Source organism: Rhizobium sp. Nf11,1, assembly GCF_050587665.1.
GTDB lineage: Bacteria > Pseudomonadota > Alphaproteobacteria > Rhizobiales > Rhizobiaceae > Rhizobium.
Genome location: NZ_JBOBHU010000007.1, coordinates 1 through 57,671 on the forward strand (window position 1 = coordinate 1; position 57,671 = coordinate 57,671).

52 protein-coding genes (1 of these 52 running past the window's edge) are annotated in these 57,671 nt (G+C 57.7%); 35 read left to right on the forward strand and 17 right to left on the reverse strand.

Features of this window, described 5'->3' with window-relative positions:
• The first annotated feature begins 246 nt into the window (after positions 1-246).
• Positions 247-576 carry a hypothetical protein gene (locus ACQ7C1_RS12450; protein WP_430958480.1) on the forward strand — a complete coding sequence of 110 codons (330 nt, stop codon included), beginning with the start codon at positions 247-249 and terminating at the stop codon, positions 574-576.
• 583 nt (positions 577-1,159) lie between these two features.
• Here ACQ7C1_RS12450 and ACQ7C1_RS12455 read toward each other — a convergent pair.
• Positions 1,160-1,270 carry a hypothetical protein gene (locus tag ACQ7C1_RS12455; RefSeq protein ID WP_430958627.1) on the reverse strand — a complete coding sequence of 37 codons (111 nt, stop codon included), beginning with the start codon at positions 1,268-1,270 and terminating at the stop codon, positions 1,160-1,162.
• Positions 1,271-1,594: 324 nt separating this feature from the next.
• Between ACQ7C1_RS12455 and ACQ7C1_RS12460 the strand changes: the two genes are divergently transcribed.
• From ACQ7C1_RS12460 to ACQ7C1_RS12470, 3 genes are all read left to right on the forward strand, one after another.
• Positions 1,595-3,577: an acyltransferase family protein gene (locus ACQ7C1_RS12460; RefSeq protein ID WP_430958481.1), complete on the forward strand. Its 1,983-nt coding sequence runs from the start codon at positions 1,595-1,597 to the stop codon at positions 3,575-3,577.
• Between the two features lie 207 nt (positions 3,578-3,784).
• On the forward strand, positions 3,785-5,302 hold the full coding sequence (locus ACQ7C1_RS12465; RefSeq protein WP_430958482.1) for an FAD-dependent oxidoreductase: 1,518 nt from the start codon (positions 3,785-3,787) through the stop codon (positions 5,300-5,302).
• 324 nt (positions 5,303-5,626) lie between these two features.
• The gene (locus ACQ7C1_RS12470; protein WP_430958483.1) at positions 5,627-6,994 is read left to right on the forward strand and encodes a DUF882 domain-containing protein; all 1,368 of its coding nucleotides are present in this window, start codon (positions 5,627-5,629) and stop codon (positions 6,992-6,994) included.
• A 616-nt stretch (positions 6,995-7,610) separates the two neighbouring features.
• On the opposite strand, the gene ACQ7C1_RS12475 is transcribed toward ACQ7C1_RS12470, so the two are convergent.
• The gene (locus ACQ7C1_RS12475) at positions 7,611-7,892 is read right to left on the reverse strand and encodes a DUF982 domain-containing protein (protein WP_085780156.1); all 282 of its coding nucleotides are present in this window, start codon (positions 7,890-7,892) and stop codon (positions 7,611-7,613) included.
• Positions 7,893-8,170: 278 nt separating this feature from the next.
• On the opposite strand from ACQ7C1_RS12475, the gene ACQ7C1_RS12480 reads away from it, so the two are divergent.
• The 4 genes from ACQ7C1_RS12480 to ACQ7C1_RS12495 all read left to right on the forward strand — a co-directional run bounded on the left by ACQ7C1_RS12480 (position 8,171) and on the right by ACQ7C1_RS12495 (position 10,354).
• The gene (locus ACQ7C1_RS12480) at positions 8,171-8,443 is read left to right on the forward strand and encodes a BON domain-containing protein (protein WP_430958484.1); all 273 of its coding nucleotides are present in this window, start codon (positions 8,171-8,173) and stop codon (positions 8,441-8,443) included.
• Between the two features lie 122 nt (positions 8,444-8,565).
• Complete coding sequence (locus ACQ7C1_RS12485) at positions 8,566-8,961, forward strand: DUF1236 domain-containing protein (protein ID WP_430958485.1); 396 nt, start codon at positions 8,566-8,568, stop codon at positions 8,959-8,961.
• Between the two features lie 97 nt (positions 8,962-9,058).
• On the forward strand, positions 9,059-9,886 hold the full coding sequence (locus ACQ7C1_RS12490; RefSeq protein ID WP_430958486.1) for a DUF1236 domain-containing protein: 828 nt from the start codon (positions 9,059-9,061) through the stop codon (positions 9,884-9,886).
• A 141-nt stretch (positions 9,887-10,027) separates the two neighbouring features.
• A complete protein-coding gene (locus ACQ7C1_RS12495) occupies positions 10,028-10,354 on the forward strand; it encodes a GYD domain-containing protein (protein WP_085779083.1) in 327 nt (108 codons plus the stop codon).
• Between the two features lie 91 nt (positions 10,355-10,445).
• Here the strand turns inward: ACQ7C1_RS12495 and ACQ7C1_RS12500 are convergent, their stop codons facing one another.
• Both ACQ7C1_RS12500 and ACQ7C1_RS12505 read right to left on the reverse strand, forming a co-directional pair.
• Complete coding sequence (locus ACQ7C1_RS12500) at positions 10,446-11,444, reverse strand: ABC transporter permease (RefSeq protein WP_221113397.1); 999 nt, start codon at positions 11,442-11,444, stop codon at positions 10,446-10,448.
• A gap of 34 nt (positions 11,445-11,478) precedes the next feature.
• Positions 11,479-12,156: an ATP-binding cassette domain-containing protein gene (locus ACQ7C1_RS12505; RefSeq protein ID WP_245362101.1), complete on the reverse strand. Its 678-nt coding sequence runs from the start codon at positions 12,154-12,156 to the stop codon at positions 11,479-11,481.
• Positions 12,157-12,478: 322 nt separating this feature from the next.
• Between ACQ7C1_RS12505 and ACQ7C1_RS12510 the strand changes: the two genes are divergently transcribed.
• Both ACQ7C1_RS12510 and ACQ7C1_RS12515 read left to right on the forward strand, forming a co-directional pair.
• Positions 12,479-13,459, forward strand: a complete 981-nt coding sequence (locus ACQ7C1_RS12510) for an NAD-dependent epimerase/dehydratase family protein (RefSeq protein WP_430958487.1) — start codon at positions 12,479-12,481, stop codon at positions 13,457-13,459.
• Positions 13,460-13,506: 47 nt separating this feature from the next.
• Positions 13,507-14,499: a sugar-binding protein gene (locus ACQ7C1_RS12515; protein WP_097597076.1), complete on the forward strand. Its 993-nt coding sequence runs from the start codon at positions 13,507-13,509 to the stop codon at positions 14,497-14,499.
• Positions 14,500-14,541: 42 nt separating this feature from the next.
• On the opposite strand, the gene ACQ7C1_RS12520 is transcribed toward ACQ7C1_RS12515, so the two are convergent.
• Positions 14,542-15,417 carry a LysR family transcriptional regulator gene (locus ACQ7C1_RS12520; RefSeq protein ID WP_183699263.1) on the reverse strand — a complete coding sequence of 292 codons (876 nt, stop codon included), beginning with the start codon at positions 15,415-15,417 and terminating at the stop codon, positions 14,542-14,544.
• A 127-nt stretch (positions 15,418-15,544) separates the two neighbouring features.
• Here ACQ7C1_RS12520 and ampC point away from each other — a divergent pair, with 127 nt between their 5' ends.
• From ampC to ACQ7C1_RS12560, 8 genes are all read left to right on the forward strand, one after another.
• Positions 15,545-16,699, forward strand: a complete 1,155-nt coding sequence (ampC, locus tag ACQ7C1_RS12525) for a class C beta-lactamase (RefSeq protein ID WP_430958488.1) — start codon at positions 15,545-15,547, stop codon at positions 16,697-16,699.
• 353 nt (positions 16,700-17,052) lie between these two features.
• Positions 17,053-18,033 (forward strand): NAD-dependent epimerase/dehydratase family protein, encoded by a 981-nt coding sequence (locus tag ACQ7C1_RS12530; RefSeq protein WP_430958489.1) that lies wholly within the window; start codon positions 17,053-17,055, stop codon positions 18,031-18,033.
• Positions 18,034-18,171: 138 nt separating this feature from the next.
• The gene (locus ACQ7C1_RS12535) at positions 18,172-19,350 is read left to right on the forward strand and encodes a glycosyltransferase family 2 protein (RefSeq protein WP_430958490.1); all 1,179 of its coding nucleotides are present in this window, start codon (positions 18,172-18,174) and stop codon (positions 19,348-19,350) included.
• Positions 19,344-22,346, forward strand: coding sequence for a glycosyltransferase (locus tag ACQ7C1_RS12540; protein ID WP_430958491.1), 3,003 nt, complete (start codon positions 19,344-19,346; stop codon positions 22,344-22,346). Before ACQ7C1_RS12535 ends, ACQ7C1_RS12540 begins: the two co-directional genes overlap by 7 nt.
• A gap of 4 nt (positions 22,347-22,350) precedes the next feature.
• Positions 22,351-23,427: a glycosyltransferase family 2 protein gene (locus ACQ7C1_RS12545; protein ID WP_430958492.1), complete on the forward strand. Its 1,077-nt coding sequence runs from the start codon at positions 22,351-22,353 to the stop codon at positions 23,425-23,427.
• On the forward strand, positions 23,424-25,187 hold the full coding sequence (locus ACQ7C1_RS12550; RefSeq protein ID WP_430958493.1) for an ABC transporter ATP-binding protein: 1,764 nt from the start codon (positions 23,424-23,426) through the stop codon (positions 25,185-25,187). Before ACQ7C1_RS12545 ends, ACQ7C1_RS12550 begins: the two co-directional genes overlap by 4 nt.
• A complete protein-coding gene (locus ACQ7C1_RS12555; protein WP_430958494.1) occupies positions 25,177-26,286 on the forward strand; it encodes a glycosyltransferase family 2 protein in 1,110 nt (369 codons plus the stop codon). The genes ACQ7C1_RS12550 and ACQ7C1_RS12555 overlap by 11 nt, the downstream gene beginning before the upstream one ends.
• Before the next feature lie 1,152 nt (positions 26,287-27,438).
• The gene (locus tag ACQ7C1_RS12560; protein WP_004676311.1) at positions 27,439-27,645 is read left to right on the forward strand and encodes a hypothetical protein; all 207 of its coding nucleotides are present in this window, start codon (positions 27,439-27,441) and stop codon (positions 27,643-27,645) included.
• A 311-nt stretch (positions 27,646-27,956) separates the two neighbouring features.
• Here the strand turns inward: ACQ7C1_RS12560 and ACQ7C1_RS12565 are convergent, their stop codons facing one another.
• The 7 genes from ACQ7C1_RS12565 to ACQ7C1_RS12595 all read right to left on the reverse strand — a co-directional run bounded on the left by ACQ7C1_RS12565 (position 27,957) and on the right by ACQ7C1_RS12595 (position 33,549).
• On the reverse strand, positions 27,957-28,205 hold the full coding sequence (locus tag ACQ7C1_RS12565) for a hypothetical protein (RefSeq protein ID WP_064804362.1): 249 nt from the start codon (positions 28,203-28,205) through the stop codon (positions 27,957-27,959).
• Positions 28,206-28,307: 102 nt separating this feature from the next.
• On the reverse strand, positions 28,308-29,015 hold the full coding sequence (locus ACQ7C1_RS12570) for a TfuA-like protein (RefSeq protein ID WP_430958495.1): 708 nt from the start codon (positions 29,013-29,015) through the stop codon (positions 28,308-28,310).
• Complete coding sequence (locus tag ACQ7C1_RS12575) at positions 29,012-30,199, reverse strand: YcaO-like family protein (protein WP_430958628.1); 1,188 nt, start codon at positions 30,197-30,199, stop codon at positions 29,012-29,014. The genes ACQ7C1_RS12570 and ACQ7C1_RS12575 overlap by 4 nt, the downstream gene beginning before the upstream one ends.
• Positions 30,200-30,241: 42 nt before the next feature.
• Positions 30,242-30,454 carry a hypothetical protein gene (locus tag ACQ7C1_RS12580; RefSeq protein ID WP_430958496.1) on the reverse strand — a complete coding sequence of 71 codons (213 nt, stop codon included), beginning with the start codon at positions 30,452-30,454 and terminating at the stop codon, positions 30,242-30,244.
• Positions 30,455-30,473: 19 nt separating this feature from the next.
• Positions 30,474-32,318 (reverse strand): peptide antibiotic resistance protein, encoded by a 1,845-nt coding sequence (locus tag ACQ7C1_RS12585; protein WP_430958497.1) that lies wholly within the window; start codon positions 32,316-32,318, stop codon positions 30,474-30,476.
• Positions 32,319-32,327: 9 nt separating this feature from the next.
• Positions 32,328-32,753 (reverse strand): helix-turn-helix domain-containing protein, encoded by a 426-nt coding sequence (locus ACQ7C1_RS12590; protein ID WP_430958498.1) that lies wholly within the window; start codon positions 32,751-32,753, stop codon positions 32,328-32,330.
• Between the two features lie 163 nt (positions 32,754-32,916).
• Positions 32,917-33,549, reverse strand: coding sequence for a class I SAM-dependent methyltransferase (locus ACQ7C1_RS12595; RefSeq protein WP_430958629.1), 633 nt, complete (start codon positions 33,547-33,549; stop codon positions 32,917-32,919).
• A gap of 536 nt (positions 33,550-34,085) precedes the next feature.
• Between ACQ7C1_RS12595 and ACQ7C1_RS12600 the strand changes: the two genes are divergently transcribed.
• Positions 34,086-34,955 carry a DUF6030 family protein gene (locus tag ACQ7C1_RS12600; protein ID WP_430958630.1) on the forward strand — a complete coding sequence of 290 codons (870 nt, stop codon included), beginning with the start codon at positions 34,086-34,088 and terminating at the stop codon, positions 34,953-34,955.
• 18 nt (positions 34,956-34,973) lie between these two features.
• On the opposite strand, the gene ACQ7C1_RS12605 is transcribed toward ACQ7C1_RS12600, so the two are convergent.
• Positions 34,974-35,327 carry a hypothetical protein gene (locus ACQ7C1_RS12605; protein WP_430958499.1) on the reverse strand — a complete coding sequence of 118 codons (354 nt, stop codon included), beginning with the start codon at positions 35,325-35,327 and terminating at the stop codon, positions 34,974-34,976.
• A gap of 203 nt (positions 35,328-35,530) precedes the next feature.
• On the opposite strand from ACQ7C1_RS12605, the gene ACQ7C1_RS12610 reads away from it, so the two are divergent.
• The 15 genes from ACQ7C1_RS12610 (at position 35,531) to ACQ7C1_RS12680 (ending at position 50,207) form a co-directional block, all read left to right on the forward strand.
• Positions 35,531-36,604, forward strand: a complete 1,074-nt coding sequence (locus tag ACQ7C1_RS12610; protein ID WP_430958500.1) for an endo-1,4-beta-xylanase — start codon at positions 35,531-35,533, stop codon at positions 36,602-36,604.
• Between the two features lie 30 nt (positions 36,605-36,634).
• Positions 36,635-37,786 (forward strand): glycosyltransferase, encoded by a 1,152-nt coding sequence (locus ACQ7C1_RS12615; RefSeq protein WP_430958501.1) that lies wholly within the window; start codon positions 36,635-36,637, stop codon positions 37,784-37,786.
• The gene (locus ACQ7C1_RS12620) at positions 37,786-38,292 is read left to right on the forward strand and encodes an acyltransferase (RefSeq protein WP_221113417.1); all 507 of its coding nucleotides are present in this window, start codon (positions 37,786-37,788) and stop codon (positions 38,290-38,292) included. Before ACQ7C1_RS12615 ends, ACQ7C1_RS12620 begins: the two co-directional genes overlap by 1 nt.
• Entirely contained in the window at positions 38,289-39,191 is a 903-nt protein-coding gene (gene pssM, locus ACQ7C1_RS12625) for an exopolysaccharide glucosyl ketal-pyruvate-transferase (protein WP_430958502.1), read from the forward strand. The genes ACQ7C1_RS12620 and pssM overlap by 4 nt, the downstream gene beginning before the upstream one ends.
• A 99-nt stretch (positions 39,192-39,290) precedes the next feature.
• The gene (locus ACQ7C1_RS12630; RefSeq protein ID WP_430958503.1) at positions 39,291-40,793 is read left to right on the forward strand and encodes a lipopolysaccharide biosynthesis protein; all 1,503 of its coding nucleotides are present in this window, start codon (positions 39,291-39,293) and stop codon (positions 40,791-40,793) included.
• A gap of 30 nt (positions 40,794-40,823) precedes the next feature.
• Complete coding sequence (locus ACQ7C1_RS12635; RefSeq protein ID WP_430958504.1) at positions 40,824-41,855, forward strand: polysaccharide pyruvyl transferase family protein; 1,032 nt, start codon at positions 40,824-40,826, stop codon at positions 41,853-41,855.
• A gap of 10 nt (positions 41,856-41,865) precedes the next feature.
• A complete protein-coding gene (locus ACQ7C1_RS12640) occupies positions 41,866-42,687 on the forward strand; it encodes a galactosyl transferase (protein ID WP_430958505.1) in 822 nt (273 codons plus the stop codon).
• 76 nt (positions 42,688-42,763) lie between these two features.
• The gene (locus tag ACQ7C1_RS12645; RefSeq protein ID WP_430958506.1) at positions 42,764-43,708 is read left to right on the forward strand and encodes a glycosyltransferase; all 945 of its coding nucleotides are present in this window, start codon (positions 42,764-42,766) and stop codon (positions 43,706-43,708) included.
• 171 nt (positions 43,709-43,879) lie between these two features.
• Complete coding sequence (locus tag ACQ7C1_RS12650; protein WP_430958507.1) at positions 43,880-44,848, forward strand: glycosyltransferase; 969 nt, start codon at positions 43,880-43,882, stop codon at positions 44,846-44,848.
• A gap of 88 nt (positions 44,849-44,936) precedes the next feature.
• Positions 44,937-45,914, forward strand: a complete 978-nt coding sequence (locus tag ACQ7C1_RS12655; RefSeq protein ID WP_430958508.1) for a glycosyltransferase — start codon at positions 44,937-44,939, stop codon at positions 45,912-45,914.
• Positions 45,911-46,792 carry a glycosyltransferase family 2 protein gene (locus tag ACQ7C1_RS12660; protein WP_430958509.1) on the forward strand — a complete coding sequence of 294 codons (882 nt, stop codon included), beginning with the start codon at positions 45,911-45,913 and terminating at the stop codon, positions 46,790-46,792. Before ACQ7C1_RS12655 ends, ACQ7C1_RS12660 begins: the two co-directional genes overlap by 4 nt.
• Positions 46,792-47,766, forward strand: coding sequence for a glycosyltransferase family 2 protein (locus ACQ7C1_RS12665; protein ID WP_430958510.1), 975 nt, complete (start codon positions 46,792-46,794; stop codon positions 47,764-47,766). The genes ACQ7C1_RS12660 and ACQ7C1_RS12665 overlap by 1 nt, the downstream gene beginning before the upstream one ends.
• A 24-nt stretch (positions 47,767-47,790) precedes the next feature.
• Positions 47,791-49,164, forward strand: a complete 1,374-nt coding sequence (locus ACQ7C1_RS12670) for an O-antigen ligase family protein (protein ID WP_430958511.1) — start codon at positions 47,791-47,793, stop codon at positions 49,162-49,164.
• Positions 49,165-49,275: 111 nt separating this feature from the next.
• Entirely contained in the window at positions 49,276-49,734 is a 459-nt protein-coding gene (locus tag ACQ7C1_RS12675; protein ID WP_430958512.1) for a glucuronosyltransferase, read from the forward strand.
• Entirely contained in the window at positions 49,731-50,207 is a 477-nt protein-coding gene (locus ACQ7C1_RS12680; RefSeq protein WP_430958513.1) for a glycosyltransferase, read from the forward strand. The genes ACQ7C1_RS12675 and ACQ7C1_RS12680 overlap by 4 nt, the downstream gene beginning before the upstream one ends.
• A gap of 38 nt (positions 50,208-50,245) precedes the next feature.
• On the opposite strand, the gene ACQ7C1_RS12685 is transcribed toward ACQ7C1_RS12680, so the two are convergent.
• The 4 genes from ACQ7C1_RS12685 to ACQ7C1_RS12700 all read right to left on the reverse strand — a co-directional run bounded on the left by ACQ7C1_RS12685 (position 50,246) and on the right by ACQ7C1_RS12700 (position 56,300).
• Positions 50,246-50,941 (reverse strand): SGNH/GDSL hydrolase family protein, encoded by a 696-nt coding sequence (locus ACQ7C1_RS12685; protein WP_430958631.1) that lies wholly within the window; start codon positions 50,939-50,941, stop codon positions 50,246-50,248.
• 212 nt (positions 50,942-51,153) lie between these two features.
• Positions 51,154-52,461 carry an HlyD family type I secretion periplasmic adaptor subunit gene (locus ACQ7C1_RS12690; RefSeq protein WP_085779117.1) on the reverse strand — a complete coding sequence of 436 codons (1,308 nt, stop codon included), beginning with the start codon at positions 52,459-52,461 and terminating at the stop codon, positions 51,154-51,156.
• Positions 52,462-52,476: 15 nt separating this feature from the next.
• Complete coding sequence (locus ACQ7C1_RS12695; protein ID WP_085779118.1) at positions 52,477-54,240, reverse strand: type I secretion system permease/ATPase; 1,764 nt, start codon at positions 54,238-54,240, stop codon at positions 52,477-52,479.
• Positions 54,241-54,725: 485 nt separating this feature from the next.
• Positions 54,726-56,300, reverse strand: coding sequence for a right-handed parallel beta-helix repeat-containing protein (locus ACQ7C1_RS12700; protein ID WP_430958514.1), 1,575 nt, complete (start codon positions 56,298-56,300; stop codon positions 54,726-54,728).
• A 688-nt stretch (positions 56,301-56,988) separates the two neighbouring features.
• Here ACQ7C1_RS12700 and ACQ7C1_RS12705 point away from each other — a divergent pair.
• Positions 56,989-57,671: the 5' portion of an Ig-like domain-containing protein gene (locus tag ACQ7C1_RS12705; protein ID WP_430958515.1), read on the forward strand. 22 nt of this gene lie beyond the right edge of the window; only the first 683 of its 705 coding nucleotides appear in the window; its start codon is at positions 56,989-56,991; its stop codon lies beyond the right edge, outside the window.

The window sequence follows — 57,671 nt, forward strand, 5'->3', positions numbered from 1 at the left end:
ATCGAAATTGTTGAATTATCGGCTTTTGCGCTCTTCCTCATAACGGCAATATCGGCAGCGCAATGCTAACCGCTCCGGAAAACTCGTTATTTTCAATATCGGCGAATAGCGGCCGCAGCCGGCGTTAGCACGGTGTTAGCGTAAGTCATCTACCATAGCGACACTATCGGAAAACCGGTTTGTCCGTTGCAACAGGGACAAATGGACGCTGGGGATCCCGGAAACGCCACGGCTTACGGAGATTGCATGAAACCGGTTCTAGCCAGCCTGATATTGTCGTCTGCCATGCTGCTGCTATCCAGCGCGTCTGGATTTGCCGCTTCTGGCGGATGGCAGTCGGATGGGCAAGGCACGAGATATTGGCATGTCACCCCGCCGCCCGGGCAATGCAATATAAGTCAGGCGAAAAACCGTGCGCTTCGGGCCGGCATCTATCGCAGCGAGATCATGCAGCAGGATGAGAATATCATCGTGCTCAGAGGTCTGGATGAATCGGGCGACCGGCGAACGATCGGTTTCGCCAACATCAGGGGCTGCCCTGAGTTGGAAGGCTATGAGGAGAGCCCGAAATTCTGAGGGCATGGTTAAAGCCGACTCTCGCAGTAACTGGCTCCGGCAACTAATTGCATAGCGCATCGGACGACGCGACCGGTCGGCCCGGGCCTCAAGACCGTCCAGGTGTCCGCGAACCCTTGGAAAACGATCTCCCGAAAACAGTGCGACGCCTGCTCCAGAAATACCCCATTTACCTCCCGGCGGGGATTGGAAGTGTGAAATCACCTTTGATTTCGTTGACATTATTCGTGATCGCTAAGGCTTTCAATCCCCACGATTCCCCGCCCCCGCGCCGGAGGTACACCGTCGCGGCACTTGTTGAAAACAGGCGGCGACCGCCGCGCTTTTCAAGTAAGAGACTCCATGCCTGAACAGGGCTACAGTCAGCCAAGATCGAAAGATGGAAATAAGTGGAGCAATAGACTCAACGACAAAATCGTGTCGCCGATTATTGGGGGCTACCAAGCGCATATTTACGTTCTGAAATGCATGATGGCAAAGTGCCAATCCTGCGTAAGTGGCACGACCTGATCACCGATATCGTGCGCGATTGTCCATGGAACCGTAATGAGCCGAGCTTTGGGAGCTGCTTCAAATCGATCTGTTACGAAGCGGCGGATATAGGCGGGACAAACGCCACGACGGACGCGACAGCATTGACCGTAACCAGACCGGTTATGTCTCGATCTCTTTGGGCGGCAAGCTGGATGGCAATGTTACCGCCGAGCGAATGGCCTACGAGTAGAACAGTATCGTGCCCCTGCCGGAGGACGCCCTGCCACTGCTGCCTCCCAACTCAACGAGTACAGGCACGCCAGACGGGGAGCCGCCGCTGGCGCGGGCCGACCGGGAATACAAATGAGCGCCCCTGAATGCTGATTTACAACAGCGCATAAAATAACGACTGAAATCGACCACGCCCGCAAATCTTTTATCGGGCCGTACTGTTCTCCCGCCAGGATCTCTGTGCTAGGCAGCCCCAAAAGCGCGCCACTGATGCGCGACCAGAGTTACGCTCTCGATATCGAAGGCAGTACGCTTGAAGGTTTACCGACCAGAGATTGACGGCCTAAGGGCCATATCGGTGATAGCGGTTATTCTCTATCACGCCGAGTTCACGGTGGCCGGCCGCACGCTGCTTTCCGGTGGGTACATCGGCGTCGATGTATTTTTTGTGATCAGCGGCTTCCTGATTTCCCAGATTTTGCTGACGGAGATCGAAGCGACGGGGCGTATCGATTTCCTTAAATTCTATGCCCGGCGTGCGCGCCGAATTCTGCCTGCGTTGTTCGCAGTCATTTTCGCGACGATGCCTTTCGCCTATTACTTTTTATTGCCGTTGGAACTCACGGACTACGCCAACTCCGTAGGTTCTTCGCTCCTGTTTGCATCGAATATCTATTTTTATTTTACTGCGGCCCAGTACGGAGAGCCCAACACCCTCCTCAAGCCTTTTCTGCACACCTGGTCGTTGAGCGTCGAAGAGCAGTTTTATATCGCCTTTCCGATCTTGTTGCTGATTGTGCGCCGATACCTGAAATCGAACTTTTTGCCATGCGTGTTGGTGGCGGCAGCCCTCAGCTTCGTATTCTGTTTCGTCACGGTACGGCACGATCCGCAGCAGGCCTTCTATTCGCCGCTCACCCGGGCCTGGGAACTGCTGGCCGGAACACTGCTCGCCTATTACGAGCTCAGACGTGGACGGCCTCGCCCCCAGCCGTTGCTCGCGGCGGCCGGGCTTATCCTCGTTCTTGGTTCACTCATCTTGTTTGGAAAGGATACGGTTCACCCTGGCCGGGTAACTGTGATCCCCGTCGTCGGGACCTGCCTTGTGCTCGCATTCGCCAGCCGTGAGAACGCAGCCGGGCGCCTGTTGGCTTCTCGACCTGCGGCGCTCACCGGATTGGTGTCCTACTCCTTATATTTGTGGCATTATCCGGTCTTCGCTTTCTGGCGGCTGACAAGCTTGGATTTCGGCAAGGGCGACAAGTTTCTCGCCATCGCAGTGACGGTCCTGGTCTCAGTCGTCAGCTTTGTCGTCATTGAAAAGCCGCTTCGCCACACCAGGAGAAGCCGCGCTCTCTGGATCACCCTGAGCTCATCCGTTGCAACCATCGCAGCTGTTGTCCTTTCAGCAATCACGATGGCCGGTTTTCCTCACAGGCTGGATGAAGTCTATTCACCTGTCGCGCAGGCGAACGAAGCACGGCTCGAAAGCACTTTTCTAAGCTTGAACGACAACATTCAAGCTGAGAAGCCCGTTATCTTCATCATTGGAGACTCGCACGCCAGAAATTGGTCGATTGCGCTGAAAAATTACGTCGATACCGATCGGTATCAAGTCGTGGCGCTCAGCTATTTGAACTGCATGGTGGAGATCAAGAACGATAGTGTGAAGGCCCCCTCACGCGCCAGCATTTACGACAAATACTGCATTCCCTTTGAAAAATATATCAACGACAAATCATTGCTCAGCCGAACGAAAGCGATCTTCCTCACGAGCCTTCGGCCTTTCGAATACACCGTCAACCCGTTCAGGTTCGAGCTTATTTCCTGGATGAAAAGCCACTCGGATAATGCGCGCGTTTTCGTGTTCGGAAATTATTTCCAGCTCGACGAATTGCACTCGTGCCTGGGCCTGATGTTTCAGAGAAAATCCGACGCCTCTATCTGCCTGCGATCGGCGAGCTATCCGCCGGCCAACCAGCCTTTAGAGCAACTGCCATTTTTCCCCTCCGATCTTCCGTTCACCTACGTCGATATCGTCAAGCTTCACTGCGATTACGACAAGGAGAAATGCCTCACCAGCAGCAGGGGTGTTCCATTCATCACAGACTGGAACCATATGACAGCCGAATTTCTGACGACGTTGATTGGTGACATTCTGGAAAAGAAAACCGCCGATCTACGCAGCGACGGTCTCCTCGATTTCCTGGTACCGCCGCACGCCGGGCAGGCCGAACGAACGGCAAGTTCTGAGCCGGCCGCTGGTCCCGCGTCTTCCGCTTCTCCATCAAATTAAGCGGCGAGATGCCGGGAACGCCGGTGAACCTGGTGTTCAAGCCCGAGCTTTCGGCATCCCGGTAGGGCTGATCTCAATCATCAACGCTTGATGCGCGGCGCCGAACCTGCCGGAAGCAGGCCCTCGGTTTCCAAAGCGCGTGATGTCTCGACGGAACTTTTGCGTGCCTTCTTCAATTTAGGAAATACTTGTTCGGAGATGTGCGCCATGAATGTGAGCGACGAAAGAACTGTCTCCTTGTGGGCCTCGCTCAGGGTTATGCCCGACGCCACTCCACTCGCTGGGAACGATGAGGCCGATGCCGTTGTCATCGGCTCCGGAATTGCCGGCTTGTCGGTAGCCTACGAACTCGCCCTTGCAGGGCAGAAGGTTGATGTCATCGATCGCGGCCAGATAGGCAGCGGCATGACGGCCCGCACGACGGCGCATCTGTCATCCATATGCGACGACTATTTTTCCAAGTTGATTGATCTTCGAGGGCGCGATCTGGCCCGGCAGTTTCATGAGAGCCAATCGGCTGCGATCGACCGGATCGAAGCGATCCAAGGGTCCGAAGGTATCGCCTGTGATTTCAGACGTGTCGACGGGTTCCTGTTTCCATCGTCCGAAGGTGAGGAAGCCGATCTCAAACGCGAATTCGACGCCGCACTGCGAATCGGCGCCGCGGTCGAAAAAGTCACGGGCCTGCCATTTGCGGGATGCGCTGCGACACCCGCGCTTCGCTATATCAATCAGGCGACCTTCCATCCGCTCAAATATCTCCGTGGGCTGACGGCGGGCATTCGCGCTCGCGGCGGCAAACTCTTCTGCGACACGGTGGTCGAGCAGGTCGAGGAGACAGAATCCGGTGTCCGTGTGTCGACGAACTCCGGCTTCAGCATCACCGGCAAATGGGCCGTGGTCGCCACCAATTCGCCGATCAATGACCGCGTCGCCATTCACACCAAGCAAGCGCCGTATCGGACCTACGCGATGGCTTTCGAGATCAAACGCGGGGCGATCGCAGATGGGCTCTATTGGGACATGGAAGATCCCTATCATTACGTGCGTCTGCAACCCGGTGACGGCGCGACGGACTTTCTCATCGTCGGCGGTGAAGACCACAAAACCGGCGCCGTCGACGATGCCGGAGAGCGCTTCGCCGCCTTGACGGCCTGGACCAGGCGTCTGGTGCCGGATATCGGAGCCGAGACCCATCGCTGGTCGGGCCAGGTCATGGAGACGATCGACTACGCCGCCTTCATCGGCCGCAATCCCGGCAATCGACGCGTGTTCGTCGTCACCGGCGATTCCGGCGAAGGCATGACCCATGGCGTGGTCGCTTCACTGTTGATCCGCGATCTCGTTCTCAATGGCGACAGTCCGTGGCGGGAACTTTACGAGCCCTCGCGCAAGACGCCCCGGGCGATCGGCGATTACCTGATGGAGAATGCGACGGCGATCAAGAATTTCGCAGAGTATGTCGCGCCTGGCGAACGCGATTCCGTCGATAAGTTGCAGCCCGGTGAAGGCGCCATTGTCCGGGAGGGGCTCACCAAGATCGCCGCCTTTCGAACAGAGGCTGGGGTGCTCTACAAACAATCGGCATCTTGCACCCATATAGGCTGCCACGTGCACTGGAATTCCCTTGAGCGCTGCTGGGATTGTCCTTGCCATGGCTCACATTTCGCCGTCGACGGCACCGCTTTGAACGGCCCGGCTGTCTCGCCGTTGGCCGGCATTTAATAGTCCCTTCTGTTGCTCATTCAGGTCCCGCAGGCGGGTAAGATGATCAGACGGCGAGGGCCGGCATGATCGGATGGTCGTGCCCTGAAAGTTCTTCGCGCTTACGGGCGAGACGGAAGGTTTGATGCAACCGCCTCGCCCAGATCAAGCTCAAAGTGGTGCGCACATGAACGGGCTTGACGCCTCGGACGGCCCACATTCAATTCGCCAAACCTCCACATGCGCTCGTTAGCAATTTGTTGACCATAAGCTGCCTTTACTGGGTCTGATGGATGCGGAGGTTTCCCCCCGTCATCGAAGGTTTGGTGTGGGACGGGATTGGTCGTGCTGGAGTATTCACAGGGTTTGTCGGGTGAAGGCTTGGGCGAAATTGCCGCGCTCCTGTCGCGGGCCAAACGCTTCGCAGCGCAGACCATTCTGCCGGCTCTCTTTGCGCTGCCGGCATTTGCCGGTTCTGCATCCCTTGCCTCGGCGGAAGATCGGGCGCTGAAGCTTTTCTTCACCCACACGGGCGAGAGGGCCACGATCACCTACAAGCGGGATGGAAAGTTCGATTCCAGGGGCCTTGCCCAGATCAACCGGTTTCTGCGCGACTGGCGAAGGAATGAGCCGACACGGATGGACCCGCGGCTGCTCGACCTGGTCTGGGAGGTGTATAAGAAGAGCGGCGGCAAGGATTATATCCACGTCGTCTCGGCCTATCGTTCCCCTGCCACCAACAACATGCTGCGCAACCGTTCGCGCAGCACTGGCGTCGCCAAGAAGAGTCAGCACATGCTGGGCAAGGCGATGGATTTCTACGTTCCCGGCGTGAAGCTTGCGACGCTGCGTGCCATTGCCATGCAGATGCAGGTCGGCGGTGTCGGATATTATCCGACCTCGGGATCGCCCTTCGTGCATCTCGACGTCGGCAATGTCCGGGCCTGGCCCCGCATGTCCCGGCAGGAACTCGCGCGCATATTCCCGAATGGGAAGACGATGCATCTTCCGGCCGACGGCCGGCCGCTGCCGGGATATGATCAGGCGGTTGCGAACTACAGGAAACGCGTCAGCTCCACCTCGATCGAGATCGCCAGCACCGCGGGAGAAGACGAAGACGCGGGAGCCTCGACTGGGTCGAGCAGCGATACGAGAGACCGCAAGCTGTTGACGGCGCTGCTGCCGACGCCGAAAAGCCGGGCATTGAATGCGCTGGCACTACAAACCGGCGCGGTCGAGCGGGATGACGAAGGCGCCGCGCCCGATCTTTCATCTCTCCCGATTCCGATACCGGCGATGCGCCCCCTCCCCCTGGCGCAGGACGCGGGCGCGGACGACAGGCTGGTGACTGCCTCGATCGGCCCGATTGCAGCACTTCCGGAGAGACGCTCGCCCGCATTGCCGGCTCACGCGCGTTTCCATCCCGTCGTTGCCGCACAGCAGACCTCCAGACAGGGCGCCGACATGATCGCCTCCCTGCCGATGACCGCTTCCTGGGAAGAAGCAGATTTCCTTGGGTCGACGTCCGAAGCGGCGCTGATGCAATGGGCGCTGCATTCTCCCGGCGCGGCGATCGGATTGAGCGCGCCTCGCCTTTCCCCACGCACGGTCCATCGCGAGGCTAATGTCGCGGCTTCAGACGAGAACCCCGTTCCGGTCGCCGCCACAGGTCCGTTCGACGCCGACGGGTTTTCGCCGCTCCCGGAGGGTTGACCACCGAAAAACGACAGATGCATAGGGGTCAGAAGTCGTTTCTAAGCTTGCGTCAGAGAATTGCTCCGGTGCTGTGGGTACAATGGCGGAGAGCTAATGGCGATACGGCAATAGCAGAGATGCTCTTCTCTCCGTACCCATCGGATCAACAGAGCTGTTAAAATATCTCAACGCAAGGTTTGAAATATATCATCACTCGCTCAGCGCTTCTGAGCCGTATCAACAAGATCATAAGTCGTAGGAACTTCTTCAATGCCCGTGAGTTAAGAGTGCGGATGTGATCGTCGCTCAGTCGACTTTGCATTTGTCCTTTCCAACTCTTCGCAGCCCCGCAATCCAGCGGGGCTTTTTTTGCTGAAGTACTTTGCTCTGTACGGCATCGTACGGAAACTCTTCCGGCCCGCCGGCGTTTCTTGCTTCGGATCGCGCAGAGGGAGCCTCTCCTGTCTCCGCGCGCACCCCTATGCTCTGTGCGATCCACACTACCTCGAGACTTTTCTGAGATCCGATTGCGAACAGCGGCAAGGCAACGCGTAAATCGATGATCGCCGCCGCCGCCAGCATTTCATGCGGCCTGAACGGCGTTGTGCATATGCCACCGGCTCATCTCACTGTCTCAGTGAACAACCGCGATCACCCGTATCCCGGCTTCCTCCGCGGCGCGAATGAGGGCGGCGCGCGCCATATCGGGCGAAATATTGCCCTGGATCGCGTCCAGGCAAGTCTTTACAGCCGCTATGTATTCCCGGCCGTCATCCGTCGGCCAGGCGGCGACAAGCGCCCCGGCGACCTCGCCGAGCGACCGGACCAGCCTGTGTTTTTCCTGACCGCCCATCACAAGCATCAGAGGCGCGAAGTCTTCGCTTGTGTGCCAGTCCACAATTCCGACCGTCTGTATTGCCATTCGTTCCTTCACCTCACAAAGAAGCCTTTCCCATCCGCTGAAACGCAGGCGCCGGGTTCGGCAGGTTGGCGCTTCGCCAGGAGGTCTCGACGGTGTTTCGCGACAGACCAAAACCTTCCTGAGATGTCCCTTCAATCGGACGGGAAGCATCTAAGGCAGGTGATGCAGGGGAAAAGCCGGACCTAAGTCGGACTGGAAGGGCGGCCGCTGCTGTTCATATAATAGAGTCATGTAACCTGCAGGTCCGTGGAGGGGCGGAACGGGAGGAGGAGATGAAGTTCGGCCCCAATAACAACAACCACGAAGAGCGCTTTTCGCAAGGCCACAGTTCGGCAGCAACCGTCGCCACAATCGAAGCAGCCCTTTCCGCTGATCCCGACATCGACAGCAGCGCTATCGAGGTCAGGATGCTCGGTCCTGTCGTGCTGCTCGAAGGCTATATCACCAAGCCCGCCGACCGCGACAAAGCCATCGCGCTTGCGGCGATGATCGTCGGCGAGGAGAATGTCCACGACCGGATGCTGAGCCGTTTCTCCACGCAGTAGCGAGGGGTCGGCGGCTGGGACCAAGGTCGGCTAAGCCCCGGCCTCAAGTCCTAACTCCGGAACCGTTCCTCCATTATCCGGTTGGTACGCCAGCGGAACCAACCGCATCAATGGAGCAACAGATGAATATCAAAGCAGTAACAACTGCCGCTGGTCTCCTGTTGGCATCGACGTCTGCCTTTGCGCAGCAGTCGACGGTCACAGGTGCGGTCGGTGGCGCCGCGACGGGTGCGATCGTCGGCGGCCCGGTGGGTGCTGCTGTCGGCGGCATCGTCGGCGGCGTCGCAGGCAGCGTCATCGATCCGCCGCCGCCAAAGGTGGTGACCTATGTCGAGCAGGCTCCCGCCCCGGCTGAACGCGTCGTGGTGAAGGAGAGGGTCGTCGTCGGGCAGCCCCTGCCGGAGACCGTTGTCGTGACGCCAATTCCCGACGATCCGAAATATGCCTATGCGATCGTCAATGATCAGCGTGTGATCGTCGAACCTTCCTCGCGGACGGTCATCCAGGTCATCAAGTGACAGACGGGCGGCAAAGCCGCCATTCCAACAATCAGGGCGCGCATGTCACGCATGAGAATGCGGGCGGCACCGCCTGTTCGAACTTCGGAGAATGATCATGAGAAGCAACCATCTCACCATGCTTTTTGCAGCGCTGTCGCTCAGCGTTTCGCCGCTTGCGACACTGCCAGCCGCGGCCCAGCAGGACACCACCAAGAGCAGCGGCCAGACCCAGTCCGGTTCTCAAAGCACGGATTCCGGTTCGCAATCCGGGGCCGGCAAGACCGACTGCACCCCCGATGCTTCCGGGGCCTGCCCGCAGGGCAAGGGCCAGACGACGCAGCAGAAATCCGGCCAGGGCTCCGACATGAAAAAGAGCGCTGAACAGCCTTCCAACGACAACAGCTCGACGAGCGGAAGCACCTCGGGCAAGGCTTCGACGGAAACCAAGCCCGCAACGCCGGACGCCAGCGGCGCCACCACCACCGAACAGAAGCCCGCCGCCAAATCCGGCACGACCGATACCAGCGGCTCGGCCACCACAGGCACAAAAGGCACCACTACGCAGAGCGGCGATGCGACCAAGCAGTCGACTGATCAGAACGCGACGACGACAAACAAGAGCTCGTCGGAAACCAACGTCAACAACAACACGACGACGAACAAGCAGACTTCGAACACCACCAACGTCAACATCTCGGTCGAACAGCAGACCGAAATTCGATCGGTGGTGAAGGAGGTCCATGTCGCACCGGTGAAGGAAGTGGACTTCACGGTCTCCGTCGGGGTGAAAATCCCGAAAAAGGTGCGGCTCGAACCATTGCCGCCGCGCATCGTCAAGATCGTTCCGCAGTATGAAGGCTATCGCTTCTTCATCCTTGCGGATGGCCGGATCGTCATCGTCGATCCCGATGCGCTGACGATTGTCTATATCATCGAGGCCTAAGGCCTAACACGCAGGTTCCGGCGGCGTCTTTTTCGCCGCCGGGCGGCCCACCGACACCCGCCATCCAATACGCACATTGAGTGACTGGCCTTCCTCCCGGCTTGAGCGTTTACTCTGTCGCTCTGGCGGAGGAAGCAGACCATGGCCATGTATCTCACACGCTTCAGCTATACGCCCGAAACCTGGGCGCGCATGATCGAAAAGCCTGAGGATCGCCGCGAGGCGGCACGCAGCTACATCGAATCCGTGGGCGGCAAACTCCATGGGTTCTGGTATGCCTTCGGCGAGCATGACGGATGGAATTTGTGGGAGGCGCCCGACAACGTATCGATGGCGGCCGTCACGCTTGCGATCGGCGCCGGCGGCGCGCTCAGCTCGATCGAGACCACCGTGCTGCTCGAAGTCGAGGATACGATCCAGGCCTTGGAAAGAGCGAAGTCGATCCGATACCGCCCGCCGGCGGCCTAGGTTGCGGTAGCATCAAAGCGCGCCGAGACCTTTCGGATCCGCTCGCGCTTCAGTTCATTGTTTACGCATGCTGCTGTCGAAGAACCACAGCCTACTCGCTCTGCCGGAAATTCCGGATCCGATCGAACAGCACCGCCAGCACGATCGCGCCGCCGATAAAGGTCCCCTGCCAGAAGGCGTTGATGCCGAGCAGACCGAGGCTGTTGCGGATCACTTCGATCAGAGCCGCGCCGACCAGGGCGCCGAAAGCGGTGCCGACGCCGCCGGCGAGATTGGCGCCGCCAATGACGGCGGCGGCGATGACCTGCAGTTCCATGCCGGCCCCGATATTGGTGGTGACGGCGCCGAGCCAGCCGGTCTGGACGATGCCGGCAATGCCGGCCGACAGCGCCGAGATCATGTAGACGGCGACCTTGATGCGACGCACCGGAACGCCGGTCAGTGTCGCGGCGTGTTCATTGCCGCCGATGGCGAAGATATAGCGGCCGAACCGCGTCCAGCGCAGCACGAAGCCGGTCAGAAGCGCCAGAATGATCATGTAGAGGACAGGATTGGCGATGCCGAGAAACCAGGCGCCGCCGCCGAGCGCCAGGAGCTTGTCGTGATCGGGACCGAACTGGAAAACGACGGTGTTGTTGGAGGCGACCATGGCGAGGCTGCGCGCCACCGACAGCATGCCAAGCGTCACCACGAAGGGCGGGAAATCGAGATAGGCGATCATGACGCCATTGAAAGCGCCGACGACAAGCGCCGTGCCGATTGCGGCCGCTATGCCGATTTCGATGCCGTAACCGGCATGCATGGTGACAGCCAGCACCATGCTGCAGAGGCAGAGCACCGAGCCGACGGAGAGGTCGATGCCGCCGGTGATGATGACCAGCGTCATGCCGAGCGCGATGATGGCGACGAAGGTGACGTTGCGGGTGATGTTGTAAAGGTTCTTCGCCGTCGCGAAGGAATCCGTGGCAAAGGACAGGAAGAAGCAGGCGAGGATGACGGCGATCAGCACCCAGAAGGTCTGACTGCCGACGAACTCCGAAAGCCGGCTTCGCTCTCTCTGCGCAATCGTCTGATCGAGGGTAACTGCCATTGCTGACCTTCTTTTCTGCCCAGTTCCACGCCTCTCAAACCTGTTCGATGGCGCCTGTTATGAGACCCGTCACTTCCTCCGGCGAGCTCGCCGCAATCGATTTGTCGGCGACTTTCCGGCCGCGGCGCATGACGATCACCCGATCGGCGACGGTAAAGACGTCGGGCATGCGGTGACTGATCAGCACGACCGCGATGCCGCGATCACGCAGCTCGCGGATCAGGTTCAAGACCTCCGCCACCTGGCGGACCGAAATCGCAGCGGTCGGCTCGTCCATCAGCACGATCTTCGCTTCCGACAGCATGGTGCGGCCGATCGCCACCGCCTGCCGCTGGCCGCCCGACATCTGCTTGACGAGGTCACGCGGGCGGGTTTCCGATTTCAGCTCCTTGAAGATCTCGCCGGCGCGCCTGTACATCGTCTTGTAATCGAGCACGCGGAACGGACCGATGCCGCGGCGGAGCTCCCGGCCGAGGAAGACATTGGCGGCGGCCGTCAGATTGTTGCAGAGCGCCAGATCCTGATGAACGATCTCGATGCCGTGCTGGCGCGCCTCGACCGGCCGGTGCATGACGATCTCCTTGCCGTCGAGCCGCATCGTGCCCTCGCTCGGCCGGAAGTTGCCGGCGATCATCTTGACCAGCGTGCTCTTTCCCGCGCCGTTATCGCCCATCAGACCGACGACCTGGCCGGCTTCGAGCGTAAACGACACATCGTTCACCGCCTGGATGGCGCCGAAATGCTTAGAAATATTGGTGAGCTCGAGAACCGCTACCAGCCGACCACCCTCCCCGGAACCTGCAGGCCTGCCTTCGTCGCCGGTTGCCGAAGCCGGTTGCCAGTCAGACGCCTGCGATCTCGCTTTTGCCGATCTCCTCCCGGAAAAGCGATTTGGTTCATTAATGCAAAAGCGCCATGAATGGTCAATCAAATGTCCGCTAAAACGGCCTCTCATCACAAAAATCTATTTTGTACGACAAATAGAGATTGACGCCGGAAACGCGCGCATATTAGCTGTTGCTGGGGAGAGAGGTATGCTGATCCTTGTCACCGGGGCTACGGGCAAGGTCGGGCGGCGCTTCATTACTGGGCTGCTTGACGAGCCGCGATTTTCCAAGGCACGCATTCGCGCGCTTTGCCATAATCGCGTGCTTGAGGAAACCGACCGCGTCAGTGTCGTGAAGGGTTCGATCGCCGACAGCAATGTTGTCGCAGCGGCCATGGACGGTGTCACCCATGTCCTGCATCTCGCCACCTGCAAGGAAACGCCCGACAATGTGATGGATGTTACCGTCAAGGGGCTGTTCTGGCTGCTGGAAACCTTTCGCCTAAGCCCGACGGCGCGGCAGTTCATCTTGATCGGCGGCGATGCCGGCGTCGGCCATTTCTTCTATCGTCACGACGGGCCGGTGACCGAAAAGACGCCGCATCGCGCCTATCCCGGCTGCTACGCGCTCTCCAAGGTGCTGGAAGAGGTGATGCTCGAGCAGTTCGCCATCCAGTATGGCATCAACAGCTGCTGCCTGCGGGCGCCCTGGATCATGGAGAAGGACGATTTCAAATATACACTCTCCTTCGGCGACGATGTCTTCGGCGGGCCGGACTGGAAGAGCCTGGTGCCGCCGGCCGATGCGGAACGTTATGCGCGCGACGCCACGGTGCCGCTGTTGCGCGATGCCGACGGGCGGCCGCTGAAGCGCAATTTCGTCCATGTCGACGATCTCGTCTCGGCGATTCTGGCGGCGATCGACAATCCGCGCGCCGTGGGGCAGCTTTTCAACATCGCGATGGATCGGCCGGTCGATTACGGCGAGGTCGCCGCTTATCTCGCCCGCACGCGCGGGCTCGGCTCCGTCGATATTCCGAGCGAATATCACTCGAACTGGATGGACAACAGCAAGGCGAAGTTCCTGTTGGACTGGCGCCCCGTCTACGATCTGGAAAAGCTTATCGATTCAGCCTGGGAATACCGGCGTTCAAGGGAGGAGCCTCGTATCGTCTGGTATCCCGGTTGATAACAGGGCGGACGAAGGCGTCCGCCTTTTCACAAAGGGAGGAAGCTATGAGGAAGGCATTATTGCTGGCTGCCGCTGCAGCTCTGGCGTTCACGGCCGGCGAGGCCATGGCCGCCAAGAAGCAGCTCGTTATCGTCGTCAAGGGTCTCGACAACCCGTTCTTCGAGGCGATCAACCAGGGCTGCCAGAAATGGAACAAGGAAAACGCTTCGGCCGAATATGAATGCTTCTACACCGGCCCGGCATCGACCTCGGATGAAGCCGGCGAGGCGCAGATCGTCCAGGATATGCTCGGCAAGGCCGATACGGCGGCGATTGCCATCTCGCCGTCGAACGCCAAGCTGATCGCCCAGACGCTCAAGACGGCCAATCCGAGCGTGCCTGTCATGACGCTCGATGCCGATCTTGCCGCGGAAGATTCCGCTCTGCGCAAGACCTATCTCGGCACCGACAACTATCTGATGGGGGCGCGGATCGGCGAATACATCAAGAAGGCCAAGCCGAAGGGCGGCAAGATCTGCACCATCGAAGGCAATCCCGGCGCCGACAACATCCTGCGCCGCGCCCAGGGCATGCGTGACACGTTGAGCGGCAAGAAGGGACTAGACGCCCTTAAGGGTGAAGGTGGCTGGACCGAGGTGGCGGGCTGCCCGGTCTTTACCAATGACGACGGCGCCAAGGGCGTGCAGGCGATGACCGACATCCTCGCCGCCAATCCCGACCTCGACGCCTTCGGTATCATGGGCGGCTGGCCGCTGTTCGGCGCTCCGCAGCCCTATCGCGACCTGTTCAAGCCGATGGCCGACAAGATCGCCAAGAACGAGTTCGTCATCGGCGCCGCCGACACCATCGGCGACGAAGTGGCGATCGCCAAGGAGGGCCTGGTAACCGCGCTCGTCGGCCAGCGGCCTTTTGAAATGGGCTACAAGGCGCCGACTGTGATGATGGACCTGATCTCCGGCAAGAAGGTCGATGATCCGGTCTTTACCGGGCTGGACGAGTGCACCAAGGATACGGTGGACACCTGCATCCAGAAATGACGCCGCGTTCGGAGCGCCCATTCCGGTGGGCGCTCCCCTGGACTACCTTTCGATCTCCGAAAAGATCCAGTCGGAAAAAGCGCGCATGGCCGCCGTGATCGGCCGCGACTGCAGGCGCGTCAGCCAATAGCTTCCAAGCGAGATGGCGGTGGCGAAAGGCTGCACGATCGCGCCCGAGCAGAGGTGCCTTGAAAACATCGAGGGCGGGGCGAGCGCCACGCCCAGCCCCTGGAGGGCCGCCTCCATCATGCCGACGGAGGAATCGAAGACGATGCCGGCATTGACCTGGGCGGCCGGCGGCACGCCCGCGGCCTGAAACCAGGTGCTCCACTCATCCGTGCGGTAGCTGCGAAGCAGTGTCGCTCCGGCAAGGTCTGCCGGCGATCGGAGATCATCGGCCAGTTTCGGGGTGCAAAGAGGCGAAAGCGGCGCTTCGAACAGGCGCTGCGCCTCAGTGCCGTGCCATGAGCCGCTGCCGAAGCGGATGGCGAAATCGAGCCCTTCCGCCGCCGGATCGACGCGGTTGTTGTTGGTGGAAATGCGCAGATCGATGAAGGGATGCCGGCGCTGAAAGCCCGCAAGCCGCGGCAGGAGCCAGCCGACGGCGAAGGTTCCGACGACACCGAGGAACAGCAGTTCGCGCACCTGCCCGGCCTCGATCCTGTCGAGCGTCGTCGCCATCTGGTCAAAGGAGGCGGTGACCGTCGGCAGCAGCGCTTCGCCTTCCGCGGTGATCTTCAAGCCGCGGGGAAGGCGCTGGAACAGCGCCACCCCCAACCGCTTCTCCAGGCCCTTGACCTGCTGGCTGACGGCCGCCTGGGTGACGCAGAGTTCGATTGCAGCGCGGGTGAAGCTCAGATGCCGCGCGGAGGCTTCGAAAGCCCTGAGGCCGTTTAGGGGAAGGAATTGCCGAACCATGTGAGCCCTAGAAATTCTTGTGGCTGTTGCGAGATATCATCGTTTGCGGTCATAAAACAGCGTAGCTAATCCCCTCCTCGGCGCATTTTCTGCGCTGCATCGACCTGGCGATTTGGAGATGATTGATATGAAGAATGTGGGGATGGGAATTTTATCGGCCGCCTTGATCTCGGCATGCACTTGCGCAAGCGGCTTTGCCGCCGATGCCGCGAAAGTGAGGGCGATCGCCGACGCCGCGATCAAGCCGGTCATGGAGAAAAACGCCATCCCGGGCATTGCCGTCGGCATCACCGTCGATGGAGAGCAGCACGTCTTCACTTATGGCGTCGAATCGAAGGAGACCGGCCGGCCGGTGGCGCCGACGACGCTGTTCGAACTCGGATCGATCAGCAAGACTTTCACTGCGACGCTGGCATCTTACGCTGACGCGAAGGGCGGGTTTTCGCTTGACCGCAAGGTGAGCACATATCTGCCGGCGATGAAGGGCAAGCCGTTCGGCGATGTCGTGCTTATCAATCTCGCTACCCATGCCGCCGGCGGATTTCCGTTGCAGCTGCCCGATGACGTCAAGACCGAAAAGCAGCTGCTTTCCTATTTCGCCGCCTGGCAGCCCTCTCATGCGGCGGGGACGCAGAGAAGTTACGCCAATCCGAGCATCGGCATGCTCGGCTATATCACCGCGAAGGCCATGGGCGGCGATTTCGCCGCCCTTATGGAAGGCAAGCTGTTTGCGGCTCTCGGATTAGAGAGCACCTATATCAATGTGCCGAACTCGCGGCTGGCCGATTATGCTCAAGGTTATAAGCGCAATGGCGAGCCGGCGCGGCTGACGCCGGCCCTGCTCTCCTCGGAAGCCTATGGCGTGAGATCGACGGCCGGCGACGTGATCCGCTTCGTCGGCGCCAATATGGGCGTGGTCAAGCTCGACGGAACACTGCAGCAAGCGATTATCAGTACCCATACCGGATATTTCAGCGTCGGGGCGATGACCCAGGATCTGATCTGGGAGCAATACGCCTATCCCGCCACCCTGGCGAGCCTGCTCGAAGGCAATTCGCCCGCGATGCTGAAGACCATTCCGGTTTCTGAACTGCGGCCGCCGATGAAGCCGCGTGACGACGTCTGGATCAACAAGACCGGCTCGACCAACGGCTTCGGCGCCTATGTCGCCTTCATTCCGCAGGAGCGCCTTGGAATCGCCATTCTGGCCAATAAAAACTATCCCAACGAGGATCGGATTGCCGCAGCCTATCGGATATTGACCGCACTTACAGCCGACTGATCGGAAATGGGCGCAGTCGGCGTGACAGACCCAAAGCGGCTGTTCACCCGTCGGACCTTGAAGCACACGGAGGGCAACACTCTGAATCAACGTGCTCGTCTCGCGTCGGACTTTAGCCCGATGCGCGACCGCACCCTTGTGATAGACCCTTGGCGGCCGGACATGCTGTGGCCGAGCCGGCTGCAACGTATGTCCAACGACCGTAATCTCGCCGCTACTACCGGGAGTAAGTGCAAATTAATAATTAAGATTAATGCGCGAGTATTTCCTGGAATATCTCTAAGCAATTGCCAGTCCTCATAGGGAATGCTAATAAACAACTACCTTTCTTGAAGTCATCAGGGGCAATGCAAATGAAAACTGTATTGATTTCGGGCGGAGCTGGTTTCATCGGATCGCATCTGTGCGATCGACTTCTGCTTCGGACTGACGTTCAGAAACTCGTTGTTGTCGACAATCTTTGGACCGGACTTTTCGAAAACATCGAACACATTAGGGACCCGCGTTTCCACTTCGTGAAATCGGATGTCGAAGCCTTGCAGACCTCCGATAAATTCGACGAAATCTACCATCTCGCCTCTCCCGCATCGCCGCCCTGGTATATGAAGGAGCCGAAGCGGACGATTTCCGCCAATCTTCTCGGGGCAATGCGGCTTCTCGATCTCCTGAAAAAGGGGGGTCGTTTCGGCTTTACCTCGTCTTCCGAAGTCTATGGCGATCCGCTCGTCTCGCCGCAGCCGGAATCCTACAAGGGCCAGGTCGACTGTACCGGCCCACGCTCGTCCTACGACGAGAGCAAGCGCTGCACGGAATCGCTGCTGTTCGAGATGCAGCGTACCCAGGGGCTCGACGTCAAGGTCATCCGTCCCTTCAACATTTATGGCCCGAGAACCCGCGCCGACGATGGGCGGGCGGTCTCCAACTTCATCACCCAGGCGCTTTCGGGCCGCCCGATCACCGTGTTCGGCGACGGTCTGCAATCCCGCAGCTGGGGCTATGTCGACGATATCGTCGACGGTTTCGCCCGTTATTTCTGGATAAACCAAACCGACTATAAGGGGCCGCTGAATATCGGCAACGATCGCGAGATTTCGGTTCTCGAGGTCGCGCAATATGTCTCCCGGCTCGTTGGCGGCGTGCCGATCGTCTTTGAGCCCTCCCCCCCGCAGGATCCCACCAACCGGCGGCCAGACCTCAGCAATGCGAACTACGTCATGCCCGAGTGGTCGTGTAAGATCAGTTACGAGCAAGGCGTGGCCCTGACGCTCGAATGGTTCAGGGAAAAAATGAAGGCCGAGAAGCAATCATCACAGCTGCGCAGCGCGCATCGTTGATGCCGACGGCTTGGGACGGCGCGCGGCCTTTCGGACGCGCGAAGGGCGCCGATATTCTGAACCGGCGCATCGTGCCGTCAGATCAGCCCGATCTAGGGCCGATGCGCAAGGTTGAAGGGTGCGATCGAGAGAGCGTTGATGCGAGAACCAATTCCGGCTGATCTGAAGGACATCCGCTTTCCCGTACCAATTCGCTATCTGGATCTCGCCTCGGCCGAGGTCGATACCGGCTCATCCGCCCTTTCCGAGGGGTTGGTGATCTTTCTGTCGGATGGCCTTCCCGTAGGACAGGCCTATGTCGACAAGCCAGAGAACACGGCCGCACTCGCCTTGCGCGTCGTGCAGCCCGAGACGGTCGAGCATGCGCATCAGGTCGCGCAAATCCCGCTTAAAAATCACGACGTCAGTATTCTGATCTGCACCAAGGACCGGCCCGACGAGCTGGCCCGCTGCTTGGCATCCATCCCCAGACAATCTCTTCCGCCGGTCGAGATCGTCGTTGTCGACAACGCATCGGCCGGCGATGGCACGCGTCGTGTCGCAGAGGCGGCCGGCGCCACCTATGTCCGTGAGGATAGGATCGGCCTCGACTATGCCCGAAACGCTGCCGTGCGCGCGGCAACGACGGAATTCGTCGCCTTCACGGACGACGATGTGGTGCTTCACGAACGATGGCTCGAGAACCTGATGAAGGGGTTCGACCAGCCCGAAATCGGGTGCGTCACCGGCCTTGTCCTTCCCGGAGAGCTTTCCACGCCCGCGCAACTGATATTCGAAAGACACTGGGGGTTCGGCCGAGGCTATCGGCGCAGGGACTTCGATCGGCACTTCTATCGCAGCCATAAGCGGCATAAAAATCCCATGTCGATGGTCGGCGCAGGAGCAAGCCAGGCGTTTCGTCGCAAAGTGTTCGATGAATGCGGATTATTCGACGTCCGACTCGGCGCGGGGGCGGCTGGGTGTTCGGACGACTCCGAATTCTGGGATCGGCTTCTCCATCATGGCCATACTTGCCGCTACGAGCCGACCGCGGTTTCGTGGCATTTTCACCGCAAGGACATGGAAGGGCTGGCAAAACAGATCCATCAATATATGAAAGGCCATGTCGCTGCGCTGCTGATCCAGTACCAGAACACCGGCAAGCTGGGCAATCTGCGCCGCATGCTGATGTCGCTCCCCTGGTATCATCTCAAAAGGTTCGCGAAGCGGCTCGAACGCGGAGCGACTTCGGACAACTTCTTTCTGAAGGAAGAGGTTCTGGGGAGCCTGCAGGGCGCATTCTATCTTCTCGGCCGCTGGAAAATGCAGCCATGGTGACGGCGTCGAGACCTGCGATCTCCTTTCTCATCCCGGCCTATAATGCCGCCGGTACGCTGTCGGATTGTCTGGGCAGCCTGCAAAATCAGACGATATCGAACTGGCAGGCGGTCGTGGTGGATGACGGCTCGACCGACGGGACTTGGGAGCTCCTTGAAAGCCTTGCCAACGCGGACGGGCGGATTACGCTTTACCGTCAACCGAATGCCGGTGCCGCCGCCGCACGCAATGCAGCCGCTCAGCTTGCCGCTGCGCCTCTCCTCTGCATGCTCGATGCCGACGACTGGCTGGATCCCGCCTTTAACGAAAGCATGCTGCCGATCGCCAGCAACCAGTCTCAGCCACTAATCGCCCATTGCAGCTATCGCCGCGTCACGGCCGACGGCCGGATGCAGAAGATCGAGCAGGCGCATGATCTTACCGGAGATCGTGCTATCCAACAATTTTCGTCAATTTGCGCTCTGGCCATTCATACGGCAGTCTTTCCCAAGCGCCTTTTTACGGAACTGGGCGGCATGGATGTCACATTACAAACCTGCGAGGACTGGGATCTCTGGCTTCGCATGGCGTTCGCCGGGGCTCGATTCCAGCGGGTGGACAAATGCCTGGCCTTCTATCGCATGAAGGCCGGCTCTCTGTCGTCCGATCCGATCAGGATGATGCGGGACGCGATTGTCGTGACGGAAAGGGCGCGGGCCTTGCAAGTTGAGCGGAGCTTGCCGACGCAGGGCGAGGACGACGCTTGGCCGAAGCCGGCCCTTAGCCAGCTTCGCATCTTCATTTGGATCGCGTCGATGCATCTTTGTGCGGAAACCGATCCCAAGGACCTGGCCGAGCTTCTGCCGGAATTTCCCGATGGCTCGGGCCACGAAGACATGATGGCGGTGGCCATCCTTCATGGGTTGCAGACGGGCCAATCGGTTGAGAATACTGCCGCCCTGATCGACCTGATGGACTCGTGGGCACCGGCAGTCGCGCGGCTCCTCGCCCTCATCGAAAGCCATTCGCTGGCGGGAACCGCACGAAAGACAGAGCAGCTTCTTGCCTGGCGGCTTTCATCAGAAGCCGTCTCGCGTTCTTTTAAGCTCGGACGCGTCCAGACTGTGGGCGTCGACGTCAACAAGCTCGCGAAGATTACCAAGGCCGTCGAAGCCGATACGCTGGTACTGCAGCTTTCGTCCGGACAGAAACATATCGGTGCCCACGTGGGGCCGCTATGGGGAGATCTGTCGGTCGGCGCATTGGTTCGCCTGATCGTCCGGGACATGCATGCAGGCGGTCGGCTGCCCACGCCCAGGACCTTCGACTATGCGCGCCACTGGTTATTCGAAACCTTGCGTAACTATAGAGGCTTCCTTGGGATTCTTCGTCGGGGAGGACGACGGCGGGGACGCCTCGGCCGCCTTGTCCAGTCAACGCGCGACGCAGCTCTTATAAAATCTCTGGCAGGCGACGGGGAAACGGATGACCAGCGCCTTTCGAAGGCAGATCGGCAGAATGAGCGCTTGCATGGCGCGATATTAGCCGAGCGTCGCGGAAAAAAGACGGGAAAGGAAGCCCTTTTGTCAGAGGCCGCTTCCAAAGAGGAATATTGGGAACGGGTCTTTGAGCATCCCGACCCATGGAACTACGTGTCGATCTACGAACAGGTCAAATACGAGCAGACGCTGGGCCTTGTCCCGGAAGGGATAGGCAAGGCATTGGAACTTGCCTGTGCGGAGGGGATATTCTCCGCCAAGCTTGCGCAAAAGGTCGGGACGCTGACGGCAACGGACATCTCGCGTCGTGCGATCGAAAGAGCATCCGAGCGCTGCCGAGAGTGCGGGAATGCCGAGTTTCGTGTCCTGGACTTCGCAGGCGAGGACATTCCTGGCGGACAGGACCTGATCGTCTGTTCGGAAGTCCTCTATTACATGGATGACGAACAGGTCTTGGAGCGGGTCTGCCGAAAGATTGCCGCAGCACTGAAGCCGGGCGGCTGTCTGATTACCGCTCACGCCCATCTCCGGCGAGACGAGCCCGAAAGGACCGGTTTCGATTGGGACAATCCGTTCGGTGTCGGCACCATCAGGAAAGTCTTTTCGAACCTGCCGGACCTTACCCTGGAAGAAACGATCGAGACCGAGCTTTACGCCATTCATCGGTTCCGCAAGCGTGAAACGTCCGTACACACAATGCGGAATGAACGGCACGGTGTCCCATTGGACACGGAGGTGGCCAAGCACATCATCTGGGGACCGGCCGGTGTCGAACGAGTGGCGGCGTGGTCGAACGAAGTGACGACCTCGATCCCGGTGTTGATGTATCACAGAATCGCGCGCGAAGGTCCCGATCGGCTGCGGCGTTTCCGGATCGCGCCGGAGATGTTCCGCCAGCAGATGCAGTTTCTCCGGCGGCAGGGCTACTATGGGCTGACGGCCGATGCGCTGGCCCATCTGCTTCAGGTGGGAAAGCCCATACAGGGGCGGCCGGTCGTCCTGACCTTCGATGATGCCTATCTCGATTTTTTTACCGAAGCCTATCCCATCCTTGTAGAGAACGGCTTCAGCGCCGACGTCTTCGTCGTGACGGACAAAGTGGGCGGCCGATCGGATTGGGATGCGGCTTACGGTGAGCCAGCCCCTCTGATGTCTTGGAACGACATTGAGGATCTCCATCGAAAGGGCATCCGATTTGGGTCTCATCTGGAAACCCACACGCCGGCGAGTGCGCTGGATAACGCCACGCTACTGGCCGAAGCGGTTCATTCTCGCAAGACGCTGGAGAACCGGCTCGGCGCGGCCACGACATCTATCGCTCTCCCCTTCGGCTGCACCGATTTCCGTGTTCCCGGAATTCTGGCCGAGGCGGGATATCAAATTGGCTTCACCACCAGGCCGGCAAAAGCGGGCTTTTCGGACAAGCTGCTGTCACTCCCGCGCCTTGAGGTACGCGGCGATTTACCCATCACGGCGTTTGCCGAACTGATGGGCCATCCCAACGCCTTTATCGGATAATGCCATGATCATTGACCCTCCTTTGGTGACCGTCATCATTCCCGCGTACAACGCGGAAGCGACCCTCGTGCAAACGCTGCGAAGCGTCTCGGCCCAAACCTATGAACACCTCGAGATACTTGTCGTGGACGATGGATCGCGGGACAAAACATTCGAACTGGCCACAGAATATCGCCTTTCTGACCCGCGCGTTCGTGTCCTTCGCCAGCAAAACGGCGGCGTCGCCCTTGCCCGCAACTACGGTATAGAAGAGGCCCGCGGCAGCTACATCGCACCGATCGATGCCGATGACCTCTGGCACCCTCTAAAAATCGAGATGCAAGTCCGCGCGCTCGGGAAATTGTCGACAGGCCATGGCGTCGCCTACAACTGGTACGCGGCAATCGACGAGAACGACGTGATTTTCAGCCATTCGGGTCCCGTGCTCTATGAGGGCGATGTCTTCGAAATATTGGTCGGGGAAAATTTCATCGGCAACGGCAGCACCCCCCTCATGCCGCGGGCGGAAGTCCTGGCATGCGGGGGTTATGATTCTGCCCTGCGTGATCAGGGAGCCGAGGGATGCGAGGACCTGAAGCTCTATCTCGCATTGGCTGAAAGACTACCCTTTGCAGTGGCTCCCGATTTCCTGACCGGTTATCGTTTTACCGCAGGCAACATGTCGAGCAACGCCTCGCGCATGCTGAAATCCCACGCTCTGGTGATGGCAGACGTGAAGCGGCGCCATCCCGATCTTGCCGCCGCCGCCACCCGGGCGGAATTCCATACGGCATGCTGGTATTTCAAGAAGGCTTTTGCCGGCGGCAACTACGGGCAGGTCAGGAAAGTGGCGCCTCTCCTTGTCAGGAGATTCCCGTCAAGGCTTGTCGGCCAGGCTGTCAGGCATCTGTGGCGCCAAGCGAAGCGGCAGCGCAGGAAACTGTTGAAACGGATACATCGTAGGTCGCACGCATGGCCGAAAGGGGCGGCTCCGAAAAGCGTGGCTCTCCCCATCAGCGGCACGTCGTTTTACGACCTTGTCGCAGCCACGCCAATGATACGGACAGGCGAGCTCATCAAGTCCCGGATGGATCATTTATGATGACGCTACGGAAACCCGTTCTCCGCAGGTCGTGGGGCGCCTTCAACGTTATTGTCGCAGCGCGTTTCCGCGAACTTCTGGAGCTCGTTCCCTCGCTCCGGTTGAAGACCTCCGTTCTGATCGTCATCGGTATCCTGACCGGACTATCGGAAATGGTGGGGATAACCTTGCTGGTCAGCCTCGTTTTTGCCCTCAGCCAACAAAGCCCTGCTTCCGGGTCCGTCGCCTGGCTACCGGCATACTTTGGCGGATTGGAATCTTCCATCACGAAGTCGATGCTAGTCGCCGTGCTGATCTGCGCGATCATCCTGAGGATCATTCTGGGCTTCGTCAACGACATCATCGCAAGCACCGTAAGCCATCAGATCAGCGAGAGTATTCGTCACCGTCTTTATGCAAAGATTCTGACGATCCCCTTCCAGCGATTTCAACGCTATGAGCGCAGCGATCTGATCAATGTCATCGCCACCGAATCCTATTCCGTGGCCTCAGCTCATACCGGCCTTGTGCGCCTGGGAATCAGTCTTGGGACCATCATCATCTTCGGGGCCGGAATGCTCGTAATGGCATGGCCGATTGCTGTGCTCGCGGTGATGTTCGGCGTTGTCCATAACCTCAGCCTCGGCTTGTTTGCAGCTGCCTATCGCCGTCTTGGCGCCGCCAGTCTTTCAGCTCTGGAAGAATTGACCCATCTGAGCTGGACCACATTGCAGACGTTAAAGGCGGTGAAGAGCTTCGGTCTGGAAGACGACCACAAAGGTATTTTCGAAACCTTGTCGAAGACAGTGGGGGAAACCTGGCGCCGTTCGGATCGGATGGGGGCAGCAACGTCGCTTCTGAGCGAAACGCTGACATTCGGGGTGATCCTGACGATCATCCTGTCCTCGCAGGTCCTGCCGGTCGATTTTCGAGCCGCCCTGTCTGCCACGATACTTCTTTACAGGCTCCAGCCACATATCAAGCAATTCGATTCCCAGCTGCTGCGCTTGCACGAAATCGAAGCCTCACTGCAAAACGTGCTCGCGCTGATCGCGGAACAGGACGACGCCAGGAAAACTGCAGGCGGAGAGGAACTGCGACATCTAAAACAGGAGATCGTTTTCCAGGATGTATCTTTCTTCTACGAAGAGGCCAGAATGCCTGCCGTGCGTCATGCTAGCTTCTCGATCAGGGCAGGCGAGACCACGGCTCTGACCGGACCCAGCGGCTCCGGCAAAACGACGATCATCAACATGCTTCTCGACCTTATTCAGCCGACCGAAGGCCGGATCACGATCGATGGCAAGGACCTCTCGACTATCGAGCGATCCAGCTGGCTGCGCCTGCTCGCGGTCTCGGGCCAAGACGTCGAGCTTATGGATGGCTCCGTCCTCGACAATATCCGCTTCCGTCGTGACATCCCCGAGCAGGATGTCCGCTGGGCGGCAGATATGGCCTGCGCCACCGAATTCATCGAGAATCTGCCCTACGGCTTCGACGAATGGCTGGGTGACGAAGCGATCCGGCTTTCGGGTGGGCAACGACAGCGCATCGGTCTGGCGCGGGCGCTGGCCGGCCGGCCCGACATATTGCTCCTGGACGAAGCGACCAGCGCACTCGACGAGGAGACGGAAAGGCGCGTGCTCTCCCTCCTGCTCAGGGAATATGACGGCCGGACCCTGATCGTCGTCAGCCATCGCCCGTCGGTCGCAAGGTTGATGAAGAACCGGATCGACCTGCGTCCGGCCACAACAGCGGATGGGTTGGTCTATGGCGGCTGAGCCTCTATCCGGATTGACGGTGGCAGTCGTCATCCCTGCCTACAATGCCGAAGAGTTCATCGCCGCCACACTTCGATCGGTTGTCGACCAGACCCATTCGGCACTCGAAATCGTCGTCGTGGACGACGGCTCCACCGACGACACCGCATCGATCTGTCGCGAGTTCGCCGCAGCTGATCCGAGGATCACGATCCTGTCGACCAAAAATCGCGGTGTAGCCGCGGCGCGCAATGCCGGGATCGAGGCATCCAGGTCCAGCTATATAGCCTTCATCGACGCAGACGATCTCTGGCATCCCACCTATGTCGAAAGAATGCTGTCAGCGCTCCATCCTCTGCCCGACGCCTGGGGTGCAGTCTATGCCCTTCACCGCTTGGTGAATTCAGAGGGATATTGCACGAAGTCCGGCTCATCGCTCAGCGCCCGGGGATTCATTCTCATTCGCCATCTCGTCTTCCGCTTTGTCGGCAACGGCAGCGGCTTCATGGTGCGCCGTGCCGTCATAGACAAGATCGGCGGATATGATTCGAGCTATGCCAATCAGGGAATTGGAGGATGCGAAGACTTCGATTTCGAACTCCGCACTGCCGAGCATTTCAAGATCGAGGCCGTGCCACTCGGTCTGGTGGGCTATCGCGTTCATTCCGCAGCCATGTCTGCCGACAGATCCCGCATGGCGCGAGCGCTTTTGGCAGTGACCGAGCAATGCGTCGCCCGCAACCCCGGGCTTCCCCCTTTCGTCGTCAGCTGTGCCCACACCTCGGCTCACCTCTATGCATTCTCAAAATTTGCAGCTTTGAAAGATTGGCACAGCGCCGCCGCATCGCTTGGGCATATCTATCATCATAGCCCCCTGCTTGCTGTGGCCGTCATAATCAAACTGATCTTTTCAAAAGCCACCAGAGCCGCAAACCGGGCCTTGGCCAAAGTCCGGCCGATCCAGCAATCAAAGCAGAAGTACTTTAAGAAATTTGAGGAATTAGATCCCCTTATCCCGCTGGTCGGCGGATGGTCACGCTTCAGGACGAAGGCCTTGTTGCGGCGCTTATCGAAGATCGACCGGTGCGGCGGAGAGTCCGCTGCGAGCTCGAGAAGATAGAGCATTCCGCCAATCGGGAGAAAACGAAATGCTTCGAAAGGCCCGCGGCAATCATCTCATCTTATCAAGTAAAAATCCAATAACTGCAAATATTGTCGTAGCGATAGACGATAAATTGTGGGAAAGCATAACTACCCAACAATAATCCGTGACAGAATTGACTTTAACAGCAATGATATCTTCGCACTGCGCAGGCAATTTTATCCGAGGACCCGTCACCACCCCGGCGGGTCCTCAAACCTTGAAGGTTTAGCTCATAGTAACAGCGATGAATCCTGCGTCGGACGACGAGAAATCCGCGATATCGACAGGAGCAAGGCTCCCGTGTTACAGCGCATCGTTTGGTCCGACTTCGCAATAATGGCCAATGCTTCCACTCATAGCGGCAATTGCGCACACCAAGAATTCGTCATTTAGGAGGTATATTATATATAGTTAATCATATTGGCTGAATATTTTTCTCCACTACAGCCTCTAATAATTATTAGAAAAACCTCATTCAGCGCAATCGATATATAAATACAACTTTTATGTGAAATATATATTTTCACCTTTCGGTAAATTTTTACCAACATATCGCTCGATCTTATGTAATTAGATTTTGTTCCGGAAGTAACAGGGATGATTTCTTTCCGAAGAAAGCGTTATTCCGCTTCGCCTTGTCGGCAGCGGCGTGACTAACCGGCATTATAAACGGGGCGGCCACGACCGATGGCTCGACAGTGTCCGGACTGGCCGGCTCCAAAGACCTGGCGACGCAATTCGACATCAACGAATGATGATCTGGAGACGAATGAAGCTTTAATATACCGGCAAATCAAAGGATTATCCCCATTCATCACGCCACTGTCCAGACCAGTACAAAGGCAGCCTTCGACTGGTCATGACAAGTTCTCCTGATGATCCGAGACCCTCGGAACGACAAGCCACAGTCTAAGAGACGACCAGCTTTGGTCGAGCGGGTCCCGACATGGAACGATGAACCCTCCAGCACGAAAGACGTCACCTCATTCAACGGGCTGAATGTCCGCTTATGGCCAAACCTGTGTCGAAATGGTCGCACCCGCCGTCGAATTAACCGTTTATAAAGCATTTGCTTGCTCAACTTATAATTTGTGTCATGGTCACTGGAAGTAGTGAGGAGCCGCCCTGATGAGTGATATGGCATCGCAGATTCCGGAATTTGGTTATGATGAACGCGTGATGATTTGCCGCAAACAGATCGAGAAGGCGGTTTATCAGTTCATTGCAAACACGAAGGTCGAGGGGTGTGATCCGGCGGAAGTCGCAATGGCCATCGCGGACATTGCCGACGATTACATTTTACTGCTGGCACAGAAACGCAATTTGACCCATTGAGATTAGGGATCGGCCAGGCCGGCCGGTCGGCAGACGACCGCTGAAACGAGAATCGTCGCCGTCTCCTTGCCCGGAGACAACGTCAACGAAACCGCTTACCATTCATCTGAACCTATCTTTGCGCAGGGCGTCGAATAAGGGCGCCCATGACCTCGAAGCCCTCGTTCATTTTCACGGGTAACCCAAAGTTCTGAGGCAGCAAGGCGCCGCCCGGCACATCGGCCAGAAACCGCAATCGATTTTCGGAAAGCGCGATGCGCAGGTCGTAGTGTTAAAGCGTCCTTTGTGCGCCCCATAGGACACACGGCGCTTTAATGACTTTTTATGCTCACCAGGGGAACCGGAGAGCTCAATTCGGCCAACTCTCTGGTCAGCCCCTCCCCGACTTCCTGCTTCACCGCCTCAAGAGCAAGGTCGAGGCAATTCGTCGCGAATTGCAGCTTGACATCCTGAGCAACCTGTCGCGCATAGGCGATCATCCGTGCCAATGCGACCAGTTCGTCCAGAGCGTCTTTCGCCCCTAGATCTCCATCTAGTTTAATAGTCGATGTCACGCCCATGTCCATTTCTCCAACGAATAGAAGGAATGATACGCGGGCCGACATGGTCGAGCCCGTGAAAAAAGCGTGACACAACCCTCGGTGACGATCGTCATCTTCGCTTCACAATGCGGACCGTGTGGAGAACGAGGTTTCGCGCAGTTTCCAGGACAAATCGGCATTCACGCGAATATCGGCGGTCGACTGCACCATCTTTAACAATTCCAGTGCATCGATGCGTTTTTGGTCAACGGAATGCGATACGAGAGTGGCCAGAAGGTGCGGGCGATCCGGCTCGGCTACGTCAGCGCATTGCTCGACGATTGCCCGCCACGTCCGCCTCTTGAAGAATATTGCGTTCGCGGCGTCTTCAATGACCTGGCGCAGCCCATCTGCGAGCAAATCATTTCTTTCCATGGCATCGAGCGTGGCGCTGACATTGACCAGCGGTATCGTCAGCGGCTTGCCGCCCATCGCGCTCGGCGCGTGCACGAGCGCGACGGCGGCATCATCGACCAGCCGGCCCGTGCGGTAGTCTTCGAAAATGCGGCCGATCCCGATCATACCGAACGAATGACATTCCGCAGCGCGTAGCGCGCCCATGCTTGCCGCCCCGAGGACAGTCACGCCAAACGAAAGAGCACGCAGAATTTCCTTATGCCAGACCGGCGCGGCGTATTCGAAACCGCCATCAATCAGACCGATGACATTAGCACCCTGTTCCACCACAGCCAAAACATCGCCCTGCGTGGCGGGCGGCAGGACGCGTATCCCCTCGCCGGCAAGTGAGGCTGCGTCGGGAAGACTGGGACCCGCGAAAATGACCTTCAAAAACCTATCGCTCTCGCGAGCGCCCTTGTTCCAAACTGGCGAGCACGCGACCCCTCCGGATTTTCGAGTTCGGGGATAACGACCTTGACGACGCCAAAGGGAAGCGTGTCGTCGCTGAGGCGTACGGCGATGACCGAGTTGATCCCTTTGTTCCGCAAAGCCTCCAGCACATGCTGCAATAAACACGTCAGATCCCGATGTCCCGGCGTTCGGTGGCGGAGAGGACCGGCAGCCGGGGAGACGGGAACTGCGTCGAAGGCTCGGCGCATGAGCGGCGGCAAGGATCTCGAGAACGTGACGGCAGAAATATCGTCCCTGGCTCCGCTGATATAAGTGAGCCGCGATTGCGCGGCTTCCGTTACCGCCCGGATGGCCGCGCGCACGGGGAATGGATGGGCTCCCGTACCGCCGGTCACCTCGACAAGGCGAATGTCCCTGCTGCCGTGGCGAGCCCGCTGGCCTGGAACGGAATCCCCAGGCCCCAGAATGGCGGTGAAACAGGGAATGGCGATATCGCTTGTGATATCGAAGAGCCTGAGGGCCAATCCTGATTTTTCGATCTTGTCGATCAACCCGGTCAGGGCTTCATCCTTGAAGCCGCGGGGATCGACGCAGCCGGCATAACGATCCCTTTCCCCGCCAACCTGCCACAGCACATGCGCATCCCGCTCAATTCGCTCTAGCACGCCGTGGAAAACCGCCTCCTCGATATTGTTTCCAGATGCCAAGCCATCAGATGACATCCAGTATCGCGCATCGCGCGTGCGGTCGAGAAGCACTGCCTCAAAAGGGATATAAACCGGCTCGCCGGTGAGAATATTGATGCCGGCCACCCATTCCGTCTCCTCGTCCGGCCCGAGGTCGGGTTTATGCATGGCGATCAGGCAGCTCAGCGTATCGATCTTGTGCCCCATCGCCTGCAGACCGAACGAGGTGCTGCGGACAAGATCAACGAAAGGTTCGCCGGCAACTGCCCGTTCCACGGCTTCCATGACGGTGGACACTTTGGCGTCGACATCGGTCAGGCCCTTTCCCTGGGCAATCACGATTGAGCGTGAATTCGGGGTATAGGCGCACCAGACGGGAATTCCGACGTCATCAAGCCCGGTATGTCGTGCAACTCTTGTTATGCCGAACCGAGCTAAAAAAGGCTCGACGCGGGAAAGAGTTTCCCGCGGCGATATGATCCTGTCGGAATATATGGACCGGTCCGTCAGAATGTCGGCTCAGCCGTCGACGTGACCGGAAAGAGCGACCTGCGCCGACGAAACGGCGACGGCCAGATCAACGCCCTTCACGAATATGCCGCCGGCTTTGCGCAGGCTGCTCGCAGTCGCCAATTCCCCCGTCGGATTGAGCGGTGTGACGGTGCCTGCGTCGAGATCGGCGAGCCAAAGACCTTCCTCGCCCGGTATTCCTATGATGACAGCTTTCGCCATATATGCCCCTCAGCTATTGTTAAAAACCAGCCTTCAACAGGCCCTCCCGATATAGCTCTTTTTGCCAGTGCTCCTTGAAGGGAACGATGGCGAGCCACTTCTCGACGTCGAACACCGGGTTGATGCTTTCGGCGCGCTGCCGATGGAAGAGTGCCCGTTTTCGATCGCCAATCATTGCGCAACTGGCCGCGGCGATACGATGGGCCGGCGCTTTGTCTTTCATCGCTTCAACATAGGCGATGGCCTCTTCATACTGTTCCAGGAAGAAACTGGCTCCAGCGGCACACCAGAGATAGGCGTCAGGTGCGATCGGATTGAGCGAAATTGCCTTTCTGATCTTGGCGAGCGCGTCGCCGGGGCGGGATGCATGCACGAGCGTGTCGGCATGACTGTAGATGACATCGGCAAAATGCGGACTGAGCTCTTCCGCCAAGTGAAGGGCTGCGACGCTGGCATCCACATCACCGAGATAAAGTCTGGTAACCCCGAGCTCGCGATGGCCCGCTGCCGATCCCGGATCTCGCTCGATTGCGCGAAGAGCATGCTGCTCCGCCAGGTGCAGCAGCTCATTGTTTCCCTGCGCGGTCACGAGCCACTCGCTGGTGAAAGTTCTTGCCAGCCCGGTAAAGGACGGGGAGAAATCCGACTTATGCGACAGCGACTGCTTGAACGCCTTCCTTGCTCGCCGGATATGCGGCAGCGTCAGCTTGCTCATCAGGCTGGAGCCGACGAGATAGGCGTGATAAGCTTCAGGATTGGCTTCGAAACGTAGCCGTTCCTCCTCGTTTTCAGCCAGCTCACGCGCCACCGACTCGGTCAACTGCTGGGCGATAACCCGCCTTTGACGCGGCAATATATCGGGGGTCATCTTAAAGCGATTGGCCCAGACGATCTCATCCGTGGGGAAATAGATCAGCTGGGCGAACAATCCCTCTTCGGAAAATCGGGTGTCGAGAAGATAGGCAATCGAGTGCCTGGCGACCACCGCCGCTTTTTCGGAGTCGCGGCGGATCTGTCCGGCCGTATGCGGAGCGACGATGGAAATATGCCGAAGGGCACAGAGTTCGATTGTGACGTCTTCGATCAGGGCGTTGGCAAGTGCAAGTCCGGCATCGGCGTGCTTCGCCGTCGGGGGAAGCAACACCAGACGGGGAAGGATCCTCGGGATCGGCAGTATGTGTTCGATATCGGTCGGCTGGCTGCCGGGCTCGGGACGCTTCACCTCCACCCTTGTTTGGCCGCCGCCTTCCGGCAATCTCTCGCCGAACGATGCGCCGCCGGATAGCCGATGCAGCAATGTCCTGACCTGCTCGTCATTCGGATCCCGCTCGAGGATTTGTAGGGCGGCGCTGGAAATGATGCGCGCAGCACCCGGCTTTTGCACATCGGGCAGCGCCTCCAGCAATGCTTGCCGCAATTGCAGCGCATGGGCGTCCCGCTGCGCCCTGATCCAGGCATCTATCTGCTTTGTCGCCGGCTTGATATTTCCGATGAAGCCGCGCTGCATCGATTCGGCAATCGCCTGTAGTCGATCCAGCGGCGAGCCGCCGGCTCGAAACACATCCAGATCGCTGGAAACCACCTCCTTGTTGAGGCACACCGTCGTGGCAGTGAAATCGAAGGCTACTTCCGTGCGTCCGCCGTCCATCTCCCGGATGCGGGACAGCATTTTGCGCAAATTGAGCCGCGCCAATTCGGACTCGACGTCGCTCCATAGAAACTGGGCCAGTTCATAACGGCTGAGTTCATGGCTCGCACCCGCATAGATGTAGGCCATCATCAACAGACCTTTGATCGGATAGCGAACCGGCTCGCCATCCGACTCAGTCAGCCGCAGATCGCCAAATGTCTGCAGATGAAGCACGGTCCATCCTCAGTTGTGTACAACCGGATCCTGCAGGTCGCTATCGATGTCGGGCAATCCCGTCATCGCCAGACTTTTGGCCAAGGCCACCAGCTTCTGCCTGATGTTGGGATCTTCGATGGCGATGAACGCTTTATTGAGCGCGAGCCCTTCCTTCGAGGACAAAAACTTGTTCAATTCGCTCGTCTCGCCTTCGATCGGCCCGGAACCGCCGTTCTCGAAGAAGAAGCCGACCGGCACGCGAAGGATCTCGGAAATGCGCTGAAGGCGGCTGGCGCCGATCCGGTTCGTTCCTTTTTCGTATTTTTGAATCTGCTGGAAGGTGATGCCAAGAAGTTCGGCCAAGCCATGCTGGGTCATGCCGAGCGTCTTTCGCCGAACTCTCACGCGGTTGCCAACATAGACATCGATGGAATTCGGCGATTTGGCCTTCATCTGCTTAAGTCTCCCGCTTCATCAATACGCCGGCTGTATAATGGAGAGTTTAAGCAAGAATGCAACTAAAAGTAAATATTTCAGCACGGTTTTTTTCATCACGGCACGCAGTAGAACAACCTCTGGACTACTGCGGCGAACCGCGCAATGTCGCGCCGACCGGTTAAAGCGGCTTATCGGCGACGGCGATCATTGATTTGGCAAAGGCAGGAATTCTTCCAACATATTCGAAACGGACGTTAGCGAAGCCGGTCTCCAGCAACAGTGTGCCCAATGTGTTTTTCGACCAAAACTTGATATGCCCGTGATCCCTCAACGGCATGAAGTGATCGTCCATTTTTCCCGTCGCAGCCAGTGCAAGATTCTTCAGATAGCCGTGATAGGGCGTCGATATCACCGCGATGCCGCCGGGCTTGACGAGATCAAACATCGTCGCGGTGAAGCTCTTCGGATCGTAGACATGCTCGACGACCTCCAGGCTGATAACGGCGCTGAAGTTGCCATATTCCCGGGACAGGTCGTCATAGGCCGAGCCGACGCTCAGCGCCAGGCCGGGATAACGGATATTGGCCTTGCTGATCCCGTCGCTGGAAGGATCGACGCCGACGACATCATATCCTGCTTTCGCAAGAGTCGCTGCAGCCCCGCCGGTTCCGCATCCGAGATCGAAGACGTCATTTTCCGCTGAGCCGTCGAAATGATTCTCCAGTACATCGAAGATTTTGGGCAAGATGTAGGAGTGCGCGGTTGTCGGTTTGGCGTGAATATAGGTGGTTGCGTCTAGCTCGATGGACATGGTCTCTCCTTTCTGCTGTTGCACGCAAACCCTATCGATTAATACGTCGAAAATTTGATCGAATTCGCCCAAATTCGTCAGCATACAAATATATGTTCGGCACAATCTAGAACTCATCAAATAATTCTAAACGTCATACGCGAAAAAATTGCGGAAATTAAGCCAGCTTGCCTGACAATGACACTAAATATCTCAATATGCTCGACTGATAGATGAAACTAATGGTGTCAATTCAACAATCTTTTCAAAAAACTCGTATTTATTTCAATTCAATGCGGACGACGCCCCTGTGCGACCACAGAAGCGGCAAGATCCACGACTATCTCTCGCCGAATTGCCGAATGCTGTATTGGAATTCTCGACTGAAATGCTGTTGAAGCGCTCTCGGCGAACCGATGGCGCGCTTTTCATGAGGGCGCGGATGAAAGGGCGCTCGGTTGCAGACACGAAGCCAAAAGATATTTAACCGGATCATGTATACTGCTGGGATCCAGACAGACCAACGAAACCCTTCTCGCGTGCCGGAGAAGACAAGCTTGCCCGATAATTCGTCGCCCGCGTATGCGAAACAGCCGGCAGGAAAACCGCGGATTCCCGTGATCTTTTGGTTGCTGCTGACGATTTCCCTCTCGCTGGTCATCGGAACGGTGCTTCTGTCCAACGACATGAAACACCTGAGGGCGATCGGCCATTATTTCGGCTTCGATCTTTTCCCCCCTGAGGTTAAGCCGCCGCCGCCCAAAGCGCCTCCCCGATCGGCGCCGCCGGCGACCTACAAGCTTCCTCTGCATGCCACCGAAGCGCCCATGGCACAGACCGCGTCGGCTTTTCTGCGCACATGGCGCATATCCGGGCCTGCAATGTGCGCGGCGCTGCGCCAAGCGGGCGTTCAGACCAGCGAATGGGCGGCGGCCGGCTTCAACGCCGACACGTTCGAGTGCTTTTACGAGCACAGCGCCAAGCGCGAGAAGGATCAGCTCGCGAATTCCATCTTCGTCATTGTTCGTGGCGATGCCGCCGGCACGATCAGCAGCATGCGCGTGAAGATCGTCAATCCTGGAAGGGATCAGAATGGCCAGCTCGATCCGGCGATCTTGCGAGTTTTCGAAACCATGTTGCTGCAACCGCAATGGCTCGATTTTCATGAGACCCTGAATGCGATAAAAAACTTGAAGGACGTCAAGGAAGACGGCTTCGGAGCCAATATCGCCTTCACGCACGAGGTGCTCAATCCGGAGCGCTACAATTTTACTCTCTCGCTGCAGGCAATCTCAGCACCCCAGAAAAGGGCGAGGAATTACTTTTCCGGCAGAACATGGCTTCCCGCGCCGGAGCCCGCAATTGCGGCCAACCGCACGCAGCGGGAACTTCCCCATCAAGAGCCGCCGGCAGTAAATCGCAATTAGAGCCGCATGCAGCCCACCTCAGGCGATGCGACTTGCATCACCGTGATGCCGGGACAGGATCCCGTAAAGCTCCGTCAAGCTGTCTGGACCTGGCCGTTCGGCCCCTTCACCGCCGGCCAGACGCCAGAGACGCTCCACATTGAGGTCCTGAGTAGCTCGCGCAAGTTCGTCGTTGAGCGAGCGAACGACACGTGCCGATTGACGCAATCGCAACGAGGTTCTGACGAGCACGCCGAAGAGGAGGAGAATGATGCCGACAACGCCGAGACCAAACGCGGCGAACTGACGATCATCAAGAAGGAATACGCCGCTGCGAACAGTCGCCATAAAAAAAGCGGCATAGCTCATCAGATAGTTAAACCAATCTTCCATAACGAGCTCTCTCCCGCAGCGGTTTAATATCTTGGCTTATGCAAAGAAATCTAGAAATTGCCGTCGTTATCCACGCCGCTGAAAATACGTCGGAATTTGTACCGATCTATTAATTAAGGTCGAAGCCGCGATGGATCGTAATCCGCAAGTTTGGCCTTCGATTCCGCCGAAGACGTTAAACACAGCCAACAGTGAGAGAAAGAATGAATAGAAGACGTTTCCTCGCCTCCGTTCCGCTCGCCCTGTTATATGCGCGCGCGGGTCAGGCTTTGGCGCAGGTGCCGCCGTCCGCGGGGCTACGCGCCCTTGCCGACAGAAAATCGTTTCGATTCGGTTCGGCCATCGATCCGGCGGATGTCGGCAATCCGATTGCGTCGCAGATATACATCGATAACGTCAATTCGATAACGCCGCGAAATCAGCTGAAGTGGAAGGCAACGGAAAAGATGCCAGGCGCCTTTTCCTTCGGCCCTGCCGATCAAATCGTTGCGTTTGCGCGCAAAAACAACATGCGGGTTTATGGACACACGCTTGTCTGGTATCGCACGCCCGACTGGGTGTCCGCCATCACTGATGCTGAGACCATTCGGGCGGCGATGAACCGTCATATAAAACAGGTTGTCGGTCGCTATAAGGGGTCGATCGATGCGTGGGATGTGGTGAACGAGCCGTTGGAATATGATGTGCCGGATCTGCGGGACTGCGTTTTCCGACGCCTTCTTGGCGACGACTATATCCGCATGAGCTTCGACATGGCACACGAAGCCAATCCCGACGCGATGCTGGTTCTCAATGAGACGCACCTGGAGAAAAAATCCGACGTGTTCGAACAGAAGCGTGCACGCATCCTGAAGATTGTCGAGGATCTCGTCGCCAGAAAGACGCCGATCGGCGCCGTCGGGCTGCAATCGCATTTCCGCCCCGGTCTCGATCGGATCGATCCGGAGGGAATGGGCCGATTCTGTGCAACGCTGAAGGATATGGGTATCGGGGTTTTTATCACCGAACTCGATGCGTCCTGCCATTTCCTCAATCGCGACAAGAGCTCCGCGCCGGTTTCCTATGCCGAGATATTCGGTGACGTGATCACCGTCGCAGCCGAGCGTGGTGACTTGAAAGGCGCCACCGTTTGGGGCATGTCGGAGAAATATGGCGGGCTTGACGAGACGGACACCAACCCCGGCGCGGCATGTACGAAGCGCGTTAATCTTTACGACGATAACAACGATCCGAGAAGTTCGATTGACGGCATCAAGCGGGCAATAGAGGCAATGTGATCGCCAAGCAGTGGAGACGCGAACAGATTCATGAGAAAAGCCGTTATTTATGTGGAAAAATTTTTGCCTGCCAGCCAGGCATTTGTTCTCAACCAGGCGGTGGCGTTTCGCTCCTTCGAAGCTGAAATTCTTGCCGGTTCGCGAATCTCTTCCGCCCATACAAAAAAATCGACTGTCCCGGTTCATGACATTCGTCGGTCTCCCGTTGCGCGGGCCGGTGAGCTGCTTCTGAAAATCCCGCAGGTCGGCCTGCCTTTTCTCTTTCCCGCGATCAGCCAAGCCGATCTTGTCCATGCTCATTTCGGCAAGAACGGCTATGTCATCGGTCCGCTCGCGCGCGCCGCCGGCAAGCCGCTCGTCACGACGTTTCATGGCTTCGACGCCACCTATCGCGGCGATCCAAAAAAACCGGGCGGCTTCAATCAGGTGCGTTTCTTCGCCAAGGGCCGGAGCGAGATGGCCGGCTGGAACAGCTGGAACATCGCCGTTTCCGATTTTATCCGGGAGCGGTTGCTGGCGCTCGGTTTCCGCGCCGACCGCGTCTTTCGCCATCACATCGGTATCGATCTCGATCTCTTCAAAATGGAACCGCGTCCACGAAAAAAGGGGTTGGTGGTTTCCATTGCCCGTTTCGTCGACTATAAGGGCCACCGCTTCATGATCGACGCGCTCTCACGCGTGGCGGCCGCCGGCACCCCGGTTGAATTCGTCATGGTCGGACAGGGGCCACTGAAGGAGGAAATCGAAGCCATGGCGCGTCGTTCCTTGCCAAGCGTCACGATCCATGAAAATCTGTCGCAGACAGAGATAAGGGATCTGCTCGCCAGTGCGGAACTCTATCTTCATGGCAGCGTGACTCTCGACAATGGTCACGCGGAAGCCTTCGGCCTCGCCAATCTGGAGGCCGAAGCCGTCGGTACTCCGGTCGTCGCATTCCGCTCGGGAGGCGTGGGCGAAGCGATCGAAGAGGGGAAAACTGGTTATCTCGTGGAGGAGCGGGATGTCGCGGGCATGGCGGAAGCGGTTGGAAAGCTGCTCAACGACCAAGCCCTGTGGACAGCCTTCAGCGCGCGGGCACCGCTTTTGGTGGCCGAGCGTTTCGACATACGTCGTCAAACGGGAATGCTAGAGGACTATTACAGTTCCGTTCTAGACGAATTTGCCAGCCGGGGTCGGACTTGATGGTGCATACAGGAAAGAAGCCAAAGTGGGGACTGAACGTATTTCGGCCGCTGCGGAACGGGATCGTAAAGGCCAAATGGCTCTATTACACGAAATTCTGGGGTATGGACATCGATCCGACTGCCAGCTTTTCGTTGAGCGTGCGCTTCGACAAGACCAACCCGAAGGGACTGCATATCGGCGCCGAAACCTATGTCGCCTTTGAGGCGGCGATCCTGACCCACGACCTCACACGCGGGCTCTATCTTCACACGAGGATCGGCAAACGCTGCTTCATCGGTGCCCGCAGCATCATCCTGCCCGGCGTGGAGATCGGCGACGAATGCGTCATCGGCTCCGGCTCGGTGGTGACCAAGAGTGTGCCTGCGCGCTCGCTCGTGGCCGGAAACCCGGCTAAGATAATCCGCAGCGACATCAAGATCATTTCGCGTTACGGACGCATGGCCCGCGAGGACGAGACCGTCACGCAGCTGGTGACGCATTTGCCGACAGGAGAAGCGCGATGAAGATGTTTGCCTATCGCGGGAAACATGAAAATTTTGGCGACGAACTGAACCATTGGCTCTGGGAACGTCTGCTGCCGGGCTTCTTCGACGACGATGAAAGCCAGCTCTTTCTCGGCATCGGGTCCATCCTCTACGACAATTTCGACCCGAACATACAGAAGATTGTCTTCGGCTCGGGTTATGGCGGCTACACCAACGCGCCTAAGGTTGACGACAACTGGACCTTCTATTTCGTGCGCGGAAAGAAGACCGCCGAGGTACTCGGCATCGATCCGAGCTACGCCATCGGCGATTCAGGCATCCTCACGCGCTGTTGCTGGGATTCTAGGAGCGTTGAGAAGCGCTACCCGGTCTCCTTCATGCCGCATTACGAAAGTGCCATGTACGGCAGCTGGGACAAGGTCTGCGACCTCGCCGGCATTCATTTTATCGATCCCCGCTGGTCGGTGGAAAAGGTTCTGACCGAACTCAGCGCATCGCATAAGGTCGTTTCCGAGGCAATGCACGGCTGCATCATCTCCGATGCGCTGCGCGTGCCGTGGCGCGCGATCCGACCGATTGCGCCAGGCAATCGCGCCAAGTGGTATGATTGGGCGAGTGCGCTCGATCTGGAGATCGATTTCGATCCGATCGGTCCGTCCAATCTCGTCGAAGCAGGCGCATCTTTGGTGCGGAAAAACACCTATCTATTGAAGAACATAACGTTCCGTCACCGCCGCATCCGGCAACTGACCGGCAACTTTGTCTTCGGCTCGACTGTCAAGACGCTGCAGCGGGTGGCCGAAAAGCCGGGACAGCTCAGCTCCGACGAGGCTATCGTAAGGGCGCACGAAAAAATGCTGGTCCAGCTGGATCGGCTGAAACAGGATTTTTCCAACAAGACGGCCAGCGCCGTTTGATGATCCCGTGACGAGGCAATAAGGCATGATGCTTTCTAATTCCGCCAATACCGACTTGCTGAAATGGTCAATGTTATCGACCTCAGGAGCCGTTCGCCCATGAGCAGTGTTACCGACCGGCTGATTCAGGGCAGCATGTGGCTGAGTTTGTCCCGCGCCATCGTCAACGGGCTCTCGGCGCTCAGCACCTTCGTGCTTGCCTGGTATCTCGTGCCGGCCGATTTCGGTCTCGTCGCCATTGCAACGACGATCCAGGTGATCCTGAGTTCGGTCACCGAACTCTCCCTCAATCAGGCGCTTATCCGCCACGAGTCGCCAAGCGAAACGCACTTCAGCGCGGTCTGGACCTTGAGCGTGACGAGAAGCGCGATATTGGCGCTGCTGTTTGCCGCCGCGTCCTATCCAATCGCCGAATTCTATAACGAGCCGCGGCTGACGAGCGTCATGCTTGCCTTGAGTTTCAGCCTGCTCCTGAGCGGGCTCGCCAATCCGCGCCGCGTCATGCTCCAGCGCGATCTGATCTTCTGGCAGGAATTCGTCCTCAACGTCTCGCAAAAGCTGGTCGGATTTATCGTCACGGTGGGAATTGCGGCCGTCTATCATAGCTATTGGGCGCTCGTGATCGGCACCCTCGCCTATCAGGTGACCAATATCATCGTTTCCTACACCGTCCTGCCGTTCTGGCCGCGCATCACCTTTCGACACGCGCGCGAATTGTTTTCGTTCTCGGTGTGGCTGACGGCCGGTCAGATCGTCAACACGCTAAACTGGCGGATCGAATATCTGCTGATCGGCAAGATGCTGGGCGCCACGCAGCTTGGCCACTATACGGTCGGCAACACCCTTTCGACGCTGCCGACGCGCGAAGCCACGGCGCCGTTGAACCAGACGATTTATCCAGGCTTTTCGAAAGTCCGCAATGATCCGATCCGGCTGATCGCAGCTTATCAGCGTGCCCAGGCGCTGCTGGCGGCCGTGGCGCTCCCGGCCGGGATCGGTATGGCCGTGGTGGCCGAGCCGATGATGAGGCTTGCCTTGGGTGAGAAGTGGGTCCCGGCAATCTTCATCGTCCAGGCGCTCGCATCGGTCTTCGCCTTGCAAACGCTGGGTTCGCTCGTTCAGCCGCTCGGCATGGCGAAGGGCCATACCAAGATGCTGTTCATCCGCGACACGCAGATGCTGGTGGTCCGCATTCCGATCATCATCGCCGGTCTGATGCTGTACGGGCTGCCGGGCGTGGTCTATGCGCGCGTGTTGACGGGTCTGATTTCCACCGTGGTCAACATGCTTCTGGTCAAGCGCCTGATCAATCTGCCGTTCTTCCAGCAGCTCGCAGCGAACTTCCGCGCGCTTGCCAGCGTCGCCTTGATGGCGGCCGGCGTGTGGGGATTGTCGCATATGGTCAGCATGCCTGCCGACAAGCTGCCCTTGGCCTTGTATCTTGCCTACCTCGTCATTACGGGCGGCATCATTTATCTCGGATCGAGCTTTGTTCTCTGGATCGCTATGAAGAAGCCCAACGGCCCGGAAACCGAAGTCCACCGCATCATTGTCAAGTTCCTGTCAAAAGCAAAACGTATTGCCGTACCTAAGTCGGCCTGAAGTTAAACGAACACCAACAAGAGAGGCAGAATGACCAGCCAATCCAGATCGGAGCTGATCGCAAAACTCAACGGCATGATCCATGATTGCCTGAAGGACTATGTCTCGCGCGATGAACCGCTTGCGATTCTCGATTTTCCTGACATTCGCAATTGCGGCGACTCGGCGATCTGGCTGGGAGAGATGGCCTATCTCCGTGATCGCTTCGGCAAGCGTCCGGACTATGTTTCCAGGCTTCACGACTTCTCCGTCGAAGAACTGAAACGGCGGGTTCCCACAGGCCCGATCTTCATTCACGGCGGCGGCAATTTCGGCGATATCTGGGTCGCCCACCAGGATTTCCGCGAGATGATCATGGAACGTTTCCCGGATCGGCAGATCATCCAGTTTCCGCAGTCGATCCACTACAGTTCGGCTGAGCGCATCGAGCAGTCCAAGCGGGCCATCGGGCGCCACAAGAATTTCGTGCTGCTGGTGCGCGACGAAGAATCGAAGGAGTTTTCCGAGAAGCACTTTGACTGCACCGTGCGGCTATGCCCGGACATGGCTTTCGCCATCGGTCCACTGCCGGAAAGGGCGACGCAGATCCCCGTCCTCGCCATGTTGCGGGAGGATGCGGAACGGGTTGGCGGCGGTGATCGCAAGATTCCTTCCGATATTCCTGTGGAAGACTGGATCACCGAATCGAAGCGTAAGGTAGATATCGCCAAGAAACTGGGCGTAGCTTCGGCTTATCTCGCATTGAAGCCGAGCGAAGTTGCCTTGCGCCGACTGGACGCTGCGGCTCATAACCGCTTCGAGCGCGGCATCAGCCAGATCTCCCGTGCCCGCGCGATTGTGACCGATCGCCTGCACGTCCATATCTGCTCGCTGCTGCTCGGCCGTCCGCATGCGGTACTGGACAACAGCTATGGAAAGATCCGCCGCTTCATGAATGCATTCTCCGGCGGAACCGACCTTTCCTATAAGGCGACATCGCTCGAAGACGGGATCAAGTGGGCGCGTCAGCAGGCTGGCCAGGGGCGCGTCGCTGAGAAAGAAGCTGTGGGCCTGCGGGCTTAAGGGGAATTCGATGCCACTTGTCACCTTCATCATCCCGGTCCGACATCAGGACAACGCGCGCGATTGGAGCAAGCTGAAGGCAAATCTCGGCCAGACCGTGGCCTCCATTTCCAATCAGACCAATGGAGATTGGCGCGGCATCATCGTAGCCAACGAAGGCGCCGATCTACCCGATCTGCCGGAGAAATTTTCCGCCGTTCGCGTGACCTTTCCCCCTAACGACATGCATGAACTCGGCAAAGGCAGCAAGGAAGACTTCCTTGATGCGTTCCGCGCCGACAAGGGCCGGCGCGTCTTGAGCGGCATGCTGGCCGCCGCCGACAGCCGCTTTTTCATGATTGTCGATGATGATGACTTCGTCAGCTCCCGGATCGTGCAATATGTATCGGAAAATAGGGATGCCAACGGATGGACGATCGACAACGGTTACATCTGGGACGACGGTGGCAATTTCCTGCTTGGTCATGATGACTTCAGCCATCTCTGCGGGACGTCGCTGATCATTCGCGCCGATCTTTATGAATTGCCGCAGCGGTTCGAGGACGCTTCGCTTGACTGGATCAAGTCGATGCTTGGCAGCCATGTGCGCATTGCAGATATTCTCGCCCAACGCGGAGCGCCGCTCGCCAAACTCCCCTTTCGCGGGGCGGTCTACCGGGTCGCCCATGGCGGATCGCATAGCCGGGCGCCGAGTCTGATGCGGCAGTATTTTCTCAATCGCGGCGTGCTTCTGAAGCCGCGACGCTTGTTGCGAAATTTTCGCCGGCTGAGGGTTCTCGGCCAGGGTTATCGGCGCGAATTTTTCGGCGGGGCGCGGTCGAATCCTGCATAGACTCCGATGCACATAGCGAAGGCAACTAAATTATGAGGCTTTTCTCGTTCGATTTCACCAAAAGGGTTGGTTAAAGATGGCGAATCTTCTCGTCAGCGTGCTCTTTTCATCTTACAACGGCGCCAGCCGCCGGCTGCGCCATACTCTGGACTCCCTGGTGCGCCAGGAGCTTCCCCACGATCAGTGGGAACTGATTGCCGTCGACAACAACAGCAATGACGGCACTTTTGACCTTTTGAAATCCTATAGCGACAAGCTTCCGATCACCGTCCTGCAGCAGTACAAGCCGGGAAAGTCGGGCGCGTTGAATATGGCCCTGGATCGGGTGAAGGGGGATCTCATCGTCTTTACCGATGACGATGTTCGCGCCGAACCGAACTGGCTGAAAGCGATCGTCGACTGCGCCGCAGCCCATCCGAGTTATGGCATCTTCGGCGGCAGAATCGTACCTGATTGGGAGAAAGAGCCAAAAGATCGGTTTATTCAGTGGATTCCGATGGGATCTACCTTTGCAATCGTCGATGAAACCCAAAGCGGGCCGTGTGACCCGACGAAAGTCTGGGGCCCGAATACAATCGTCAGACGACAACTGCTCGGACCAAGCGTGCGCTACCGCGAAGATATCGGTCCTCTTCCCGGAAAGATCTTTGCCATGGGTGAAGATGCCGAGATCGTTATTCGCCTCGCGGCCAATGGTGCCAAATCCTACCGATGCGCGGAGGCCGTGGTCCATCACTGGATTCCGGCGTCGAGCGTGACGGAGGATTGGGTACAGAAAAGAGGTGAGCGGCTTGGCTACGGGATGCCGGCGCTCTTTCCCGACGAGGTGCCTAGAGGGCTGAGGTTAAGCGGAGTTCCGCTTCCGACCTGGATCGAAAGCGCGCAATGGGCTTTCCGGGCAGCAATGCTCTATCTCCTGCCGCAATCGAAGAAACGTTTCTGGGCAATCTGGAAATATTACTACATGCGTGGCTATCGTGCCGGAATTCGCCGGTACGTGTCTCAAACGGTGGTACAGTGATCGATTGCCCAGGAGGCAGTAATTTGAGACTATCGGTGCCTATCAGTCATTTTTGCCAGTATTTGCGTCCACGCATCGACAGCGTTCTATCGGAGGCCCAAGTCACCGGCAAGGCGTGAGCTGAAGCCGTACTGTGAGGCGATCCGACCGAAATGGGGTCCGGAGCAGCAAATGAGCAAAGTTAAGGTAACAATACTTTTCTCGACTTACAATGGAGAGAAGACCCTGCCAACGATGCTTGACGCGCTCTGCGCTGCCACCATACCGAAAAAAGAATGGAAAATCGTCGCGGTCGATAACAACAGCAGCGACAACACTGCAGCAGTCCTGAATTCCTATAAGGAGCGGCTTCCGCTGGAAGTTTATTTCGAGCCAAAACAAGGCAAGCAACATGCATTGACTTTGGGCTTCCGCCATCTGGAGGGGGAACTCGTCATTTTAACTGATGACGACGTCATCCCCGCGCCGGATTGGATCGAGCAGTTTCTGATCTTGGCGGAGGAGCAACCTCAGTTTTCCATATTCGGGGGCTTGATCACGCCCGAATGGGAGGAAAAGCCGGCACCGTGGTTGATCAAGTATGGGCACTTGGGAATTCTTTATGCTCTCAATGGCGATCTTCCCGAGGGCCCGATTTCGGCGGCGTTAATATCAGGGCCGAATTCGGCCTTCCGCCGTTCCATTTTAGGGCCTGGCTATATCGTACACGACGGCCTCGGCCCGGATGCCACTGTCGCTCAATTCCCCATGGGTGAGGATACTGCTTTCGCTCTGAGGTTGGAGAAGAATGGAGCCAAGGCGTTTCATTCTCGGCATCCCGGGGTTCGGCACATTGTAAGGAAGGGCTATGTGAAGGAAGGCTGGGTTTTGCGACGCGGCGAGCGCTATGGCATGGGTTTGGTTATCGTTCGGCCGGACCTGTTCAAGAGCAAAATGAAAATCGCCGGCCTGCCGGTTGTTAGCGCCCTGAGATGGCTTCTGATGGCGCCGGCCAGCGTCGTCGTCAAGAGATTCCCCCTAAGCGGCCTTCGCTTCAAATTGCTCTGGGCGCAGTCGGTGAGACAGGGAATCCTGCGCCAATTTTTGAAGCAGAGATCTGCGAGGAATAAAACGGTCCATTCTCAGCTTGGTGCCAAGTGATGACAGTCCCAAACCACGGCATTGACAGGAAGTTCTCCATCTGCCGAGGCAGGGGGCCAGATTTTCGCACTTCGGGAGGCGGCTCGGTTTGACGGCGAATCTAAAAATAAGTGTCATCTTTTCGTCCTTTAATGGCGCTAGCAGACGGCTTCAGCAGATGCTGGATTCGATGCTGGGCCAAAACCTTCCGGCTGACCAATGGGAACTGATTGCCGTCAACAACAACAGTGAAGACGAAACACAGCAACTTCTCGACCAATATACGGAGAAGCTTCCAATGGTTGTTGTCAATCATGCCCGGCCAGGAAAATCAGGAGCTATGAACGCCGCTTTGGCGATAGCTCGAGGAGCGTTGATCGTTTTTACGGACGACGATATCGAGGCCGATGCGAGTTGGTTGAGTTCGATTGCGGAGTGCGCAGAGGTGAATCCGGATTACGGCGTTGTCGGCGGTCGCATCCTCCCGAATTGGGAGCATTATCCCCATGGAAATCCGCTGTTGGACTGGATTCCCATGGGATCCACCTTCGCCATAGCCGACCAGGAATCCAGTGGCCCGTGCGACCCGACAAAAATCTGGGGTCCGAACACGACCGTGCGTCGTGAACTGCTCGGCAGCACTATACGGTTCCGCGAGGACATCGGTCCTCTTCCAGGAGGTCTTTTCGCGATGGGAGAGGATACGGAAATTGTCACCCGCCTATCCCGAAACGGCGTGAAGACATATCGGTGCGCTAAGGCCATCGTTCATCATTGGATTCCCGCCTCGAGCGTGACAGAGGCTTGGGTCCAGAAACGTGGGGAACGTCTTGGCTATGGAATGCCTGCGCTCTTCGCCGAGGACATTCCCAAAGGTGTAAGGATCGGCGGGGTGCCCTTGCGGACCTGGATCGAAAGTGCCAACTGGGCGGTTCGGGCGGCGCTTCTTTATCCTTTGCCGCGATCAAAGAAGAGGTTCTGGGCCATTTGGAAGTACTACTACATGCGTGGCTACCGCGCCGGGCTGCGCCGATACGCACCGGCAGGAAATCATTCTGGTCGACTGGTGCAGGAGGTCGTGCGGTGAAATTATCGGTGCTCATCAACAATTTCAATTACGGCCAGTATCTGCGTCCCTGCATCGACAGCGTTCTGTCGCAGGCCTATCCGGATTTCGAAGTGATCGTCGTCGACGACGGTTCCACTGATGATTCCCGAGAAATCCTTGCTTCATACGGCGAGCGGATCCTGACCGTATTGAAAGAGAATGGCGGCCAGGCCTCAAGCTTCAATGCCGGTTTTGCGGCCGCAAGCGGCGATATCCTTTTTCTCCTCGATGCCGATGATGCGTTTCTGCCCAGCAAACTCGTGCGCGTCGCCGAGATCTACGACCGCAAAGAGATCGACTGGTGCTTCGACCGCGTGACGACTGATGACGGCGACCAGCCTCCCGCGGACCTGCAAGTGACGCTGTTCGACAAGCGGGACACTCTGCGCAGAGGCGGTTTCCCCTCGCTCCCCGTGCCGACTTCAGGCTTGACCTTCCGCCGCGAACTGCTGTCCCAGATCCTGCCGATGTCCGTCGCGAAAGACGTCGTCCTCAGCGACAATTACATCAAGTTTGCGGCCGCCTATCTGGGTCGCGGCGCCATCGTCGAAACACCGCTGACCTTTCAGCGCATTCATGCTTCGAACCGCTATACGGGCACGAGCAGGGCGAAAACACTGCGCCCGCGGATCATGATCGCGACAGGATTGGAACTGGCACGTCGCTATGATGGGCTGCATGCGCTCGGCAAGAGCCTGGTGGCCGGCGGCATCGCCGAAACGACGTCGCTCCTGAAGCTTAGGAGCGAAGCTCGAAGCACCGTGGCAGGTGGTCCGTTTGGTGATGATGCCGTAAACGAAGTGGCCCTGATGGCCGCGCGCAAGCGTTTGGGCGCTATGCTGCGGAGAGGACAGTAATGGACCAGCAAGAGACCTTGGCGCCTTCATCTGATCGGCAAGGCGCGTCGCCGTTGAACATCGCCGTCGGCGTGCTGACCTATCGGCGGCTGGATGGCATCGCCAAGCTGCTCGACGTGATGACACGCCAGACCAAGCATTCGGATCGTCCTTATCATCTGACGATGGTGATCGTCGACAATGATGCCGCTGGCAGCGCAAGAGCCACGGTTGAGGGCTTCGGCCAAACGGGCGCCTATGATCTTATCTATGTCGTCGAACCCAACCAGGGCATACCCTTTGCGCGCAACCGCGCGCTGGATGCGGCCCCTGCCGGCACGGACCTCTTCTGCTTTCTCGACGATGACGAATGGCCCGTCGATGGCTGGCTCGATGCAATGCTGGAGACCCGCGAGAAAAACCGCGCCGATTGCGTCTATGGTCCTGTCCAGCCGGTCTATCCCGAGAATCCACCTGAATACTTCATCAAGGCAAGGGTTTTCGAGCGCAAGATGAACAAGGACGGTCAGCGCATTTCCTATGCGGCTTCGAACAATGTCATGTTCGATTATCCCCTCATCCGCTTATGGAATCTGCGTTTCGAAGAGAAAATGCGCTTCACCGGGGGCACTGACTATCTCTTTTTCAATCAGGCAATTCGCCGCGGCATGCAGGTATTCTGGGCTGACAAGGCACTCGTCTATGATATCGTTCCCGCCAGCCGCATGACCTGGAAGTGGGTGCTGCAGCGACAATACCGACTCGGCAACACTTTCGCCGTCAGCGAGGTCCTGCACGGCGACCTCAAGCGCCGGCTCTATCGCGCGGCCTATGGCGCCACGAGAGTGATCCTTGGGGTGGCCATGCTGCCGGCGATCCTCGTTTCACCCTATTGGGGCATGCGGGCCCTCACCCATGTTTTGCGTGGCGCAGGCATGGTCAACGGGATCCTTGGACATGCCTATCAGGAATACAGACCCAATGCCGCCCTCTGATACTGTTTGCAGGAGCGCTCTCGGATGAGTTTCGGCCCTACTTATGTTCCCAACGGGAACATCAGCTTGACGCGGCAAGCGGCGCGATCGCGACCACGTCATGGCATCGAGAAAGAAACCTTGGTCCGTTGGCTCCTCACGGTCATGCTTTATATCACGCTCTTGCGTGCAACCGGAATGTGGTACGGTTATCCCTCGAACTTCGATGACGGGATATCTGTGGATCCGCTTCCGCAGAAGCTGATGCTCTATTCCCTGATTCCGATGATGGGCGTTTACTTCATCCTGGAGCCAAACCGGTTTCTGTCCTATTTTCGAAGGGTTCCGGTTCTCGTCATCGTTGTGGCTGGCTTTTCGCTCATATCCCTCGCTCTATCGATCAGCTTTGGCGCATCCGCGCGCGGTGTCGCCGCCGTGACGGTGCTGACAATCGCGCCGCTGCTCTACCGACGTCGCTACGGCAGCGTCGAGACATTCAGGCTACTTACAAACTTCGCCATTTTTGCAGCCTTTGCCAACGTCCTGTATACGGTCGCCTTTCCGCGTTTTGCTATCATGGGCGGTTCTTATGCCGGCATGGTCAAAGGGCTTTTTTACCATAAGAACACGATGGGGCAATTTTTTGCGGTCGCGTTCGTCGTCGTGGTTTCCATCGGCTTGCCATCCGCCAAGCTTCGATATCGGACGTTGCTGCGCTGGACCGCTTTGTTGTTGATGCTTTTGTTAATCGCCGTCTCGCGATCGTCGACGGCCGTCGTCATGTTGGCAATGGGGCTTGCGACACTCGCGGGTCTGAAGATGATGTTCAAGATCGGAAATTCCGGCGTCCGATCGTTCTTTCTGTTCTTTCTCTGTCTTATCCTCGGCTTTGTCGGCGCGTCGGCCTATCTCGGCGCCGCGCAACTGATCGCGGATGCCTTCGGCAAGGATTTGACGTTCTCCGGGCGAACGAACATCTGGGAGCAACTGATTCCGCTTGTCTACGACAAACCGATTTTCGGATATGGTTTCGCTCTGTTTCGACAACCCGAGATCATGGAACAGTTCGTCCGTGTGACGTTTGATGCGAGATCGACGCACAACACCTATCTGGAGCTCGCGCTCAACATTGGCGTGCCCGGGACAATCGCCTGGGTGGCATTCTTGTTCAAGCGGCTTGGAGAACGCATAACGACGGTATCGTCGGGCGCCGCGCTAAACGAAGTTCAGGCGAAGGAAGTCGCAGTCATGCTGATGATCATGATCGGCGCGATGATGGAGGCTGGTTTGATGTTGGCACCGGTCGTGCTTTGGCCGCTTATGGTCGTGTGCTTGCCAAAGGATTCTTCGCCGAGTTCCTTCAGGCGCAAGCCACGAAAACCGATTATGCCGAATTCTGGTCGAAGACCAGCAGTATGAGTTCATATTAAGAGCTGGTATCCGACCCGAAATGTAGAGTATCGAAACAATACACGGCGATCCGCTTCAGTGCGGACCATTTTAGCGCAATTCTCAATACGAGGTCTCTCTATGGCTGTGAAAAAGTTGAAAGTCCTCGCCGCCTCCTCCGGCGGCGGTCACTGGGAGCAGCTGATGGCCATGCGCGGCGCATTCGAAGGCTGCGATGTCGTCTTTGCAACGACAATCCCGGGACTGCTCGCCAAATACGACATCAAGGATGGACTGGTGCTTCCCGATTGCAGCCGCGACTCGATCACAATGTCCATCCGCTGCTTTTTCAGCGCCTTCTCCATTGTCATCAAACACAGGCCGGACGTCGTCATTTCGACAGGTGCAGCACCTGGGCTTTTCTGCCTGCTTGCCGGCAAGTTGACGGGCAAGCGGACGATCTGGATCGATAGCGTCGCCAATGTGGAGAAACTGTCCCTCTCCGGAAAACTGGCTGGCCATATTGCGACTCTCTGGCTGACGCAATGGCAACATCTTTCGCGGCCGGATGGCCCACATTACGCAGGAGCTGTCCTTTGATCCTTGTCACCGTTGGAACGCAGCTGCCCTTTGATCGCCTCATCAAGGCTGTCGACAGTTTCGCACAGGGATTGACTAGGCCGGTTCTGGCTCAGATCGGCAAGGGCACCTACACGCCACAGAACATGAAATGGATCAAGAACATCGAGCCTGCGGACTTCGATAGGGTCTTCCGCGATGCGACTGTCATCGTCTCTCACGCGGGGATCGGCACCGTCCTCACGGCGAAACGTTTCGGCAAACCGATCATTCTCGTTCCACGCAAGGCGGCTCTTGGCGAGCACCGAAACGATCACCAGCTCGCCACGGTCAGCCAGCTTGTCGGCCGGCCGGGCATCTATGTCGCCCAGAGCGATGACGAACTCAAAGATTATCTCCTCCAGGACCTGGATAGCCCCGCTCATGAAGACGCGTCCGATGCCGGCCGGGCCTCGCTGGTCAGCTTTTTGAAGGGCTATCTCGCGACGGGTTGAACCCCCAACAGGGGCAGATGCCCTTGAGACGAGAAGATTCATTCGCCGCAATCGCGGCCGGCTATGTACCGGGTCAGTTGGGGCACGATGATTTTGGAAGCTACTTCGGGTCGCGGATGTGCGCCGTCAGGAATTGCGGCGGCCAGATCGTCCGGGGTCAGGCGCTCCCAGTCCGGCCGGTGATCGATGAACTCCAGGCCCCGTTTCAGGGCCTCCGCCTGATGAGCCGAAATATAGCTACCGACAAAAGGGCGGATCAGCCCGCGCAGTCCTGAAAATGGATTCATCGCCATGAGAATGATCCGTGCCCGCGGCAGGCGTTGATGAAGCTGATCGAGAATGTCGGCAATATTCTTTCGGCTTTGCGCCAGGGACACGAACCGATGCAATGTCGAGTCATTGGCGTAGAGCTCGATCAAAATAATATCCGGCTGCTCGGCAACGACCCGGTTCAGCTGGGTCAAAGCCCACGCCGACGTCTCGCCGCTCTTTGCGACGCTCTCGACTTTCACGGATCTCTGCAGGCAGGCAGAAAGCCTTGTTTGGAGGCCGGGCTGCCATCCCCCGCGCGCTGTCAGCGATGTTCCGAAAGCCACTATTTTCAGCGGTGGAAGGTTCTCGGCATCACTCTTTCCAGTCATCAAAACCATCACGAGGCAGGCTAAAAGCAGAACCAGACCCGATACCGGTCGCCTCTCGGTCGGCGCCGCTCGCCAAAGCCGCAAACATATCATGACAAAACCATATCTCGGCAAGAGCTATACGTCACCCGGCAGGAGAACCTTGTGGAACGGCTGGCAGGCCCTTGAAGCCAACTTTGCAGCAGGCTTGAGACAATATCATGAAGCACAGATCGTCACGCCCGCTTCAGTGCGCAAATCCGCCTTACATCCAACCGGGGATAGCAGCTGCCTCGACACGCCGCAACGGTGCCGAGGAGCGCCAATCACTCCTCACGAAATACGTGCTGCATCTGATCGGTCAGCGGTTTTGTGAGATAGGAGATGACGGTCCGGTCGCCGATCTTGATAAAGACTTCGGCCGGCATGCCGGGATAGAGCTTTATCGATTTCAGCTTCGCGATACTTTGAGCCTCCGGCTTGACGCGCACAGGATAATAGCTGATCCCCGTCCGCTCATCCTTGACGATATCAGGTGCAATTGAGGTGATCACCGCCTGCACGTCGGGCGTCGTGCGCTGATCAAAAGCGCTGAAACGCACATCGACGGATTGGCCGACATGGACCTGATCGATATCGCGGGTGGCGATTTTCGCCTGGACGGTAAGATCGTCGTTTTCGGGAACGACGAGCCCCAGCGTCTGACCGGCTTCGATAACGCCATTGACGGTGTGCACCGACAATTCGTGAACGCGGCCGCTGAGCGGCGCGGTGATGTCGAGACGGCGGAGTTGATCGAGCGCAGTGCCGCGGCGCTCCTCATTTTCGGCGATCTGAGCTTCGACATCGGTCAGGTCCTTTGCGATCTCCGAACGACGGTCCTCATCCAACTGAATCGACTGTCGGTCGATTTCGATCGCCTTGCCCTCGGCCTCCGCCTTTGCAGCGATTTCCTGACCGCTGTTACCCTGGAGATCGGCGCGGGCTCGCTTGAGCGTATTCAAACGCTGAAGCGTCACCAGACCTTTCTTGTAGAGAACATCGACGGCTTCGAGCTCCTGTTCGATCAAACCGAGGGAATCGCCGGTGGCGTTGATCTGAACGACCAAGCCTTTGATCTGCTCTCCCAATTGATCCTTGCGCGACGCCAGCTGACTCTTCATTCCGATCAGCGCTGACCTGCGGCTGTCGAACAACTTCCGCTCGCCGTCGAGCAGCTGCTGCGCCGCGGTGCTGGATGTCAGATCGCTGAGGTTTTCGTCGACTTCGAACGACTCGGCGCCGACCCGCTCCGCCTTGAGACGGGCGCGGCGCGCATAAAGCTGAGCAAGCGTGCTCTCGACAATCGACAGCTGTGCTCTTGTCGCCGTTCCATCAAGCCGTATCAAAACCTGTCCGGCCGACACATGCTCGTTTTCAGAGACCAGAAGTTCCGAGACGATACCGCCCGTCAGATGCTGGATCTTCTTGACGTCGCCGTCGACGACAACGACGCCTTCGCCGATGACGGCGCTCGAAAGTTCCGTCGTCGCCGCCCATCCGCCGATGCCGCAAACCAACGCAATGGACAGCGCGCCGACAACCGCCACATGGCGATTGAGGGAGCGTTTGGATTCACTAATAACTTTGCTCACGATCTTCCTTCCGGCCTATTCCGCCGCATTCCCGTCGACCACGACCTTAAGCTGAGCCACGCGCTCTGCAATTGGGGTGCGCGCTGCCTCGGTCCGGCTGACCCGCGCCAGAACTTCTTCCTTAGGACCGAATGCGATCATCCTGCCCTCCTGCATCATCAGCACGAAATCGCACACTGCCAGAACGCCGGAGCGATGCGCGATGACAACGACGATGCCCCCACGTGCACGCACGCTCATGATCGCAGCACTCAGCGCCCGCTCGCCTTCCTCATCCAGATTGGAATTCGGTTCATCGAGCACGACGAGGAATGGTTCGCCGTAGAGCGCTCTCGCAAGCGCGATACGCTGTCTCTGCCCGGCTGAAAGCGCAGCACCGCCCTCGCCGATTTCGGTCTCGTAACCGTTCGGCAGACGCAGAATGAGGTCGTGAACGCGCGCCGCCCTCGCTGCGGTAACCACCGCTTCCGGCGACATCTCTTTCGCGAAGCGGCAGATATTCTGCGCGACCGTGCCTGAGAAGAGCTCCACATCCTGTGGAAGATAACCGATATGCCGGCCGAGTGCGTCGCCATCCCATTGGTCGAGCGCCGCGCCATCCAGACGAATGGATCCTCTGACCGTCGGCCAGATGCCTATCATCGCCCGCGCCAGCGACGACTTGCCCGAGGCGCTGTAGCCGATGACCCCGAGCGCGCTCCCTGCTCTCAGGCCGAAGCTGATATCGGAGATGACCAACCGCTGGCCGGCCGGCGGTCCGCTGGCGACGCCTTCGACCGTCACCTGCTTGGAAGGTGCGGCCAGCGCGAGAGGGGCTGGAATCTCCGGAATTGTCTTCAGGAGGTTCGCAAGCCGCGCCCAGCTTTGCTGGGCGGAAACGAAACCGCGCCAATTTCCAATCGCCGCCTCTACAGGCGCCAGAGCGCGGGACGTCAGGATGGAACCGGCGATGATAATACCTGAAGAGGCTTGACCTTGAATGACCAGGATCGCGCCTGTTGCCAGAGTTCCCGATTGCAGGGCGATACGGAAAATCTTCGAGAGGGTCGCATAACCATTGCCGACATCCGATGCCTGCCGGGTGATGTTCCGGTATTCGCCGTTTTTGCGATCCCAGATCTCAGCCATCGTGCCCGCCATGCCCATGGCGTGAATGACCTCGGAGTTGCGGATCGAGCTCTGCGCAAATCCGTTGCGCATGTTGGCGGCTTCCGATTGCCGCTTGGAGAGCGTACGCGTGCCCTGGTTGGTCAGGAACGTCAGCATGGCGAGAACGAGCGATCCGCCGATGGCGATATATCCAATAGCCGGATGGAACAAGAAACAGATGACGAGATAGAAAGGGAGCCAGGGCAGATCGAACATTGCCGTCGGGCCCATGCCGGACAGGAACGTTCTTATCTGATCGAAATCCCGCAGGGGCTGAAGCCCGTCGCCGCCAATCTTGACCTTCAGCGGCGCTTTGATCAACGCCCGAAACACCCGCCCATTCACCATCTCGTCAAGCGCACCGGCAACGCGAACGAGCATTCTGCTCCTGAGAACTTCGAACGCGCCCTGGAAAGCATAAAGAGTCAACGCAAGTATTGCCAAGGCGGCCAGCGTCGGTATGCTTTTGCTTGGAATGACTCGATCATAAACCTCAAGCATAAAAAATGAACTTGTGAGGTAGAGGATGTTGATAAGTGCGCTTGCTATGCCAATAAAGATCAGGCCCCCTTTGCATTTCCGCAATGCTTTGGACGGTTCATTGACGTCAGCTGTCGAACTTTGAAACACGAAGCAATCCTCTCTTACCGCATCGCTAACCCGGCGAAGCCGCGGATACACATTGCAGTTGCGGGCTTATCAAGCCCAATCATTGACATGCTGCCTTCGGAGCCGGCACCGGTGCCACCCCCGCTTGCAGCCTATAACTTAGCTCATGAGTCCCACTGAAAAATGACCGAAAATACAAATTTATCACGAACAATTTCAGAGGCTCTAACATTAACGCTACGATAATCATACCGGCCGAAGCAAGAGATAATCGCAATCCGCCCAATAACGGCTCAAAGCGGCGAACATGTGGCGCACTTATATCGATATTTACTAGGATGTTAACTATAAATGCAATCTATAGTTAACTTTTATGAGTACCTGTGGAACATTTCCATAGTCACCGCGTGACTTCAGCGTCCGCCGATAGCGACGGCCTTCGCGACCCTTGAAAGTTGAAGCATTTCCGCCACGCGCGGGTAACGCTTCGGGATCCGCTGCAGTTTTCAAGCCAGCATTTGTGAGACATGACTGCCGTTGAATGCGTCGACGTTGATGGAGACGCTCAAGCTGTCGGTATCGATATGCGAAGCGCCATCGGAGATCTTGTATTGGAAGGTCTCGCTCACTTTTCCGCTCAAACCCGCGATTTTCGCAGCGTCGACCGTGTAGGTGTAATCGCCATCACTCTCAACATGGATGACGCCGTATTTTCCGGTCAGCGTCAGGCCATGCTTGTCAACTGCGCTATCACCGAAGCGGCGAAGCCATACGATGCCGTTGCTCGCGCTGTCGTTTTCCAGCAGATTGCCATGATAACCGCTGCCGGTATCGGCCGAAATCTTCAGGGTGTCATGCACTGCGACAATTTTGGGAATGACTGCATCTGTGGTGGGAGCAGGTGTTACCGTGGTCGTCGGCGGAGGCATCACTTCAGGCTCGGCGACAGCCGGCGAGGTGTTGTCGCCCGTGCCGCCTGCAGCGCTGTCCAACTCTGCCTGCGCCTGCTCGAGGGTTTTGTTCTCTCCGATGGAGAACGTATTTTGGGCGGCAATTGTCGCCGGCATCGTGAGCGTCGGTACATCGCTGTCGATGATATTGTTGTAGAAGGAGCCTGATGCCGGTTTGTCCACTTTCAATGCGGACGAGGAAAGTTCGTCGAAGACGTTGTCGTGGACAGTGATATTCTCGCGAATATAGCCAGGGTTGCCGACGGCGCTGACCAAAACGCCGTAGACGCCGTCATGCAGATAGTTTCCGCTGATGTCGTAGTTCTTCGCATCGCCCTGGTCACCGAGACCGATACCGTAAGACCAGCTATAGCCGCCATATCCTGAGATATCATTGTCGTGGATGGCGATATTCGTACCCGCCTGCGCGCTCAGTCCAAAGCCGCCACCGAGCAGAGTGTTGCCCTCGACCACGGCATTGGTCGCCCGGATCAGCACCAGAACACCCTTGGCGCTATTCGTAGCCGTCTGCTCAAGGTGGTTGTCCGCGACCAATATATTGCTGCTGTCGTTGAGCTGGATCGCGTCTGCGGCGCTGCCCAGACTGTTGGTGACGGTATTGTTGATGAGGGTGACGCCGTTGACCTTATCCATCCAGATCCCGTCGGAATGTACGCCGGTCAGCGTACTGTTCTCGATGGTGATGTTCTGGCTGCTCTGGAAGCTGACCGAACCAGGTTTACCGGACAGGCCGGTATTCGACACTTCGACATTGCGCACGGTCCAGTTTGAAACATTGCCGGCATAGATCGCGTTGGCGCCGGTATCGGCGATCTTGATGTTCTCGATGATGATGTTCGAAGCCTTGGAGCCGTGGATCCCGTCATTGCTGCTGTGAATGACCGGCGCGTCACCGATGCCATAGCTGCCGATGGTGATCGGAGCGTTGGCAGTCCCGGAATATCTCAGATCGAACTGTTCGTTAAAGACGCTTCCGGCAGCAAGCAACACGCTGTCGCCGGGGTTCAGTTTCAAGGCTTCCACGGCGGATAGCGTCGCGAATGCCGAACTCTCGCTGGTCCCGCTGTTATTGTTGGATCCTGTCGCCGAATTCACATAATAGACAGTCATGCGTGATCTCCCTCGATGTTAGGAGATCTTTTAATGGCGGACCTCTCTCCGCCTGCTAAAATGAAACACTAAAATGCGTTCTATCTCGCGATATTCTTGATAGGGTGATCATTAATATTTGCTGATGACAAACATTTGCTGCATTGCAAAACACTTCTCGAACAAAATGTGATTGTATATTTAAACAAGACAACAACCACCGCGAACTCCCCTATCGGAGATAAAGGCCTTCGCAGGTAACAAAACGAAGGCTAATTTCACGCAGAACAACTACTCGCCGCCACCTAGCGCAAAAGCGCTTGTTTGCGTTGAGTACCCACAACATCTACGCATGAATAACAAAAGGCACAGATCTGATGGATGATCAGAAGGGATTATAATTGGTGTTTCTATCTTTTTCATATTTCTGTCGCACGACACGGTCTTCACGACGGATAAATAAACTTCGCGTCAGAAGAAATCAGCGTTATAACGGGCAACAACCATAATCAATTATTATTAACGCATAATCTTCAACTATTTCATCCTCTTATGCGCATTCTACGTGCGCGATTATTAGAGAATGCACCTATAAATTTTTAATTTTTGTTAAGCATATGCTTGACTATTTCTATTAAGCTATCCTTAATCGGGCCGCTCGTTGAAGTTCAAACATGACCAGCGAACAATATTTCAAGGAGAGACCCCGATGGCTATTCACGCAACAGACGATTCTGCGACATTCCTGGAAACCGACGTTATCTCAGGAAATCTGCTGACCAATGATACATCTGATGGCAACCTATTCTTGCGCGCTTTTGATCAGCAGAGTGTAGGCGCCAAGCAACCCGGCCAGATTACCGAAATTCACGGCGATTATGGTACTTTCTACGTCAAGGCGGACGGCAGCTATACCTATGTGCTGAGTGATGCCGCGAAGATCGGCTTCATCAACGGCGAAACGCTTCAGGAGAAAGTCTCCTACAAGATTTCCGACGGGGCCGGCCACACCGATTTTGGCCTGTTCACCCTCAACATTCAGGGCGTCACGCAGGTTAAGCCGATCGCAGTGGACGATCATTACAGCTTCAACGAAGGCGATTCCATCGGCGGCAACGTTCTGGACAATGATATTGCCGGCGACAATGGTCACCTCTTCCTCCGCCAATTTGACGGCACGAACGTTAACGCCAAGAGCGGCGCCGTAACCGATGTACTCGGTACTTATGGCACCTTTCATGTCCAGGCGAACGGCGAATTCAGCTATGAGCTGACGTCCGATATCGCCCCGGGCGACCATGTCACCGAAACCGTTCAATACTACAAGATTTCCGACGGCGAAGGTCACACCGATGTCGGCATTCTGACGCTCAACATTACGGGCACGGATGT

Excerpts from the sequence above, each read along its gene's own strand:
- ACQ7C1_RS12615 (WP_430958501.1), top strand. The coding sequence starts at position 36,635 with ATGAGAAAAGCCGTTATTTATGTGGAAAAATTTTTGCCTGCCAGCCAG.
- ACQ7C1_RS12620 (WP_221113417.1), top strand. The coding sequence starts at position 37,786 with ATGGTGCATACAGGAAAGAAGCCAAAGTGGGGACTGAACGTATTTCGG.
- ACQ7C1_RS12530 (WP_430958489.1), top strand. The coding sequence starts at position 17,053 with ATGAAAACTGTATTGATTTCGGGCGGAGCTGGTTTCATCGGATCGCAT.
- ACQ7C1_RS12590 (WP_430958498.1), bottom strand. The coding sequence starts at position 32,753 with ATGAAGGCCAAATCGCCGAATTCCATCGATGTCTATGTTGGCAACCGC.
- ACQ7C1_RS12560 (WP_004676311.1), top strand. The coding sequence starts at position 27,439 with ATGAGTGATATGGCATCGCAGATTCCGGAATTTGGTTATGATGAACGC.
- ACQ7C1_RS12540 (WP_430958491.1), top strand. The coding sequence starts at position 19,344 with ATGGTGACGGCGTCGAGACCTGCGATCTCCTTTCTCATCCCGGCCTAT.
- ACQ7C1_RS12465 (WP_430958482.1), top strand. The coding sequence starts at position 3,785 with ATGAATGTGAGCGACGAAAGAACTGTCTCCTTGTGGGCCTCGCTCAGG.
- ACQ7C1_RS12670 (WP_430958511.1), top strand. The coding sequence starts at position 47,791 with ATGAGTTTCGGCCCTACTTATGTTCCCAACGGGAACATCAGCTTGACG.
- ACQ7C1_RS12480 (WP_430958484.1), top strand. The coding sequence starts at position 8,171 with ATGAAGTTCGGCCCCAATAACAACAACCACGAAGAGCGCTTTTCGCAA.
- ACQ7C1_RS12550 (WP_430958493.1), top strand. The coding sequence starts at position 23,424 with ATGATGACGCTACGGAAACCCGTTCTCCGCAGGTCGTGGGGCGCCTTC.
- ACQ7C1_RS12490 (WP_430958486.1), top strand. The coding sequence starts at position 9,059 with ATGAGAAGCAACCATCTCACCATGCTTTTTGCAGCGCTGTCGCTCAGC.
- ACQ7C1_RS12610 (WP_430958500.1), top strand. The coding sequence starts at position 35,531 with ATGAATAGAAGACGTTTCCTCGCCTCCGTTCCGCTCGCCCTGTTATAT.
- ACQ7C1_RS12685 (WP_430958631.1), bottom strand. The coding sequence starts at position 50,941 with ATGATATGTTTGCGGCTTTGGCGAGCGGCGCCGACCGAGAGGCGACCG.
- ACQ7C1_RS12650 (WP_430958507.1), top strand. The coding sequence starts at position 43,880 with ATGAGCAAAGTTAAGGTAACAATACTTTTCTCGACTTACAATGGAGAG.
- ACQ7C1_RS12450 (WP_430958480.1), top strand. The coding sequence starts at position 247 with ATGAAACCGGTTCTAGCCAGCCTGATATTGTCGTCTGCCATGCTGCTG.
- ACQ7C1_RS12495 (WP_085779083.1), top strand. The coding sequence starts at position 10,028 with ATGGCCATGTATCTCACACGCTTCAGCTATACGCCCGAAACCTGGGCG.
- ACQ7C1_RS12605 (WP_430958499.1), bottom strand. The coding sequence starts at position 35,327 with ATGGAAGATTGGTTTAACTATCTGATGAGCTATGCCGCTTTTTTTATG.
- ACQ7C1_RS12665 (WP_430958510.1), top strand. The coding sequence starts at position 46,792 with ATGGACCAGCAAGAGACCTTGGCGCCTTCATCTGATCGGCAAGGCGCG.
- ACQ7C1_RS12535 (WP_430958490.1), top strand. The coding sequence starts at position 18,172 with ATGCGAGAACCAATTCCGGCTGATCTGAAGGACATCCGCTTTCCCGTA.
- ACQ7C1_RS12555 (WP_430958494.1), top strand. The coding sequence starts at position 25,177 with ATGGCGGCTGAGCCTCTATCCGGATTGACGGTGGCAGTCGTCATCCCT.
- ACQ7C1_RS12645 (WP_430958506.1), top strand. The coding sequence starts at position 42,764 with ATGGCGAATCTTCTCGTCAGCGTGCTCTTTTCATCTTACAACGGCGCC.
- ACQ7C1_RS12545 (WP_430958492.1), top strand. The coding sequence starts at position 22,351 with ATGATCATTGACCCTCCTTTGGTGACCGTCATCATTCCCGCGTACAAC.
- ACQ7C1_RS12510 (WP_430958487.1), top strand. The coding sequence starts at position 12,479 with ATGCTGATCCTTGTCACCGGGGCTACGGGCAAGGTCGGGCGGCGCTTC.
- ACQ7C1_RS12500 (WP_221113397.1), bottom strand. The coding sequence starts at position 11,444 with ATGGCAGTTACCCTCGATCAGACGATTGCGCAGAGAGAGCGAAGCCGG.
- ACQ7C1_RS12485 (WP_430958485.1), top strand. The coding sequence starts at position 8,566 with ATGAATATCAAAGCAGTAACAACTGCCGCTGGTCTCCTGTTGGCATCG.
- ACQ7C1_RS12580 (WP_430958496.1), bottom strand. The coding sequence starts at position 30,454 with ATGGCGAAAGCTGTCATCATAGGAATACCGGGCGAGGAAGGTCTTTGG.
- ACQ7C1_RS12635 (WP_430958504.1), top strand. The coding sequence starts at position 40,824 with ATGACCAGCCAATCCAGATCGGAGCTGATCGCAAAACTCAACGGCATG.
- ampC (WP_430958488.1), top strand. The coding sequence starts at position 15,545 with ATGAAGAATGTGGGGATGGGAATTTTATCGGCCGCCTTGATCTCGGCA.
- pssM (WP_430958502.1), top strand. The coding sequence starts at position 38,289 with ATGAAGATGTTTGCCTATCGCGGGAAACATGAAAATTTTGGCGACGAA.
- ACQ7C1_RS12515 (WP_097597076.1), top strand. The coding sequence starts at position 13,507 with ATGAGGAAGGCATTATTGCTGGCTGCCGCTGCAGCTCTGGCGTTCACG.
- ACQ7C1_RS12640 (WP_430958505.1), top strand. The coding sequence starts at position 41,866 with ATGCCACTTGTCACCTTCATCATCCCGGTCCGACATCAGGACAACGCG.
- ACQ7C1_RS12630 (WP_430958503.1), top strand. The coding sequence starts at position 39,291 with ATGAGCAGTGTTACCGACCGGCTGATTCAGGGCAGCATGTGGCTGAGT.
- ACQ7C1_RS12675 (WP_430958512.1), top strand. The coding sequence starts at position 49,276 with ATGGCTGTGAAAAAGTTGAAAGTCCTCGCCGCCTCCTCCGGCGGCGGT.
- ACQ7C1_RS12700 (WP_430958514.1), bottom strand. The coding sequence starts at position 56,300 with ATGACTGTCTATTATGTGAATTCGGCGACAGGATCCAACAATAACAGC.
- ACQ7C1_RS12595 (WP_430958629.1), bottom strand. The coding sequence starts at position 33,549 with ATGTCCATCGAGCTAGACGCAACCACCTATATTCACGCCAAACCGACA.
- ACQ7C1_RS12565 (WP_064804362.1), bottom strand. The coding sequence starts at position 28,205 with ATGGGCGTGACATCGACTATTAAACTAGATGGAGATCTAGGGGCGAAA.
- ACQ7C1_RS12520 (WP_183699263.1), bottom strand. The coding sequence starts at position 15,417 with ATGGTTCGGCAATTCCTTCCCCTAAACGGCCTCAGGGCTTTCGAAGCC.